This is a genomic window from Bacillus sp. ISL-7, from assembly GCF_018613065.1.
Window position 1 is genome coordinate 57,672 of the sequence record NZ_JAGGQW010000041.1, and the last position, 57,671, is coordinate 115,342.

Sequence of the window (57,671 nt, forward strand, 5' to 3'; positions counted from 1 at the left end):
AGTAATTTATGTTGCCGGCGGACCAAAATGTTAATTAGGTGAGGTGAGGATGAATTGTTTAAAGACCAGATAGGCAAACAATCAAACAAGGTTAAAAATGAAGTTGAAAGAGGAGCAGTCAAAAAATTTGCGGAGGCGATTGGTGACCTTCATCCCATTTATTTTGATGAAGAAACTGGAAGAAATTCAAGAAACAAAGCCAACATTGCACCTCCTACCTTTCCAAGAACTTTTGATTATGGGGTCACCGAAGGATTAAATCTTCCCAATAAAGGTCTAATCCACGGGGAACAAACATTTCATTACGAGCGGCCATTAAGGGTTGGCGAAACAATTTACTGTTATTCCAAAGTAAAAAGCTACTTTGAGAAAAAAGGGAGCTTTGGGAAAATGGGATTCCTGGTTGTGGAAAATTACGGTGAGGATCTATCCGGCGCTTTAATTTTTAGCTCATCCTCAACGATTGTCATCTCTGAAGCTGTGAGGAAGGTGTTGGCACAATGAGTACTCTTACTGAATTACAAGTTGGAAAATCGGTCAAAGAAATTCAATTGGAGCCGGTTTCGCGTCTTGACTTAATCAAGTATGCGGGTGCTTCAGGAGACTTTAACCCAATACACACGATTGATGATGAGGCGAAAAAAGCGGGATTACCAGGAATAATTGCCCATGGAATGTGGACAATGGGGAACCTTGCAAAGCTTTTTACTACTTATTATGACGAAGGCTTCATACAGGATTACTCGATCCGTTTTAAAGGAATGGTATTTTTAAATGATGTGATTACACTGAAAGCGACACTGAAAGAAAAGCAGGAACAAAATCTGCGCTTTACGGTCCAAGCAGTCAATCAACAAGGAAATGAAGTATTAAAAGGTGAGGTAGTCTATCACCAATATTGATTACATGAAGTATATTTAGACCCGGCACCAAGAAGAAAAAACCTTCTTGCTGCTGGGTTTATTGTTATCAAGTCGGATGTGAATAATATGAAAATTTTGGTATTATAACAAATATCTACATACCAACTGGTTAGTATTTAGTGGTTGTCTATAAAGGGAAGTGCAGGAAGCTTTTCACCGGTTTCGGTGGTAACGGGCTCAATGATGCATTTAATAGGAGGAACGATCAATGAATGTGAAAGAGTTGTTTGATTTAACGGGAAAAGTAGCTATTGTAACAGGCGGCGGCAGGGGACTTGGCCAGCAAATTGCTGAAGGCTTTGCGGAAGCAGGTGCAAATGTAGTGGTTTGTTCAAGAAAATTGGAAGCCTGTGAGGAAGTAAGCGAAGGCATAAAAAGACTGGGTGTGGAGAGTTTTGCCTTAAAATGTGATGTCACCAGCCCCGAAGATATCAAGAATGTCGTCAAGCGGACGATTGAACGATTTGGGAGAATCGATATTCTCGTAAATAATAGCGGTGCCACTTGGGGAGCACCAGTCGAGGAAATGCCGCTCGAAGCTTGGAAAAAGGTCATGGATGTCAATGTTACTGGTACCTTCTTAATGTCACAGGCGGTTGGAAAAGTGATGCTCGAACAAAAATCAGGAAAAATAATTAACATTGCATCAGTGGCTGGTTTAAAGGGCAGTAATCCAAAGTATATGAATGCAATTGGCTACAACTCTAGTAAAGGGGCTGTGATTACTTTTACTAAAGATTTAGCTGTTAAGTGGGGACCTAGTGGCATATATGTAAATGCGATTGCCCCAGGTTTTTTCCCGACGAAAATGTCAAAAGGGCTGCTTGATCAAGGGGGAGAAGCCATTCTGGAAGGGACACCATTAAGGAAATTTGGTACCGATAATGATCTTAAAGGCGTTGCCTTATTCCTAGCTGCACCAGCTTCGGACTTTGTGACGGGAGACATCGTGGTTGTCGATGGAGGGGCGCATGCGATGTAAATATTATCACCAAAATGAGATTCGCTGATTGAATTAGCAGATTCGCCCATAAAACCGTGGGATTCGCCCATAAAACTAAGAAATTCGCCCATAGAATTGTAGGATTCGCCCATAGAACTGAGGAATTCGCTGATAAAACCAGAAATTTTGCTGATAGAATCCTATTTTTCAAAAAAGATGAATCCTAACAGGGTTATTTAGATAGAAAGAACAGTAAAATATCCTAAAATTACTTGAAATTCAATTAAAAAGTTCAACATTCAATATTCCAAGGGGTGAAAGCGTAATGAAAAGAGATGCGGTCATCGTTTCAGCCGTCAGAACTGCGATTGGCAGACAAGGAAGTGCTCTTGCAGGTGTTCCTGCCCACGTATTGGGGGCAGAAGTTATTAAAGAAGTAGTTAAACGCGCCAATATTAATCCGGAATAATAGAAATGTCTTGTCAGGCGGTGGAAATATCGCTAGATTAACAGCCTTACAGACGGGGTTATCGTTAGATTTGCCAGGAATAACAGTAGACCGTCAGTGGGGTCAGGACTGAATGCTATCAATCTTGCTGCCCAAGCAATACGTGCCGGGGATGGGGATGTCTATATTGCTGGCGGGACAGAAAGCATGAGCCGGGCCCCTTATTTCGGATGGACCTTGAAAAAGTAAATAAAAACGGTGGAGCTATTGCCCACGGACATCCACTCGGGGCAACAGGTGCCATCCTCGTCACAAAAAGCAATCTATGAATTAAAACAATCAGCTGGAAAATATGCCCTGATCACCGCCTGTATTGGAGGCGGACAAGGAATTGCAACAATAATCATTGGTGTCAGGCACCAGATGGTAGCGGAAGCAAAAATAAGCTTCAGTAAATTATCTCAACAGGGGGAGTGAGCCAATCTTGGTAAGCTCCCTGCAACTTAATCATATTTATTATGAAAAAGAAATATAGTTTTGATAGTGCTTAGGTCGTTCCTCCTGTCAAAAAGTGATAGTTAAAAAATGTTTTAGTAGGGAGGGGTATTAAATTGTTTAGAATTGTACCGCTTGAATTAGAAACCCATTTTGCTGAGGGTACGGTCAATGCCTTTTTGGCGATTGGTGATTCAGTTACGTTAATCGACACGGGTAACCCAGGTAAAGTGTCCTTTCAACAACTCAAAAGTAAACTACATAAGCATGGCGTTACATTGAAGGATATTGATCAGATTGTCCTTACTCACATCCATATCGACCATGCGGGTGCAATTCCTTACATTTTGGAAGAAATAGATGTGCCAATCTATGTCCATGAACAGGCGAGAGGTTCGATTAATGTTGGTGTGGAAGAGTATCGGCGAGTGCAGGCTTTTTTTCACAAGTTTTTAACGAACTGTGGTGCCGATCCATTCATTCACATCATCGAACGGCCATTTAACGAGGAAAAGTGGCGGAATATTACCTATCTAAATGAAGGTGATGTTATTCCTTTAGGTGGAAAGAGGTATGAGGTAATTCATGTTCCCGGCCACAGCCAATCTGATATTTTACTATGGAACCAAGAAACAGGCGATACCTTTGCCGGCGACCATTTATTAAAGTCTTTTTCCGTGAATGCCTTTATCGAGCCACCTAATCCCGGCGAGGTCAATCGTCCGAGGCCGTTAATGCAATACCGAGACTCGCTTGAAAAAGTAAGCCGACTGCAGTTGGAAATGATTTACCCAGGTCACGGCGAGGCATTTAGTGATCATTTATCCTTGATCAAAACAAGATTACTAGAACAGGAAAAGCGCTGTGAACAGATTCTAGCGATTCTTTCAACAGGAGGAAAATCCATCTATGAAATCTGCAGGCAAATGTATCCACGATTGCAGGGGAATACCGTGTTCTTAGGATTATCACAAATTCAAGGCCATTTGGATTTACTTGAAGAAAGACAGCAGGTTAGTTATGAGCAAAAAGATTCAGTTGTTATTTATCGTTCGACCTAGTAATAGTGGTAGTCCTATACCTTCGGGTGTTTTATAAGATTTTTAAAAAGGGAGCGGATGTTGTGAAGTTGAAAGACCTGCTGGAAACAAATATCGCCGAGTATGGTGAGTATCCTTTTTTATTTTACAAAGAAAAGACGTTCACTAATATTGAAACGAAGCAATTCTCGGACCAATTTGCATGTGGTTTGCGAAATCTTGGAATTGCTAAGGGTGACAGAGTAATAGTTTGTATGCCCAATTGTCCAGAGGTCCTCTTTGCCTATCAGGGAATTACCAGAGCAGGAGCAACGATTGTCCCTGTTATGTTTACTTTGCATCCAAAGGAGCTTCACTACATAGCACGAAATTCTGGCGCAAAAGCAGTAATTACCTCCTCCGCAGTAAGGAATAATGTTGAAAGTTCATTTGAAGGATTACCGGCTAAACCACAGTTAATTGTTGTTGATCTGCCATCAGACGAACGTGCGAAAAACTTTTATGACGTGTTTGTCCCCGCCGAAAATCAACTTGTCGATGGTGTGAACTCAGATGATACAGCAGTCATTCTATATACCTCAGGTACGACTGGAAATCCAAAAGGGGTGCTATTAACCCATAAAAACTTATATTCTAATGCCGAGAATTCAGCAAAACATAATGAAACAGAGCGGGGCACAACACTTGGAGTCCTGCCGCTTGCTCATGTATATGGCTTAACGATTTCGAATATTTGCTTTCTAACAGGCAGCTCTATCGTTATTTTTTCAAGCTTTGATACACAGGAGGTATTTAAAGCGATTGAAAAACATCAGGTTAAGACGTTCTCAGCTGTTCCCGCGATGATTCATGCCTTAGTATCTTATCCACATGCCGACCAATATAACATCACCAGTCTTGAATCAGTCGGATCAGGTTCTGCACCGCTGCCAGTTGCCTTATTGCACGCTTTTGAACAAAAATTTGGCGCAAAAGTGTATGAGGGCTATGGGTTATCAGAGGCTGCTCCGGTTGTTACTGCTCATCGCAAAGGAATCGAAATAAAACCTGGCTCTGTTGGGATCCCGATTCCTGGGGTAGTGTTGAAAATCGTCGATGAAAATGGCGAGGAAGTTCCTGTTGGTGAAGTGGGTGAATTAATCGTTCGCGGTTATAATGTCACGCCTGGCTACTATCTAAATGCCGAAGAAACCAACCGTGTCTTAAAAGATTCGTGGTTATTTACCGGGGATATGGCCCGGATGGATGATGAGGGCTATGTCTATATCGTTGACCGAAAGAAGGATTTAATTATTCGCGGCGGATTTAATGTGTATCCTCGTGATGTCGAAGAAATATTAAATGCTCATGAACAAGTTTTTGAGGCAGCGGTTGTTGGTATTCCCGATGAACGAATGGGCGAAGAAATGGTTGCCTGTGTCGTGAAAAAACCCGGTGCAAAAGTAACGGAAGATGATTTAATTCACTTTTGCCAGGACCATTTAGCAAAAAACAAAACACCACGTAGAATCGTTTTCCTAGAGGCACTGCCAAGAAATGGTGTCGGGAAAATATTAAAGACGCATCTCCGCAAGCAAGCATCAGAAATTGTAATCAAACCGTAAAAGAAAAAAGGAGGAGAACATATATGGAAAAAAGAACCATATTAACAACTAGCTGTCGAGGTTTGCTTGAAGATTCTTTCCCGTACCGCTTATTCCAAAAAGCAAAACGGTTAGGAACCTGGAACCCAGCAGATATTGATTTCAGTCAGGACCAAAAGGACTGGAAAACACTAAATGCGGAACAACAAGAAGATATCTTGCGGCTTATTTCTCAATTTCAAGCTGGTGAGGAAGCGGTTACATTAGATCTTCTTCCACTGATCATGGCGATTGCGAAAGAAGGGCGCCTTGAGGAAGAAATGTTTTTGACGACCTTTTTATTCGAGGAAGCGAAACATACAGAATTTTTCCGTCTAGTTTTGAATGCAATCGGGGAGCGAGGGGACTTATCTCACTTTCATACCGAAACCTTTCAGAAGATTTTCTATGAGATTCTCCCAACAACAATGGAACGGCTGATTTCCGACCAATCCCCAGAAGCGATCGCCGAGGCATCGGTAGTGTACAACATGTTTGTTGAAGGAGTATTAGCAGAAACCGGTTATTATTCTTTCTATCAAACATTAGAAACCGCGGGTATCATGCCAGGATTGCTTGAAGGTGTTGGTAATTTAAAAAAGGATGAGTCCAGGCATATTGGCTATGGGACTTTCCTTTTGCAACGGTTAATTTGTGAACATCCACATCTCTTTGATTTTGTGGCAGCCAAGATGGGCGAGCTGACCCCATTAGCGATTAGGCTAAATCAAGAAGGCATCGCAGGAAGGGAGGTTAGTGCATTCGACGGGAATCCTGCAGATATCATGAACTTTACCTTAAAACAACTCTCAGTCCGAATGGAAATCTTAGCGCGTGCACAAGGCAAAAAAATCGAAGAGATTTATAGATACACAGATAGTGACTTAGGAGTGCTATAAATGATTTTAGAAAAGGAGGATTTTCATGACAGTAAAGGTTGAAGTTCAAACATTTCCCCACTTTATTAACGGAAAGTGGGAGCCAGCTTCCAGTCAAGAAACGTTTGATGTATTGAACCCGGCAAATGGTGAACTTGTAGCTAGAGCAGCAAAAGGAACTACGGAAGATGTTGACCGTGCTGTAAATGCGGCCCGTGAGGCATTTGATCAGGGTGACTGGAAAGACATGAAGCCAAAAGACCGAGCCAAGGTGTTATATGCGATTTCCTATCAAATTGCCGAACATGCCGAGGAGCTAGCATACTTAGAAGCGATTAGCTCAGGTGGAACGGTACGCCGAATTGGCAATAGTGATATTTTGCAAATGGTTGACTTGTTCCAAACATTGGCCAATTTTACGGTTGAGTATCCATTCTCGGAAACACTGCCAGTGCCGCCATTGCCAGGACCGGCACATAATTTTATTTGGCGTGAACCAATCGGTGTATGTGCAGCGATTACTCCTTGGAACTTGCCAATGGTGATTGCTACCTGGAAGATTGCTCCGGCACTGGCGATGGGGAATACAATTGTGATCAAGCCAGCCAGCTACACGCCGCTGTCCACTTTGAAGTTAGCAGAAATTATTTCAACCGTGGTCCCTTCAGGTGTAATTAACGTTGTCTCAGGTTCTGGTGCGGAAGTGGGCGAAGCTTTAGTTAACCACCCCAAGGTCGATAAAGTGGCATTCACTGGTTCGACTGAGGTTGGCAGACGAATTATGGGAATTGCTGCTGGGACGATTAAGAAAACCACACTAGAACTTGGTGGAAAATCACCTAATATCCTTTTAGAGGATGCCGATCTTAGTATTGCTCTGCCTGGAAGTCTATTTGGAGTATTTCTCCATTCCGGTCAGCTTTGTGAATCAGGGACGCGTTTATTTGTACCAGATAAGCTGTATGACCAAGTGGTTGCAGGTTTAGTTGCTCTCACAAGTAAATTAAAGCTTGGGAATCCACTTGATCCGACCACCGATCTTGGTCCAGTAATCTCGAAAAAGCAAAAGGAAACCATCCTTTCCTATATTGAAGCAGGTAAACAAGAAGGCGCGACCCTTGTCTGTGGTGGCAAGGAAGTTAAGGTTGATGGCTGTGAGGAAGGACATTTCATCGAACCAACGATTTTTACAAATGTCACCAATGATATGAAAATTGCCCAGGAAGAAATTTTCGGCCCAGTCCTCTGTGTGATTCGTTATTCTGATCTGGACGATGCGATTCGAATGGCCAATGATACGATTTATGGCTTAGCTGCAGGAGTTTGGACACGTGATGTCAATAAAGCCTACGCGGTGGCTAGAAAACTGCAGGCGGGCGTGGTCTGGATTAATGACTGGCATATGCTCAGAAGTGATGCCCCGTTTGGCGGGTACAAACAAAGCGGAATTGGCAGAGAAATGGGACAGCAATCACTCGATGCCTATACCCAGGTAAAGCATGTCCACACATCGATGTCGCCTGAACTAGATCGACGCAATTGGTATGGAATTCTGTTTGGCCAAAACTAATGAAGAGGTGAGGATGAAAATGAAAACAACCTTATCACAGTTTATGTTACGTACGGGTATATACAGCGGTTCAAACTCAAGGGCGATGGTCCCGAGTCTTTTTGCTGGTCTGGGTGCCAAACGGGTGCTCCTTTTAAGTGATAGAGGACTAGAAGCAGCAGGAATTGTTGAAAAAGTGACCGATATTTTTTCGCTGACAGGTCATGGCTCTGGCCCAGAACTTGTCGGTCAATTTCTTGATATCAAACAGGATGCCGAAAGCAGCTGCATCAATGAAGCTGTCCGCTATGCAAGAGAAATAGGTGCAGATTCCTTACTTGCCGTTGGCGGGGGCAGTGTTCTGGATACCGTAAAAGGGGTAAAGTATGCGCTCCACAAGGGATTGACAGATATAAAAGAGGCGATCCCTGGCGGTTTGTTGTACGAGTCATTCCCAAAAGCAAATTACATACCGATTCCCCATATTGCCATTCCGACTACCGCGGGAACCGGTTCAGAGGTATCACCGATTGCCGTTATTTTTAATGAAGAAATTCAAATGAAGACGAATATCATCAATCCGTTTATTAATGCCGATATGGCGATCTTGGATCCAGATTTAACCGTCGGACTGCCACCAGTCATTACGGCATTTACTGGATTTGATGCCTTAACGCATGCCATCGAGGCGCTCGCATCACCAACCGCAACAGGTCTAACCGATGCCTATGCTCTACATGCAATTCGCCTTATTGAAAAAAATCTACCAGTTGCCGTTGTTGATGGTTCGAACCTTGATGCCCGCATGGATTTATTGCAAGCTAGCTTAATGGGGATCACAGCTTTCAGTTTCGCCTTAAATGCGATACCTGTTCACAATATGGCTCACGCGTACGGGGCCTTGTTCCGAATTCCACATGGCTTAGCAAATGCAGTCTTTTTGCCGGTGGTCATGGAATTGGTACCTGATTTATATCTGCCAAAGGCTGCTGAATTGGCACAAGCCTTGAACGTGGATGTAAAGGGTGATACCCCGCAAACGGCATTAGCAAAAGTGATTGGGAAAATTAAATTGCTTCAATATAAGGTAGGATTACCGGCTGATTTCAAGCAATTCAACATTAGCGAAGAGGCACTCCAGATGGCGATTCCAGCGGTCATGAAGGACCCAGCTGCATTAAGCTTCCCAATGCCAAAAGAATTAATTGCGGCAATTGGGCAAAAGGTTGTTCCCTTGCCGGTGAAATAGATTTTTAATGTGACCCAGCCAACGCGAAGACAAGCTGGCTGGGTTTAATAAAATGCTGAATTTAGTTATACATACCAAAGGAAGAACCTAGTCGCCAGTAAAAAGAGGCCATCCGCCAGTAAGAGGAGTCCATCCGCCAGTAAGAGGAGTCCATCCGCCAGTAAGAGGAGTCCATCCGCCAGTAAAAGGAGCCATCGGCCAGTAAAAGGAGGTTATCCGCCAGAAAGGGTTGAAAATATGAAAATTACATTTAAAAGATTAACAGAATGCACCATACAAGATACAATAACGGCTTGGAATCAGGGGTTTGAAGGTTATTTTGTGCAAATGGAAATGACAGCCGAATTGTTTTTTAACCGATTGGTTAATGAAGGATTATCTTTGAAGCACTCTTTAGTTGCTTTTGATGGAGAAGACCCTGTAGCGATTGTATTAAATGGATTTCGTGTAATTGACGGAAAAAAAGCTGCATGGAATGGCGGGACAGGAATCGCCCCCAAATACCGTGGAAGGGGTGTGTTAAAGCTTTTAATGAAGGCAGCCATAAAAGTTTACTCCGAAGAAGAGGTCGAGATTGCCACACTTGAAGCCATTAAGGAAAATGAAAGGGCCATTCGATTATATAAAAGTCATGGCTATGAAATAATTAATTCACTTGTTTATCTAAATGGGACCATAGCGTTTGATCATACTCCCATTGCCTTTAAATCTATCCGGCCCGAGCAACTGCCAACTTTCCATTTTTATAATGAAAAGGTTCCATGGCAATGTCAGTGGCAGAGTGTTAAGTCGGGTGAAACACAGATCTATTTCGACAGTAATCAAAAGCCATTAGGATATTCATTATATAAGAGAGTGTGGAACAAGGACGGGCAACTGGAAAAAGTAATTTTATATCAGCTTGAACTATTCAATGACATTAAAAAGGAAACGATAAAGTCTATTTTCACTTCTATATCTGGAGAACATCAAAAGCCCGTCAACTTCATGACAATTAATTCCATATTATCAAATCCTGTTATCCCATTCTTACTAGATTTAGGTTTTGAGAAAAAAACAGAGCAAGTCCAAATGATAAAAAAAATGTAATTAAAAAAATTTTTTTGAATCCTAATTCATAATATTATATAATTTTCGTTAGGGCCATTCTCAGGTAGATTGGGCTTGACCTACATAAATTCATCGGATTAGGAGAAATAAAATGGAAAAAGTACTTATTTTCGGTCATAAAAATCCTGACACAGATACGATTTGTTCTGCTATTGCCTATGCAGACTTAAAAAAACAATTGGGTATGGATGTTGAACCAGTGCGCTTAGGACAAGTAAATGGTGAAACACAATATGCACTAAACCAGTTTAATGCAGAGGCTCCACGCCTTGTTGAAGCAGTTTCAAGTGAAGTAAACGCGGTCATCCTAGTTGATCACAATGAGCGCCAGCAAAGTGCAAATGATATCGCTGAAGTTCGTGTATTAGAAGTAATCGATCACCACCGGATTGCTAACTTTGAAACAAGTGATCCGTTATATTACCGCTGCGAGCCTGTTGGGTGTACAGCAACGATCTTAAATAAAATGTACAAAGAGAACAATAAAGAAATAAGCAAAGAAATTGCCGGATTAATGCTTTCTGCGATTATTTCTGATTCATTATTATTTAAGTCCCCAACTTGTACGCCAGAAGACGTGGCAGCAGCACGTGAGTTAGCTGAAATTGCTGGTGTCGATGCAGATGCATATGGACTTGAAATGTTGAAAGCTGGAGCAGATGTTCGCGACAAATCAATTAACGAACTGCTAAGCCTAGATGCTAAAGGATTTGAAATGGGCTCAAGTAAAGTAGAAATTGCTCAAGTCAATGTGGTTGATACAGCAGATGTGCTTGCTCGTCAAGAAGAATTAGAAGCGGCGATCTCTACGATTATCGAAGAAAAGAACTTAGATTTATTCCTGTTTGTGGTAACTGATATCTTAACAAACGATTCAGTTGGTTTAGCTTTAGGAAGCAAAACAGCTGCAGTAGAAAAAGCTTATAATGTTACCCTTTCAAATAACACAGCTACCCTAAAGGGTGTTGTATCACGGAAAAAGCAAATCGTACCTGTGTTGACTGATATTTTTACTAAAGGGTTATAAGATAGACCGTCCATGGACATTTTCATGGACGGTTTTTTCTATCCCTATTGGCATTAACACCATTATTCACATTTATTCCGAATAGCGTCTTATATGGATTTCATCCATTTGTACTTGTGTCTGTTTTATTTATCATGGTCGGTGTTTATTTTTTAAATTTGAAAGGTCGGAACCCGCTGACTCCATTTCTTGAATTAAAAAAAACTAGGAATTTATTGGGGATCGCATCAGCAGTTGTGTTTGGAGTTAGTATGGTGCCTTCGCAGCAGTTACTTGTTCATGGATGGGTAAATCCAGTGACGCTTTACTTCTATCGAGCCTGCGGTATTGCCCTAATTACCTATCTAGTTTACCGTCCAAAGGTGTGGTTTCCGAGCCTGCATAAACATCTAAGTTTACGCGGAATTACGGTAATCATCCAATGGATTTGTCTTTTTACTGCCTCAAAATTTGCCGATGGAACACTTGTTGTGTCACTCGCTTTCACTTCACCGTTATTTGCTGTTTTCCTAGCATGGTATTATTTTAAGGAGCAAATTACGCCCGCAAAGCTAACTGCTTGTGTGATTACAATCTTAGGTATTATTATTACAGTCGTATAAAGGGAACAATGAACAAAGGAGGGATGAACAGTGAAACGAATGCACTTGACCACCATGTTCTTGGCTGGTCTGCAATGGTTATTTTTCATGTTTGCAAATACTGTGGTCATCCCGTTAACTATCGGGGATGCCTTTGACTTATCATCTGTTGAGGTGGCTAGTGCACTGCAAAGATCATTTATCTATACAGGGACAGCCTGTATCCTGCAAGCTGTTTTTGGGCATAAATATCCACTTATGGAAGGACAATCTGGCTTGTGGTGGGGGGCCATCCTAAGTCTTTGTGCTTCAGCTTCTTCAGCTGGAATCAGTTTGACTGAAATAGGGGGTGGTCTTGCGCTTGGTATTATTATTTCAGGCGCTTTAGTTATCATTCTCGGAGCTTTAGGAATGGGACAGGTGTTAGAGCGGTTATTTACACCCGTAGTTATGAGTACCGTGCTTTTTCTGCTCGCGAGCCAGCTTATTGTCATTTTTACAAAAGGGATGCTCGGATTGGGAACAGCAACTCAGATTGATATACCAACAGCAGGATTATCGGTCCTGTTAATTATACTCGTTGTATGGATTAATCTTAAGGGGCCTGGAGTGATTCGGAATTTTTCCATCCTAATTGGGATTGTAACTGGGTGGGTGGTTTACGCACTATTTTTTCCATCAACCCCAACTAATCCGAGTACATCAACGGAACTTTTTCAGTTATTTCCTTGGGGGAAACCTAGTTTTAGCTTTGGTCTAATTCTGATGGCAGTCATCACTGGTTTGGTTAATACAACGAATACTATGGCTTCCATAAAAGGGATTGAGCCAATCATAAAGACGAAAACCACAAATAATCAATACCGCCGCTCATTTGTTTTAACAGGGATTAATTCGATCGTATCGGGCCTATTTGGTTTGGTTCCGTATGCACCCTATATTTCTTCACTGGGATTTTTACAGTCAACTCTCATTTTTGATCGGGCACCAATCGTCATTGGAGGTGCTTTGTTTATATTACTTGGTTCGGTGCCTGCGCTGAGTCAACTGTTTTCTACTTTGCCCATCAGTGTCGGGGATGCAGTTTTATTTGTAGCCTATTTGCAATTATTTAGCGGAGCACTTACAAATTTGAATGGAATTCGCTTTAACCAAAGAACAATTTATCGAATCGCTGCACCTGTTCTACTAGGAATTGCGATCATGAATATTCCTGCTGAAATGTTTGGTTCCATCCCGATGCTTGTTCGACCGCTCTTAAGCAGCGGCTTACTTGTAGGAATTTTGCTTGCGATTGTGCTTGAAAATACAATTGATTGGTCCAAACTAGAGAAATCGATACCAAGTCCCAAAAAAAAGATCAGTTGAATAAATAAACAGGCGCCCCGTTTAATTTAGGAGCGCCCTGTTTTTTAATATCGGTATTAAGCGAGTGTAGTAAGTTTTTCTTTTATAAAAGGATAAAGGCTTACTGCTAGATGAATATTCAAAATTTGTTGACTATCAGATAAATCAGTGGAAAGAATTTCTTCAATCCTTTTTAACCGATACATCAATGTATTGGTATGAACATGGATGGATTCTGCTGCTTCTTTCGCATTTTGATTGTGTTCAAGATATGCAAACAACGAAGGTAGCAGTTCGCCTTTACGGGATTGGTCATATTCAAACAGAGGCCCGAGTACTTCCATGATAAAATCAATAAGTTCTTCTTCGGTATTTTGTAGCAAAAGTCTTTGAACGCCAAGTTCTTTATAACTAATCACTTGGTTTTTCCCTCCATAACTTTGAAGGAATTGAAGACATTTCGCTGCCACCTGCATCGATTTAGTAACTTTTAATAAGCTGGAATGAATTCTCCCAATACCTATCGAAACATTAGTGCCCCAATTTTTAATTTGGATTTCCTGTTGAAATTTAGACACCAGCTCTTTAACTTGATGGTGTGCATAGGCAGGTGAAACCTTTTGTTGAAAAGTAAGGAGTACAACGATTTGGTCGTGATTTCTAACCGCCATCCCTTTTAAAGAATTTATTATAAATACTCGGTTGGCCAACTGAACAAGGTGGCGAATGATGCTGTTCCTTTTATGTGTATTGTCCATTTCGTCTAACCGGATAATAACAGCTAAATAATCACCCATCGGTTCGAAATCCATCTGTTTCGCTTTTTGAAGAATGGTGCCGTCTACCTGTCCAGAAAATAGAACATCAATGAGCCCCCCATTTATTTTTTCCTGTGCATCAAAAATAGCTTGATCCTTTACAAGTTCGAGTGAGATAACGGTACATGCATGCTCCAATGCTGCGATATCAACAACACGCATTTTTTCAGGAGAAACGATAATTAGTGAGCCATAAAGCGTTGGCTTGGCCCCAATTGGAAGGACGGTTATACACTGATTTGCTTTATTCATGTTGGTTTCAATGATCAAATAAGTGATAATCGAATCGAGCCCTTCACCGTGTAAAACAAGGGCAGCCAATCGATTATGGATATCCACAGACCGAGAGCCTTGTAACACAATTGTTCCCAGCATTGGTATTCAGCTTAGCTAAAAAGAACGTGGTGACAAAAGCTGGTGCGTTTGCCGGTATTGCAGTGGGGGTGTTTTATTTTTGTAACGTTTAAATCAGTGAAATTAATCAGTCTGTTTTTGAATTTCTTCTTCCTTATGATTCATCAAGAAAAATGTTAATGGCTGGTCGGAACCCGTCATTAATTTATACACATAGGAAGAAGTAAGTTTATAGCCGTCGTCTATTTTTGTAGCCAAATAATTCGTCCGTTCGAACAGAATGGACCGGATATGATTGATTTGACGGGAGATTTTGTCCATTAATGCTTCTTGATTGTCTAAGCGCTGTAAAACTCCGCCTTGAAACGCCTCTTGTTTCGCCATTTTTTCTGCAACCATTTTTTGTAGTTCGAGCTGTTCATTCAGTTGGAGGACAAGCCCATGATTCGCATCCTCGTACCTCTCCAACCTTCTTTGTAAATCATTTAGTTGATTGCCAACATGGTTCCACTGGTTGAAGTGTGTTTCTTCTTGATGTTGGGATTGCATACCTAATTCAGATAAGGCTTTTTTGAGTGCAGTATTCGCTATTTGCTGTTCAGAAATTAATTGAGACAGGAAATCCTGTCTTGATATGACTTGATTGGTCGCTTGTGGATTTTGTTTGTTTTTATAAACATCCGGATGTTCACTGTTATTAATGAATAATCCCATACCTCTCTCCGCCTTTTTTTGTATTTGGTTGGAATATTTTATGCTTGAAAAACTAAAGAGGGGACATGATTGGGCTGTTGGAAAGGAAAAAGTGCAAAAAAACAACGCTCGGAAAAATTCCATGCGTTGTTTCGATAAAATTTTATTATCAAACAAGAGTCGGTGTTTTCAATACGAATTTTTCTACAACCTTTGCAACACCATCATTCATATTGCTGTCAGTGACAAAGTTAGCTTTTGCTTTAATATCGTCTGGAGCATTCCCCATAGCAACACCTAAGCCTGCAAACTCAATCATTGCAAGGTCATTATAGCTGTCTCCAATTGCGATGACTTCTTCGCGCTTAATCCCCAGTTGTTGAATCAAATGGCTAAGGCTTGTACCTTTCGTGACGCCATGCTCCGTAAATTCTAGAAAGAATGGTTTGGAACGCATGACACTTAGATGACCAGCTAACTCTTGGTGCAGTTTTTCTTCTACATCCGCAAGTTTTGTTTCATCTTCAAGCATCAGCACTTTTACCACAGGTTCCGATACAGCCTCCACGAAACTACCGACTTCAATTATTTCTAGGCCAGTAATTTCTCCTTCAATATTTGTGAATTGGTTTCCAGCCTCGGTAACAATCTGATCCCCAACATACGTATGAATCCAAACATTTTCACGACGACTTACTTCATATAAATAGTGAACGACATCAGGCGATAAAGTGCTGCTAAACAGTTCTTCACCAGTTTGACAGTTAATAATTTTAGCGCCATTAAAAGAAAGAATAAAGCTGCCGAAATCATTCAACCGCAGTTCTTCAGCAATAGCATACATGGCTGACGTAGGCCGGCCAGAAGCTAACACCACTTTCACTCCTAATTCTTGTGCATCCATAAGTGCACGCTTTGTGCGGTCAGATATCGTGTGGTCGTCCTGCAATAGTGTATCGTCTAAATCAAGTACAATCATTTTATAATGCATTCTTGAAGTCTCCTTTAAACATATGTCATCTAACTATCTTACTATAAATCTAGTGAAAATACGTCTTACAATTGAATCCAATTCGTAGTTATCGAATAATAAATGGGAGGTTCTTATTTTTATAAAATTATGTCATACTTAAGTGAACGTAAGTTATGTAATCAACGGAAGTACTGGAGGCTTTTCAAAGATGAATCGTTGCGGTTGGGTAAATCAGGATCCACTATATATTGATTATCACGATTATGAATGGGGAGTTCCGGTCTATGATGATCGCCTGCTATTTGAGTACTTAAATCTCGAAGGGGCCCAGGCAGGACTGAGTTGGTACACCATTTTAAAAAAGAGAGAGAACTACCGGAAAGCTTTTGATAACTTTGAAGCAGAAAAAATTATCCGCTATGATGAAAAGAAAATCGAAGAATTAATCCATAATGAAGGAATTGTCCGAAATAAGCTAAAAATCAATGCAGTCATTACCAACGCACATGCGTTTTTGAAGGTTGTGGAGGAGTTTGGCTCATTTAGTAAGTACATATGGTCCTTTGTTGGCGGTAAGCCGATTCAAAACCACTTCCGTGAAATGAAAGATGTTCCTGCAATCACGGATATTAGTGATCAATTAAGTAAAGATTTAAAGAAGCGCGGCTTCAAATTTGTTGGCTCGACCATCTGTTATGCCTTCATGCAAGCGACAGGAATGGTGAATGACCATATCGTGACCTGTGAATGTTATCAAAAAACAAATCAAATAACGAACTAATGAAAAAAAGCGACTATCTCAATGTAGAGACATCGCTTTCCTTAGGTTGTGTAAAGAAAAATATAAAGATGGCAATTGACAGTAAAAATAAAAATATTTCTGCTTTAGAGGGCTCGAATGTTGGGAGGTCTGTTAAGGACACCACTTCCTTCTTAATTAGATTTGATTAAAATTTCAGGTTCGATTTCGCGCTCTTCCAGTTAGCGGCCCACCAACAGATAGGGCAAATCCTCCTGGTTCTATAATAAGTCTAACAACTGTCACTTGACCTGTTAATAATAAAAATGCTGTTATAATATCAATAGTTCGTGGGATAGATATAACTGTTTGTAGGCCATTTTCTAAGTCACAACTACTTTTCAACGATGTCACAACCTACTCAACTTAAACTATTCATGTACAACGATAATGACCAGGATAGAAATCTTTGCAGCTAAAGCATATCTTTTGAATATTATGAAATGAATCGAAGGGTGCTACTCATTTCACAAAAAGAAAGCCCATCACAACCGTGATGGGCTTTCTTAGCAAGAAAAATAGCTTGCTTATGACTGTGCAGGTTTATCAAGCGTGAAATCTGATGTTGGCAAAGTAATGATCTTGCCGCCAATTTGGACATGAATGGTGTCGTTGAAAATGGCTTTCACAATTCCCTTTAAGGAGATGGTTGAATTGACAGAGATTTTTTTAGATTCAGCTTGGTTTGCCACAATATCAACGCCTTTCGAAAATTGGTAGAAATATAGGAACTTATAACAAAAAAATAAAGATACATTAAATTATTCGGAAAAATATTAGAAACTCCTGCTAAGGCAAGGGGATTTTTATAAAAAAAATCGGTCATGTTTTAATCTATCTATATTGCAAAGGGGTGTTAAAACAATAATAGCGACTTAACATGAACCGTAAGTCAAGTATCGCATTTTTGAGGTTGTCTGTCAACGGAAACATGAACTCTGGTTCAAATTTTAAAATCGTGGTATGATATATTTGAGGTGATAAAATGCCAGACAGTGATGACCTATTAATTGGTGAATTCCCTTTTCTCCCAAAACAGGAACGGGCCCAACAAAAAAGAAATGCACTGCTCGAAAGTGGACAAATTTTGTTTATTTCGAAGGGGTACGAGCAAACTACTGCTAAGGAAATTGCTGCCCATGCAGGTGTTGCTACCGGTACCTTTTATCGTTATTTTTCAGATAAACGCCAACTTTTAATGTCATTATTAGAAGACAAATTAGACAAGCTTCTCCCACCTGAACCTAGTTGGATTTCCCGTGATCCAGTAACATTATTAGCATCACTTTTAGAAGCCCATAATAAACGCCTTAATGAGTTAGGGATACAGCGTGTGTTGCCTGAGTTAGTGATGAAAGATCCTGGTCTTGCTGAATTTTTGGGTAGCGCACGAAGGAAAATTCATTCGAGAATTTTGTTAGGGCTGAAACAAGCGGAAGAAAAAGGATTAACCTGGGAGGATCTCGATTTAGAAACTGTCGCGTGGGCAATTTTAGTCTTAGTGGAAAATGGTCATGGGAAAGAAGGACAAACTGGGAAAAGAGCGGATTTTCTAGAAATTTCGAAAGTAATTTGCCGGATGGTTTTTCCACCAGATGTGTTACAGCAATTGCAAAATACGGATGAAACGAATAATCGAAAATTCAATCAATGAGAGTGGTGTCGATATGATAAATGTTCAGGTAAAGGATTTTATGGTTAAAGATGTTATATCAGCTAGTCCAAGTGCTTCCATTAAAGATGTAATGACATTGTTTGTTGGGAAAAAAATTGGCGGTTTACCGATTATCGATGAGAATGGTGTGCTACGTGGATTTGTAACAGATGGTGACATTTTACGGGCAATCAGTCCAGTCGATCGTCGGATTCATGATTATTTTTCTCTTATCACATATGTTGCAAAAGAAAACATGGAGAATCGCTTGAGAGAATTAGCTGACAGGGAAGTCATTCGGATTGCAAAAACCCACGGAATCGTAACCGTCCATCCTGAAGATGAAATGAAAAAAGTTGTCTCTCTATTGTCTAAGCATCACTTTAAAAAACTACCTGTTGTTGATGAGTCTAATCATGTGGTTGGTGTAATTAGCAGGGGAGATGTCATTCGCAGCATACAAGAAACGATTATTAATGATTGGCAATGATAGTCTTGCAACTGAGACAGCCCTTCATTTTAAAGGGAAGGGCTGTCTTTGGAAAGAATATACTCCTATTGTTCCATTATAATAACCTTTGTAAGACTAAACTATTGAAGTGGTTTTTCAAGCAGGAGTTCAGATGCTGGGAGCGTTATGATTTTCCCGCCAATTTGCACATGAACGGTATCGTTGAAAATGGCTTTTACAATTCCTTTTAATGAAATTGTCGAATTAACAGAGATTTTTTTCGCTTCAGCTTTGTTTGCCAAATTAACCAACACCCTTCGAAATAGTTATGAAAATATTATATATGAAGATAAGGAAATAAAGCCAGAATAAATTATCAGAAAAGTTAAAAAAATTTACATTTTGTGAACGCAAAAATAATTTTTCTTCTATTCTTATGTGGGATGCAAATGATTGGTGAGTATTTTACGCTATTCCCTTTTTAAAGGTAAGATGTATTTGTATGATTTCAGAACGACTGCCAATCCGAAGTGGAGGACCCCAAAAACCATAACCGGATGAAACAATGGAATGAAGCTGACTTTTCTGAAGATAGCCCCAATCATTTTCAAATATCCTTTTTGTAATCAGATGATTCGGTGCCATTTGACCTCTGTGTGTATGGCCTGATAAAAGTAAGTCGACACGATTTTCTTGCGCATGGGTTATTTCAGCTGGCTGATGATCCATCATAATAATTGGCAGGGATGGATCAATATCAGTTAGAATAGCTTCAATCGGTAGCCGATTTCGATCAGTTTTGTCTTTTCGACCTGCAAGATAAAAGCTGTCAGCTATTTTGAGTACTTGATCCAATAGGATAGTTATCCCGATTCGTTCCATTTCCTGCAAAAACTTTGGAATCCCACCGCCATAATATTCATGATTTCCTAGAACTCCATAGACACCTAAGGGGGCCGATAACTCCTTCATTACATCACCCATTTTCTTTTGAGTAAATGGCTCGGGATCGTCGTCAATGATATCGCCTGGCAGTAAAATGATATCCGGCTTTAGAGCGTTTACATTGCGGACAAGACGGCGAATATGTCGGATGCCTGAAAGTCTGCCAAAATGCATATCAGAGGCCATGGCAATTCGAAGCTCAGTTAGATTGCCCACCTGTTTTGGAATGACAAGTGAAAAAGTCCGAACGACAGGGCTATATGCATTAAACGTTCCGAAGATAAATAGAATAACAAAAGATATTAACACCGCTCCTCCTACCCAATTGATGACTGATGTTGTGGAAAGATCAGCAAAAATGAGAACAAAGGCAACAAGATTGGAAAGAGGCAAGAAAAGGATGGCATATTGGAATAATCCAAACCAATAAGAGCCGATCATTTTAAATAGAGGCACTTTTTTTATGAAATGTCCGATGATGTATGAATAGGAAATGAGACTAACGACTAAACCGTAAATCCATTTATCCTGCAAATTAAATACTGAATGCAGCCAAACCCAGCCGTTCCAACCGATATAAAATGTTATGGCAGAATATACAATTATGATGGTCATGAAATTTATCAAGTAGCGTGGGTTCATCGATTGCTCCTTTATTGAGGGAATATTCCATAAACATGAAATGTAGTTCAAGTATTGCATTGGCATGCAAGGGCTGTCAATTAATCCAACCCATTTGAATCAGATTACGATGGGATGTAGTGACATTGAAAAGGTAAGTAAGGTTAGTCCTTCATCAAAAATCGTCGTGGTCCATATGGAAGCTTGGAATCATTACTCGTATTGTCACGAAAGGATTTAATGCAATATTTTAGGTCACCAGCTATAGTAATCATACTATCTATGAACACATTTAGTGATTATGGATGATAAGGGTAAAAGATGTCATGGATAGATATTTTAGAAATATAATTTCTTTTTCAAAACATTTTCAATGCATATTAAGGATATGAAGGACAAAACCTGGTAAGAGTATAGGAGAAATGTCTTTCAAGAAGCCTCTGAAGGACAAAATCTTGAAACAGTACAGGTTAAATGTCTTTCATAAATCTTTTGTAGCAACCGTTCCCGTCACTTTCCTGAGGTATGATATAATATTCCCAAAAAGGAGGCGGACCAATGTCTAATGAAGTAGGGAAGGTAGATGAACTTTTTGAAAATACCTGCTGCTCAGATGAAGGAAGCGATCGTAAGAGTCATCATCCGGATAAAGTGAAAAATAATCTTGTTACGAGACTTAATCGAATTGAAGGGCAAATTCGAGGCATTAAGGGCTTAATTGAGAAAGATACGTATTGTGATGATGTCATAAACCAGATATCGGCCACACAATCCGCCTTAAATAGCGTAGCCAAAATCCTGCTTGAAGGTCATTTGAAAAGCTGTGTTGTCGAAAGAATTCAAGAAGGTGATTTTGAAGTCTTGGATGAAGTTCTCGTCACCATCCAAAAATTAATGAAAAAATAATCTAGTCTATTGGTGTTTAAGGACAATCAAAAAATAATATTTTTCGACGGAGAATGTACCCAGGTACGTTCTTTTTCTTTTATAGGAGATTAGGTCTATTTAAGAAGAAAGATTGAAAGAAACTCGAATAATACATTTGAAATATTCTGATAAACATATTATTATAAATAAAAATTCAAAGGATTTTTCCCAACAGATAAGCTTACCGTCAACACAGCTTAATATAGAAAAATTGGTAAAAGATGGACTATTAATGGTATGTCAGATATATTTGGGCCAGGTATAAAAGTTTCCATTTATATTGGTGATGCAGTCCAGCAAACTTGCTCACAAGTGTGAATGTAAATAACAGAGGGGCTTTTACTTTCACTACTATTAATTCAGCCAAGTCCATAGTTCAAGGGGGAAATCTCACTCTAGTCTCTACTTCTGGTGGAAAGTTAACAAATGTGACGGTAACAGTTAGGTAGTTTTAGGACATTGTAAAAATTTGAGAATTGTCAATGTCCCAACTTTCATTAATATGAAATAGGTTAATCTAAGCAATCCCTTGCTGGAAAGGTACTAATATTAGTAAACTTTCCGGCTTTTTTAATTTGGGATACACCATCTTTAATGAACGTCCCATTCCAGAGGTGAATATAATATTTACAAGGAAGGGTGGGTGCACATGTTTTTCGGTGGGTTGGTTCTTATTGGGATGGTCATACCATTCATATTAATGAAAATAGATTCTCGATGGGTGAACTGGATCCCAGCGGTATTCTTTTTAGCAGCAGCATTCCTAATGGGTGCGAAGGCGGTACTTTATCCAGGTGAGGGAATGGCTGATCTAGCTGAGAGAATCTATTTTATGATGTTTGGATCCGTTGCGATTGGTTCCATTATTGGTGGTACAATCGTTCACTTTATAAAAAGTAGAAAGAAAAAATAGTCAAAATATGAATTTCCTTCAAACCGATTGGGATTTATCCTCGTTACCTTTAACGAAGAACCAATAAGAATGAAGGAGTTGCATGTAAATGAAAAAGCGTTTAAAAGTATTACTTGGGATGTCAATTATGTCAATGTTTTTGTTTGGTGCAGTTGCATTCGCAGCAACAGATTTTACACAACTGGGATTTTCTAAAGTGGTTGCAGAAAGGAAGATCGAGGCAGGGGAATCAGCTAAACTGAGTCATAGTGGAATTAAAATTCAAATCCCCGAAGGAGCTTTTACCCACGACGTCACGTTTCAAGTGCTTGAAGGGGATAATAGTAAATTCCAAAAGGTGGCTCCTGCTGGAGAAACCGTGATCATGAATTTCGCGTTTAGAGTCATAGATTTAGAGACCGGTCAGATAATAGATAAATTTAATAATAAACAACTCACGTTCAGCTTTAAAGATAAGGATATTAACAAGGGAAGTATTTACTACAATTTCAAAATTGATGGGACGATTGCAAATAACAATGCACAATCTGTGATCGATGGAAGAACGTTAACCCATCCGGTCGGAGCTGCACCTGTAGGTTGGTTTATTACATCACCAATGGAAAGTATTAATAAATAAGCAACAAGCAACTAATACTTAAATAAAAAGTCCATGATTCTCAGTAAGAGATTCATGGGCTTTCTTCATTTATGTTCCTAAAACCTTTTTGCCACGTGGTTGGGTTCCATTGGCATCTGGTTCGAGTGAAATTCCTATCGCATCAAAAGATATTTCCTTGTTCAACTGGTAGGTCAGGTAGCCATTGCCCTCTTTATCCACATGGAAGGTCCCGGCACTTTTTCTGTTTCCATCATCAATTAGCCACACCTGATAAGCCTCAGAGCCCTTGGTATTCGCCAGTCCTTGGACCTGAAAAACAAGCTGTTTTTTATCTCCTTGCTTGTAAATTAATGCCTGCCCTTGAGCAGAATCTCCTGCAGGATTTGCTGTCTTTAACGCGTATACCTGGATAAACTCGGCTGGAGTTTTCGTTTGTTCCGTTAATTCTGTTACTTGATCTCGGAGATTTATATTGTTCCAAATGACTCCTCCAAAGCAAAAGAGGAGAGCGGCGGCAGCCAATCCATAAAGAGAGGAGCGAATTCGGACTAATTTCATTTTTGTTTCTTTTTGATTATTCCTTACAATCACAGTCTGGGAAGTGTTTTCAGGTGGGAAGATGGCGTTCATCACTTCATCCTTTAAATCAACAGGTACCTCCACGTCGTCTAATTCATAGGGGAGCATAGTCCACGCCTCCTGCAGATCTTGTATGTCTTTTTGACAAGACGAACAATTCAAAAGGTGCCTTTCCATCCTAATCCGTTCTTCGTTAGTAGTTTCAGCTATCAAGTAAGAGACTAATTCATTGGAAAATGGACAGCTGATATTTAAACTCATATTTTCATTCCCCCATTTCCACGACAACGTGTTTTCGCAAAACCTTCAGTGTCTGATGCAGCCGGCTTTTTATCGTGCCGATAGGTTCCTTTTTCATTTCGGCAATTTCACTTAAGGTGTATCCTTCCCAATAAAGCCACTGGATCAGTTCGATTTGATTTTTTGATAGAAATTGAAAGGCTTTCTGGATTTGTTCTCGCACCAGCTTTCTTGATAAAATCTCCGCTGGATTGGAGGATTGATGTTCCGGAATCTGCTCCAATTGTTCCTGATCGATTGATATCAATGCGTTGTCCTTTTTTTCCTTGCGGTGATGGTCAATCGTAATATTACGAGTGATCGTTAAAAGCCAATTGACGAATTGTCCTTTTTCCGGGTTATAACCGGTTTCTGTCGTCCACACGCGGGTAAAAACAGCTTGGACAATTACTCTAGCTTTGTCTGCATCTTTTGTTGATTTGAAAACGAAGGAATATACGAGCTTAATATAGCGGTCATATAATTCTTCTAAAGCTGGACGATGCTTTACTTTAATTAAAAGCATTAATTCGGTATCACTCAATTTTTGCATAAAAAAGGCAGTCCCCCTAGTCAATTCTGGATCCCTTTACATTAATAAACGAATCTTCAAGAAAATCGGTTTGTATATTATATAGGGACATTGAAGATTATTGGTGTCAGGCACCATTATTTTCAAAAAAACTAGACCTCATGGTGAGGTCTAATAAATTTTTATTCAGAAATAGAATTTGATTTTGAGATAGTAGTTGTTTCAGGTACGCGAAGGAGAATGATTCCTCCGATGGCAAAGAGAATAACTAAGCTAAACACACCGCTGTTCGTATTTCCGGTTATCTGTGCGGTGAATCCGACAAGGAATGGCCCTAAAATAGCTGCAAATTTATAAAAAATACTATAAAAGCCAAAGAACTCATTGGCGTTTTCTTTTGGAACTAGTTTCGCAAAGTAGGAGCGGCTTAGGGCCTGGATTCCACCTTGGGAGGAGGCAACGAGCATCGCCAAAATCCAAAAATCTAACGTCGTTTTTAAGAAATAAGCATAGGTACAAATGATTATATAAACAAAAATTCCAACTAGCAGCATGGTTTTGCCTTTATATTTATCGGCAAGCTTTCCAAATAAAATCGCGAATGGTGCAGCAACTACTTGTGTCGCAAACAAGATAATGAGTAGGTTAGTGGAAGTAATTCCTAGGTCAGATCCGTATGCTGTAGACATAGTAATAATCGTATTCACTCCGTCAATATAAAAGAAATAGGCAATTAAAAACAGAAATAATGGACGGTATAATTTAATCTTCTTAAATGTTTTAACTAGCTGTTTAAAGCCATTGGAAATGGGATTTGGCACGGGTTCCTTATAATAAACTTGTTTGACATTTTTTAGCATCGGAATCGTGAATAGGCCCCACCATAAGGCGGTAATTGCAAAAGCCGCTTTACTTGCAACCGAAACAGATAATGGGAGGATGTTTTGCTGCGATAATATAATCAGAGCAATGCTGATAATAAAAGGGATTGTACTACCGATATACCCCAATGCATAGCCCTTTGAGGAAATCTGATTCATTCTCTCTTCGGTTGTCACATCAACAAGAAACGCATCATAGAAAATATTTGTTCCGCCAAAACCAATCACGGTAATCATGTAACAAATTAATAAAAATAGCCATTGATTACTCGGTACGACTGCAAGCAGCAAGGTAAATACAATTCCTAATGAAAAGAAAAAGGTGAAAAATCGTTTCTTAAACCCCTTGAAATCCCCAATACTTCCAAGAATAGGCGCACAAATCGATATAAGCAGGGTGGCAAACGAATTAGCATAGCCCCAATAGGCAGTGGAAGTGGAAGCTTCAAGTCCCGCCTCGGTAGCTGCTGCTTTAAAATAAAGCGGAAAGATTGCCGTTGTGATTAGGATCGAATAAGCAGAGTTTGCCCAATCATAGAACGCCCAGCTCTTTTCTTGCTTTGACATCCGACTCATAGATTTTCCTCCTTTTCATTCTTCAACATTTCTTCTATCGTCCTTCCATCTGTCTGGCCTAAATTTACTCCTAGAAGCCTTGCAAATGTTGGACCTTCATCAATGAGACGGATTGAAGGCAGGGTGATTGATTTTATCCCTTTTCCAGCTGCCATAAAAATGGTTCCATAATTTTCTTTCTCAGGTGAATAGCCATGACAAGCCAAGGTGTATTTATGATCCGCGTTTACGTCCTCCTTCGTGATCGTTTTGATGAACTCCCCTTCGAAGTCTTCTAAAAAGAAATACCCTCTTTGGGCTTCAACCATAAAGGAACACGTTCCATCTGCGCCTTTTTCAGCAGCTTGTTCCCCTGAGAGAACGTTTTCAATCCCATTTCCAGGATCCTCATGTAAGGAATCTAGCAATCGTCTTACTTTATCCTGTGTGGGGAAATCTTGTTTGTCTTTTATGTAAATATATGCAGAGCCATCACAACTTTTACAATATGCCTTCCAATTAATTATTTTTCCTAATCCATTAGTGGTTATAAGATTTTGCTCATGAAAGAGAACATTTAGGTTGATGGCTTTATTTTCATCTAATGCACTATGATCACCTAGTGCAACTACAGTGGAATTCTCATAGATTCCGCTTTCCTTTAAGGCCTCGATAATTCTTCCAAGTCGGCTATTGTGGCGGTCGATAGCCGCGAGTGCTTCTTCTGAAGAAAAACCATGATAATGCCGCTGGGTATCCAAATCCGTAAAGTGGACCATCAATAAATTCGGCTTCTTGGTTTTAATTGTATCTACGGTTGACTCCAAGACGAAGTCATCCAATTCCGGTTGACTAAGGCCTTTTCGGATATGCCCGTAACGTTTATTAAGATCCCACTGAAAGCGTGGACTTCCACTCATCAGTGAAACTAGAATTTGATTATGCCAAGGGCGGTTCGCAAAAATTTCGGGCATATTATAGTCAATCTTTGCTTTGGCTGTTACTGGCCATAATAGAGCAGCTGTTGTCATATTTGCCTTTCTTACTTCGTCATACAAGGTTGTTCCTCGAATACAATCTCTGAACCAGTTCCAATCAGGAGAAACCATGCCTGGCTGCAGAAGTGTGTTATTAATTACACCGTGGCGGTTCGGATAATTACCTGTGACAATCGTTGCATGACAAGGATAAGTGACGGAAGGGTAAATGGATTCGACTTTCTCTACATAGGTCCCATTTTTTAATAGGGATTGAAAGTGTGGTAGTTCTTTTAACTTAGGAAAATCTAAGGCTGAAAGGCAATCAAATGAAATGATAATTAAATGGTCAGTCAGTCGTTTCATATATTGAAAAACCTCCGAAATCCGAAAATATTTACCAGTTACTACAATTGTACTACAGGTAGGCGGAAATGGAAGAATGGTTACAGAATATTTACAATATTGTTAAAAGCATTGTTTTAATAGAAGGGTTTTCTAGTATAATGATATTAGCAAATTCTGGATTAATGGAGGTAAGAAGATGCCGAGTATCCGAAGCTATTTTTTTGAAAAAGGAATTAAAATTTCGGTAAAAAGAGCCCTAAAGAAGGGGATATCAGATCGAGCTATGGATGAACAGCGGCAGATGCTCGACACGGCTGCAAGAAAGCTGGGGAAACTCCCAAAAAACTGCCAGGTTGAGCAACTTGAAATTGAAGGCTTGTACGCTGAGTGGCTTAGTTCCGAAAACATTTTAGCTGACAAGGTGATCCTTTATTTACACGGTGGTGGTTATGCATTTTGCTCTGCCAATACCCACCGCCCACTAGCGGCTCGAATTGGGAAAGCGGCGGGTGTAAAGGTGTTATTTCCGGAGTATCGCCTTGCACCGGAACATCCATTTCCAGCTGCCATCGAGGATGCTGTTACCGTGTACCGCTGGCTATTGCGACAAGGTTATGATTCCTCCAAGATTATTTTGGCAGGAGATTCTGCAGGAGGTGGCTTAAGCATTGCTGCCACTTTGGTCTTAAGGGATCAAAATGAACCGCTGCCGGGGGCAATTGTTTGTCTTTCTCCTTGGGTCGATTTAACCAGTAGCGGGGAAAGTTACCGTAAAAACAAGGAGGTTGATCCATATTTAAGTGTACAAGGTGTAAGGGATGCAGCACTAATGTATGCGGGGAATGAGAATTCCCTCAACCATCCACTCGTATCACCTGTCTTTGCAGACTTGACAGGGCTTCCTCCATTATTCATCCAAGCAGGGAATCATGAAATCTTGCAAAGTGATGCAGAATTGCTCGCCACACAAGCACATCATGCAGGTGTTGATGTCACTTTTAAAGTTTGGGACAAGATGTGGCATGTCTGGCAAATTAGTGGTGATACTTTACCTGAAGCGAAAAAGGCTGTAAGCGAAATAGGGAATTACCTAAAGAAAAACTTCCAATAATTTTTTTAAGCTTAACTTGGGCAGATATTGGGTCCAAATTATAAACGAAAATCTGAGAACTCCTGAGATACTGAATCAGGAGTTCTTTCACGTATTGATAACAATAATTAAACCTATGAACTTTATGAACAAAATGGCAGTTAAGTTTTTAATGCTGTTTAAATGAATAATCTATGAAAACCTCAAAATTTTTGTAAAATTAAGAAAACGTTTACAAAGGGGGAAATGAAATGTTTTCTATCAAAAGAATTTCAGCAGTAATGTGTGCAGGAGCATTGGCATTAAGTTTGGGGGCTTGCAGCAGTAAGGAAACAGCGAGTACAAGTAAAAAAGAGGAAGGCACCGGTTATCCAACAAAGGCCATTAGCGTGGTAGCACCGTCTGGAGCAGGTGGAGGCTGGGATTTAACAGCCCGCTCGTTTACAAAAGTGTTAAGTGAAACAAAGCTTGTAAAACAGCCAATGACAGTTGAGAATAAGCCTGGCGGCGGTGGAGCAGTTTTTATGGCGGAATATGCAACCCAGCAAGTGGAAAATAATGACATGCTGTTTGTCAATTCACCGCCGATTATTATCAACAATTTAAAGAAAGAAGGAAACAGTCCGTACGGTTATAAGAATACCACACCATTAGCACAACTTACGAAAGACTATGGAGCGATAGTTGTTAAAGCCGATTCCAAATTTAAAGATTTAAAATCGGTTTTGGAAGAAGTTAAGAAGGATCCTAGTAAGTTGACTTTTGCTGGTGGCTCGGCACCAGGTTCGATGGACCATTTAGTTTCCATTCTACCAGCCTATAAATATGGGGTTGACCCAACTAAAATTAAATATGTTTCCTATGATGGCGGTGGCGAAGCGATTACCGCATTACTTGGAGGAAACGCAGATGTCATTGGGACGGATGCCTCTAGCGTAAAAGAGTTTCTTAAGGCAGGCAAAGTAAGAGTCCTTGCGATTACATCCACTGAACGCTTATCAGGTGACTTTAAAGATGTCCCTACAGCGAAGGAACAAGGTGTCGATGCAGAATTTACGATTTGGCGTGGTGTATTTGGTCCAGAAAAAATGTCCGATGAAGCAAAGGCTTATTGGGAAAGAACCATTGATAAGTTAGTTCAATCACCTGAATGGAAAAAAGAAGTCGAGACACAAGGCTGGGAATTAGAGTATAAAAATGGGGCAGATTTTAAAAAGTTCTTAGATGATCAGGAATCACAAGTACAACAATTATTAGAAGCATTAGGAATGCAGAAGTAGAAGTAACCCAAGAGGGAAGGAACGACTTTCTCCTTCCCTTTTATTTTAAACATAGCACGGATTGGGGGGATTGCGGATGGACATTAAATTTGATCGCATCGCTGCTATATTGTTTCTAGCTGTAGGAGTCCTATTTATTATCGGAAGCAGAAGTATTGCAAGCTCTTCTTATGGAAGTGTAGTCGGTCCAGATATTTTTCCATTCTTTCTTGGGGTATTGCTGACGATCTTAAGTATTCGCTTATTTTATGAAACCTTTAATGGAAAAACACAGGAAAAGAAAAAAGAAAAATTGCAGTATAAGCCTTTTTTAATCATATTGGCAGCCACATTAATCTATATTTTGACGCTGGAATCAGTTGGTTATGTGATCACAACATTTTTATTTCTTTTTGTATGCTTTCAGACAATGGAACGTGCTAAATGGCTGACCTCACTAATAATCGCTGGATGTTTTTCTGGACTTGTCTATTTCATATTTGTCGAAATATTAAAAGGAACGCTTCCAGGGTGGCCAATTTGGTTTTAGTCAATTAAGTTATGGTGTCAGGCACCACGTTTCTTGGAAGGAAAGGGGGATATGTTATGAATACTCTTGATTATTTGATGCACGGATTCGGTGCGGCACTTATTTGGTATAATTTACTTTTTGCATTTGTTGGAGTTTTGATTGGGACAGCAGTTGGGGTGTTACCGGGGATTGGTCCGATGAGCGGCGTTGCTTTGCTTATTCCTGTTACCGCTTCCATTACGGGAGGACTTCCTCCTGAACAAGCCGCAACTAGTGCCATCATTCTCCTTGCTGGTGTCTACTACGGAGCCATGTATGGTGGATCAACCACTTCTATTCTATTAAATACTCCTGGCGAATCATCGTCCGTAGTGACCACATTAGACGGTTATCAGATGGCAAAGAAAGGACGAGCAGGGAGTGCCTTGTCAATTGCGGCGATTGGGTCGTTTGTGGCAGGAATCGTCACGTTGGTCGCACTAATTGCCTTGGCGAAACCGTTGTCAAATCTAGCCCTTAAATTCGGTCCTTCTGAATATTTCTCTCTGATGCTGTTAGGACTCGGCGCTGTGAGCGGATTGGCAGGAAAGTCCGTTACGAAAGCCTTAATTATGACGGTAAGTGGGCTGCTCCTTGCTACAATCGGAATTGACAATGTTTCTGGGATTGGTCGTTTTACTTTTGATATTCCCTGGTTATACCAAGGGATTGAATTCTTGACCATTGCCGTAGGTTTGTTTGCACTTGGTGAGGTGTTTAAGACAATCTTAGAAAAAGATGAAGAAGATACACAAATGTCAAAGATTAATAATTTACTGCCATCTAAAGAAGAGTTGAAAGAATCGGCTGGACCGATCGCCAGAGGTTCCATCTTAGGCTTTTTTATCGGGATTCTACCTGGAGCAGGTGCGACGCTCGCTTCCTTTTTTTCTTACATATTAGAAAAGAAGATTTCTAAAGACCCATCGAAATTTGGTACTGGGGCGATTGCGGGTGTTGCAGCACCAGAATCGGCGAACAATGCAGCCTCAGGCGGAGCAATGATACCCTTATTAACATTAGGAATTCCGGGCTCGGGCACAACCGCCATCCTGATGGGGGCACTGATGATGTATAACGTTCAGCCAGGTCCGTTATTATTCGAAGATCATCCCCAAGTAGCGTGGGGATTGATTGCTAGTATGTTTATTGGAAATATCATGCTGTTAATACTCAACCTCCCGCTTGTTAAGGTATTTGCAAAAATCATTCAGACACCAAAGAAATATTTGATTCCAATCATTATTGCCATCTCTATTTTCGGTGTTTATGCGGTTCAAGTTTCGATTAATGACCTTTTGCTTCTACTAGGTTGCGGTTTAGTTGGCTATTTTCTAAATAAACATGATTACCCAATTGCACCATTGGTGTTAGGACTTGTACTAGGTCCAATGCTTGAGAATAACCTGCGCAGAGCCTTAACGATTTCAAATGGAGATTTTGGACCGTTTTTCACACGCCCTATCTCATTAAGTTTCTTAATTTTGACCGTTCTTTGGTTGGTTATTCCGGTCATAATGAAGATGAGAGGAAAAAATGTCGTTATAAACGAAGAAGGATAATCTTTTTAAAGTTCTGATTATTGGAAAAACCCCTTTTTTTAAGGGGTTTTTTTCTATATGATAGAGATAGAGGTGTTTGTATGCGATTACATACGAAATTAATGTTAGGTATTTTTATATTAATCATCCTAATTGGCGGGGTTTTTGAAATAACTTTTAAAAACATAATGGAATCCAATCTTAAGCACGAAAAAGGGACGAAGGCCTTATCGGTGGCACAGTCCATCTCAAATATGCCAGAGATTCAAAAAGCCTTTTATAGTACCGATCCTGCTGCCATTATACAACCGATCGCAGAAAAAATTAGAAAACAGGTTGGAGCGGAATTTATTGTTATCGGGAATCGAAAGGAGATTCGCTATTCTCATCCTGACCCAAACCGATTAGGACAGAAAATGGTTGGTGGAGATAATGAACGAGTCTTTAGAGGAGAATCGGTCATCTCAGAATCGATTGGAACCCTTGGTCCTTCCTTGAGAGGAAAAGCACCCATATTTAGTGATGGCGGCGAAGTTATTGGAGTGGTTTCAGTAGGATATCTTCAAACGGATATTGATAAAGAAGTTTCAAAGATTAGAAGAAAAATCTTTATGGTGACAATGATTATCTTACTGGGAGGATTACTAGCCGCCTTATTAATCTCCTTAAATATTAAGAGAGCGATTTTCGGACTTGAACCAAAAGAAATAGCTTGGATGTACCAGGAGAAACATGCCATATTAGAATCCATCCATGAAGGAATTATCGCAGTCGATACGAATGGGCGAATAACAGTTGTCAATGAAACCGCACATAAATTTCTCAATGTTCCGAAAGAGGTCCTTCTCCGTGGAAAAAGAATTGAAGATGTACTTGAAAATACGCATCTATATGAAGTTGTTCGAACTGGACTTGCGGAGTATGATCGGGAATTTGCCATTTTTGGAGAGGTATTTTTGGTTAATCGTATTCCCATTTTTAATAAAAAGGGAGAAGTAATTGGAGCAGTTGCTAGCTTCAGAAACAAGTCAGAGCTTTCCAATCTGATTCAGGAATTGTCCCATGTAAAAGCATATGCTGAAGGACTAAGAGCACAGACACATGAATATTCCAATCGTCTTTACACACTTCTTGGCTTGATTCAACTTGGTTCTTATAAAGAAGCGATTGATTTCATTTCAAGGGAAGTGGATGTCGCGCAAGGTTTCATAAGCTTCTTAATGAAGGAAATTCCTGACCCGATCATTGCCGGTTTTATTTTAGGTAAGGTCAGTTTATCGAGCGAGTTAAAAATCAATTTTACAATAGACCGAGAGAGCAGCTTTAATGATGTTCCAGCGGAAATCAGTAGGGATACGTTAGTCACAATTATAGGTAACCTTGTCAATAATGCCTTCGATGCTGTACGAGAAAATAATAAGGAAGAAAAAAAGGTTTCTTTGTTTTTAACTGACCTAGGAAAAGAATTGATTATCGAAATAGAAGATAACGGCAAAGGCATTGACACGAGCCTAAGTGAACAAATTTTTCAAGATGGATTTTCAACGAAAAACCGTCAAAGTAATGCAGGGATTGGGTTAAGTCTTGTTAAGGAAGCCATAAGGAGCTTAGGGGGATATTTAACCTTTTCCTCGAATGAAGGGGAAGGGACCATTTTCACAGTAGCGATACCAAAAAGCAGGGGGTGTTTGAATGAAGCAGAGCCCGGATATAGAAGTGTTAATTGTTGAGGATGATTTACGAATTGCAGAAATTCAAAAACGATTTATTGAACAGATTGCTGGTTTTCAAACGGTAGGAATTGCGGCAAGTTATCAAGAAGCAAAGACCTATATTGATTTAATACAGCCAGACCTTCTCTTGCTGGATGTATATTTTCCAGACATGAATGGAATTGATTTACTTAAAGAAACAAAGCAGCAAAATAAACAAATGGATGTAATCATGATTACCGCCACAAAAGAGATTCATAAGGTTCAAGAGGCAATTAGTATAGGTGTGTTTGATTATATTATTAAACCAGTGATTTTCGAGAGATTCAAACAATCATTGCTGCGGTATCAGGATTTTCACACGAAGTTAGTAGAATTGAGGAATGAAAATCTCCATGTCACCCAACAACAGGTGGACAAGTTACTGCGAAAAGAAATAGATCTCTCCCTTAGCGAAAAAGCTTATTTGCCGAAGGGAATTGATCCGCTTACACTTGAAAAGGTTTTGGATGTCCTGTCGAAAGTCGATTTCGGGTTAACAGCAGAATTCGTCGCCAAAGAAATAGGCGTTAGCAGAACAACGGCCAGAAGGTATCTTGAACATCTCATGTCTGAGGAAAAAATTGCAGCAGATTTAGCTTACGGAACGGTGGGTCGTCCTGAACGAGTCTATCTAGTTAAGGGGGCATTAAAACTACATAACCACCAATAAAGAAGGCTCAAATGGAGCCTTCTTCTTTATTTAAGAAGTGGTGCCTGACACCATGCTGTACCTTCGATGAATTGTAATAATATTGCCAATATTACCACAGGAGAGAATTTAAATTAGTTATATAATAAGATTGAATCTTCATAGCCAGCAAAATATATAGTAAATGTGGCTGGTTTTAGTAATGTAATATGAAGGAGGGGTAATTGACATGAAAAGTTTAATTGTGTATTGCTCGTCTCATGGGACTACAGAAAAAGCAGTAAGATTATTAAGTGAAAGTCTTGAAGGAGCAGTTTTAGCGGTGGATTTGAAGCGGGAGAAAGAAGAGTTCGTACTTGCCAATTTTGATACCGTTATCATTGGCGGCTCGATTCATGCAGGGAATATTCAACGAAAAATAAAACAGTTTATAAGAAACAACCTTAATACTCTTTTAGAAAAAGAAGTAGGCCTTTTCCTTTGTTGCATGCATGAGGGTAAGACCGCCATTGAGCAATTTAACCATGCCTTTCCACAAGAATTACGCAAAAATTCCACGGCAATGGGGTTATTTGGCGGAGAATTTCTCTTATCTGAAATGAACTTTTTAGAAAAACAAATTGTAAAAAAGGTGAGCGGTGCAACCATTGATCAATCCAATAGATTATGAGGCCATCAAGGAATTTGCGTCCAAATTAAATCATATAAAAAGTCTTTTTTAGTGGTTACTGCCTCTTCTATTTCTATAGAAGATAAGGAGTGATATTTGATGGAATCCACGATGAAATCATCTTATATAATGACCATTATTATTGTTGTGCTAACTTTTATTGCCGCATTAGGTGGACTTTTTATTGACGACTTGTATAAGGATACCAACAGCTTTGCTTTGAATGCATGGTATGCCAATGATATTATTTTACTCGCTGTCGGCTTGCCACTTTTGATTGCTGCATTGCTTCTATCGATTCATGGTTCACTAAGAGGGCAGTTAGTTTGGTTAGGAATGCTTAATTTTACTATATATAATTATTCTTATTATCTTTTTGGTGCTGCATTAAACTCTTTTTTTCTTATATATGCCGCCTTGTTCACTTTGTCGATGTATTCAATTGTTTTCGGATTAGTTTTAATAGATTACAACAATATTGAAAAGTCATTTAAGAAGAAAACACCTGTTAAAGGGATTAGCATTTTTATGATCCTATTAGCCATAACCTTTGGGGGAGCATGGATTGTTCAGTGGATAAATTTTGTTACCACAGGTAATCCACCACAAATCATGATTAATTTAAATTCTTCAAACAACCTGGTTGCCACATTAGATTTAACATTCGTGGTTCCACTATGTATCGTTGCTGCCTATTTTCTTTGGCAGCGGCGGCCAATCGGATATGTGCTAACAGTTATGTTAAATGTTAAGGGGTTTGTTTATAATCTAATATTGATTTATGGTTCGATTGTTCAGGAACAAGCAGGAATCAAAGATGCAATGGATTTAGTTCCTTTATGGGTGATTCTATGTATCGGCTGCCTTAGTTCTTTTGTCATTTTGTTAATTAATATGAAACCAATTGAAAATAAAAGGAAGACATTAGAAAAGGTCGGATAAATCTAAAATATATCGAGATATTGTGAACGTTGCTGCTTTTGCAGAACGTTTTTTTATTGCCGAAAAAGAACCTGTCGGATAAACTTTTTCGGCATATCCCAATTTGGCATGATTTTTTTGTCAAATTTTGCTTATAAAAATAAGCATGAATGACTATAATGAAAGAGGTCTTAATACAAAAAGAAAGAGGATTCAAATGAAGATTTGGTTTAACAGATGGTTTACAACGGTTTCCCATTATATTGATATGATCCGGTTCAATGAAGATAAGCGGAACTTTATCATTTATGGGACACATCCGAACAAAGATGCCCTTTATTTACAAAATTGTGATTACGCCTTTGTCGAGCCAGATATATCTGGTGAAGAATATATTGGTTTTTGTCTTGAGTTTTGTCAGAAGCATGGGATCGATATTTTTGTCCCAAGGAAAGAAAATGTCCTCATCTCAAAAAGACTAAGTGACTTTGAGGCTTTAGGTGTTAAAGTGCTAGTTTGCCCTGAAGCAAAGTTAATGGGGACAATGGATAATAAAGCAGATACCTATCGCCTTTTATCCAACGGAGCAGCAAACTTTTTGATTCCGGACTATTATGTCGTCAATAATGTTGAGGATTTTAAGAGGGCGTATGAAAAACTCAAGGAAAAAGGACATACGGTTTGTTTTAAACCAGTGATTGGTGAAGGTGCCAATGGATTTCGGGTCATAATAGACCAAATCGTGTCCATTGACCAGTTTTTCAATCATGGAATTGGTTTCCGTATTCCCTATGCCCATGCCTGCGAAATTTTGAGCCAGCAAGATACATTCCCTGACTTAATGGTGTTGGAATTTCTAGAGGGAAGAGAATATAGTATTGATTGTTTATCGTCCCATGATGAATTGTATGCTGCTATTCCTCGAATGAAGGGGGATGGAAGAGTCAGGGAGCTTGTGGAACAGGCTGAACTCATTAAATTAGCACACGATTTTCACCAAGAGTTTAAATTGCCATATGTATTCAATATTCAGGTAAAATACAACAACTTTGGTGAGCCGAAACTGTTGGAGATTAATCCGCGAATGAGCGGGGGAATGCACATTAGTTGCTTGTCAGGGATTAACTTGCCATATCAAGCCATCAAGGTTTTACTTGGTGAAGAGGTGGAAGTAGTCAAACCGAGGTTTGGAATTCGAGCAAGTCATATTGAGAAGGAAATGATTCTGAAATATGGCGACATTAGTTAATTGAACAAGCAAAGCAAAAGAAAAGAGCAGGTTTTTGTATCGACCTGCTCTTTTCACTATTAGGAAGCTTATTTATAAAAAACTTTATCGATATTGTATTTTGCATGTAGTGTATTAATGATAAAGGTTTCATAAATTTCTCTCTCCATCGGATCTTCCACAACACATACTGCAATCCGATAAACTTCATCACGATGTAATTTGATCGGCGAAACAGTATCTTCAAAATGTCTTTTTACACGAGGGCGCAACTTCCTTGCTTTTCCTACAAATAGTAATTCGTCATTTGCGTTTGAAAATAAAATAATCCCGCCTTTGTCTCTTGGGATCTTATTGTAATCAGTAAAACCATAAACGCTGCTTAGCGGCGCCTCAATTTTTTCTCCAACTTGGTTCTTTTTCGTAATCACTATATCAGGATTAGGTATTTCAATTTTTATCATTAAGAAAATCGCTCCTTGCTTAAAATAAACGGTGTCCCCGTTTTGCTAACAGTTCATTATAGCACAAACTTTTGTTAATAGATTTGACTTTCTTATTTTAACCATTTTTCAGTCCTCAAAACCAGTTATACAGGATCTCTTTTGAATTTATTAGAGTGAGTAAATAATGGTAGAAAAATATTCCTTATTTTTGTAAACTTAAGGAAAGTGTTGTAATTTTGCTGATTTAATTATGTTCGCAAGGTAAATAATTCTTGGTAGGATTCGATTGTTATGAACTTTCTATTTATAATAGAAGGTGATATAAAATATTAAGATTAGAAAGGGTGTTTTTATGGCTATTTCATTGTCTAAAGGGCAAAAGGTTGATTTAACAAAAACAAATCCTGGTTTAACGAAAGTTGTTGTTGGTCTTGGCTGGGATACAAATCGGTATGACGGCGGGAAAGATTTCGATTTAGATGCAAGTATATTCTTATTAGGAGCAAATGGAAAAGTGACTTCTGAAAAGGATTTTGTGTTTTACAACCAGCTAGAGGGCGGAAATGGTTCCGTGGTACATACAGGTGATAACCGCACGGGAGAAGGCGATGGGGATGATGAGCAAGTAAAAGTAAATCTTAGCGCTGTTCCTTCTCAAGTGGAGAAAATCTCGTTTGTTATTACTATTCATGATGCAGAATCACGCGGTCAGAATTTTGGACAGGTTTCTAATGCATTCTGCCGAATCGTAAACGAAGATACAAACCAAGAAATCATTCGCTATGATTTAGGGGAGGATTTCTCCGTTGAAACTGCCATCATTGTAGGTGAATTATACCGACACAATGGAGAGTGGAAATTCTCAGCTGTAGGTTCTGGCTACCAAGGTGGACTAGCACGCATCGCAACAGACTTCGGCTTAAACGTAGGTTAAGAAAATGCAAATAAAAAGGACAAAAACGGTCGATTGACCTTTTTTGTCCTTTTTTACTTGTTTAATCCACTTTTGAAAGTGGATTTTTTTGTTTTAGGTTTTTGTTTAGATAGTAGTAGACAGGGATGCCGATTAATGTAATAACAATTGAGAGAAAGGCGTCAAAAGGTTTATACAATTATAGTTTTGTTATTGGTGTCAAATAGTATTTGTCCTTTCTTTTTTGTAGGGCATGATTTATTCACAATCCTTTTGTATAACTGCATAAATCTTGGGTATTTAGTGAAATACTACCATTTAACACAAATGGATGGTGAGTGTAATGAGGTTTAAAAAGAAATCACTGGAACATTGTACGGATGAAGGGGAAAAAGAAGTAATTTCTCTAGTAAAATCCATTGATAGTAATATTCAAATATTTACTCAAATATTTAATAAAGATGAAACGCTAAGGGTAAGAAGGTTTCAAAATAAGTATTTAAAAGAAGCAAAATGTTGTCTAATCTATTTTGATGGAATGGTCAATACTGAAATTTTAAACGAAAATATCATTCAGCCAATCATGGAAAATAATTTAAAAGATGAACTCTCTCCAAATAATCTATTGGAAGAATTTGCGAATAAAATCATCTTCTCCAAGCAAGTTAAAAGTGCAAATTTGGTTAGTAGTATTGTTAGTTCTATAATCTACGGAGATACTCTTTTCTTATTAGAGGGGTACGATACTGCGCTTCTAATTGATACTAAAGGATGGGCAACAAGGTCGATTACAGAACCAGATTCTGACAAGGTTGTTCGAGGGCCACGAGAGGGTTTTACAGAGTCGATCATGGTAAACCTTAGTTTAATCCGAAGAAAAATAAATAGTCCAGACTTAAAGTTTAAATTTAAGGAAATTGGAGAAAGGACACATACAAAGGCGTGTATTTGTTATATTGAAGGATTGGCTTTAAATGAGATCTTGGAAGAATTGGAAAAACGTATAGATGAAATAAAAATTGATGCAATTCTTGATTCAGGCTATGTTCAGGAACTGATTGATGAAGCTCGATTCTCACCATTTGAGACAGTAGGATATAGCGAAAGACCAGATGTTGTTGCATCTAAATTACTAGAAGGAAGGGTCGCACTTGTAGTGGATGGGAGTCCATTTGTATTGACTGTTCCATACTTAATGATTGAAGGATATCAATCAAATGAAGACTACTATAGCAATTATATTTTTGCGAGCTTCAATAGATTATTAAGATCTACTGGGGTATTTGTTGCAATGGGCTTATCAGCAATTTACTTAGCAATAACTTGTTACCATCAAGAAATGCTGCCAACCCCTTTGCTCATTAGCATAGCTGAATCACGTCGGGGTGTGCCTTTTCCAACCGTCATTACATTGATTGGTATGCTTCTAGTATTTGATGTTATCCGAGAAGCAGGTTCCAGGATGCCAACCAATATTGGTCAAGCGATAAATATTGTTGGGTCATTGGTTTTAGGACAAGCTGTTGTTGAAGCAAAGCTCGTAAGTGCGCCTGTTGTCATTGTTGCTGCTTTGTCAGGAATGATGAGCCTGCTAAGCCCCACTACCATGGGGATGGTCATTATGGTGCGATTCTTTTTATTAGTACTTGCGGCTGTTATTGGTATTTACGGCTATATTTTCGGGATGATCGTAGTTATCCTGCATCTAATGAATTTGCGTTCATTCGGTGTCCTTTCATGTTAGGTACTACTTCCTTGAAAAATCATAATGGTCAAGATATATGGATTCGTGCGCCGTGGTGGTCTATAACATTACGGCCTAAAATAATCGCTGCGCGAAACCTAGTAAGACAGACACGAAAGAAAAAAAAGGGTAATTAACAGAATGAAAATACGAAAATTGTTATGGATGAAGTTTATCACTTTTCTATGTCTAATATTAATTACAGGCTGTTGGAATTATCGTGAAATCGATAAACTTGCAATTGTTGCAGGAGTTGCTATTGACAAAGACAAAAATGGTCAATACCTTATTACTGCTGAAATTGTACAAATAAATAGCGGCATGGAGGCACAGTCAACTCAAATCACAATGCAGGGAAAAACAATTTTTGATGCCGTTCGTAACGAAATCTCTTTATCAGGGAGCAAATTGTATTGGAGTCACACAAAGGCGGTCATTATCAGTAAAGATATCGCGGAAGAAGGGATTCTAAGAATAGTTGATTGGTTTAATTGGGACTCTGAAACAAGGGCAGATCTTAATCTTTTGGTGTCTAGAGAGAAAACAGCGAGGGAGGTTCTCGTGGGTCAAGGGGTAACTGAGAACATAAAATCTTTTGAAATAGATGAAATGCTCAAAAATGAAAAATCATTAAGCAAGGCTCCGGTTACAGAAATATGGAAGTTTATTAACGATTTAGAAGCACCAGGAATCGTTGCGGTGTTACCTACAATAAAATTTAAAAAATCTAACCAACAAAAGTTACCACAATTAATGGGAACAGCTATGTTTAAGAAAGATAAACTCATTGGCTTTTTAAATCCCGATCTGACAAAGGATATGCTGTTTGTTAAAGATGAGGTGAAAGGAGGGCTGATTGTCGTAGGAGGAAAAGAAAAAGCTATAAAAACTCCGCTTTCATTAGAAATTTTTAAAAATGAAACAAAGGTGGAACCAGTGTTTCAAAATCAAGATATTACATTCAATATCAAAATCAAAACTAGGGTTGCATTGGATGAATTTGAAGGCAGGGAAAATTATACAGATGAGGAGGTATTAAAAAAACTGGAAAGCAATGTTGAAAAAGAATTGAAAAGGAAAGTGGAGAATTGTATTAAGACAGTGCAATCAGAATATGGGGTTGATATTTTTGGATTTGGCGCCAAAATAAGGGAGGAAAACCCACGAAAATGGAATGAAATTGCAATCAACTGGGAAAATAAGTTTAAAGACGTAAAAGTCCATGTCACAACCAGCGTGCACATAAAAGGTAGTGGAATGCTAGCAGATCCATTAGAAATGGGAGATTAACATGATTGTTCTGGCAATAATCGTATATCTTTTACTGGTTATATATGAATTTATTCCATTATATAAACAAAATCATTGGCGAGACTTTTGGGTTAATTCTGTATTAGGGCTATTCTCCTTTACTATTGCAATCATTCTTAGTTTAGGAATGAAACCGCCAAGCCCAGCAGGACCAATAAAGGAATTTATATTTTCGATTATTGGAAAGTAGGTCTATAATGCGGAAGGAACAAATCACTGATAAAGAAGCAATATGTCTATTAATCATTTTTTATATTGGTAGCTCGCTTCTCCTCGGTGTAGGTGGAGAAGCAAAAAATGACGCCTGGATAAGCGGGATAGTTGGGGTAATACTTGCACTGCCGATGATACTTGTTTATGCAAGGTTGTTATCCCTATTTCCTGAAAAAAGTTTGTTTGATATGTTTGATTTGGTTTTTGGGAAAGTAATTGGAAAAATTTTTACGGTTGTTTATATTTGGTATTCCTTTCACCTTGGAGCACTAGTTATTCGGAATTTCGGAACATTCATCAATACTGTCGCCATGCCTGAAACACCATTGTTTGTCCCGTTATTATGTTTAGGAATCGTTGGTATCCTTACTGTCAGATCGGGACTTGAAGTGATGGGAAGAATGAGTGCCTACCTTCTTCCACTCCTACTATTTATCATGTTTTCCGTTCAATTAATGGCAATTCCTCAATTGCACTTAAATTATATGAAACCCATACTCGGAAACGGTTTTCTACCAGTCCTAAAAGGTGGGTTTAATACTTTTTCCTTCCCATTTGCCGAATCAGTAATTTTAATCGGTGTTTTTGACGGATTAAAAAATAAAAAATCACCTTATAAGGTTTATTTGAAAGGAACTGCCTTTGCAGGATTATTTATAGTCATTATCACTTTAAGGAATACTCTTATTTTGGGAGGACTTAATTCGAAAGTTTACTTCCCTGCCCATGTTGCAGTCAGTAGAATTAGTATTGGTGCTTTTTTGCAAAGAATTGAACTGGCTGTGGCAGTCGTCTTTATTTTAGGTGTATTTATTAAGTGCAGTATATGTTTGTTAACTGCATCCAAAGGAATATCTAAATTATTCAATTTATCTGATTATCGTTCTATCGTGATTCAACTAGGACTTTTAATGGTCTACTTTTCGTTTGCGATTTACGATCGGATCTTTGAAATGAGAGAATGGGCATTTAATGTTTATTCCTACTACGCCTTTCCATTTCAGGTCATTTTTCCATTGATATGGCTAATAACAGCAGAAATTAAAGTAAGAATGAATAAAAAAGAAATCTCTAAATCCATGTAACCAGGATTAACTCAATCACCTATAAAAATTCTGCAATCTTCATAGGCGCATTGTATTCATCTAAGTTCCAATTAATTAATATGAAAAATGACTATAGGGGTAGAGAAAAGTGAACTATTATCCATATGAAGAAGATTCCCTCCTATTACTCTTTAAAGATCATGACGAGGAACGCCTCCAGCACCACCCATCGACATTTTATCACAGGGTCTTGGTGAAGCGAAATATACCAATGAAGAAATTGCTGAAGCACACAAGCATATCGGTGTAAACGATGACCATTTTAACTCGATGATCAATCACTTTATTAGTACGCTTGATGAACATGGAATTAAAGAAGATCATAAAAGAAAAATAAATGATGTACTTAATGGCTACAAAAAGAATGTATTAGGGTACTGATTCTTTATCAATATAAAAATGGTGTCCTTAGTGGGGACACCATTTTTATGCGATCGAATCTTGGACTTTTTGCGCCAATTCATTGTACTTATCAAAGAGTAGCGACCCTTTTTTATAAATAGAAGGTTCGAAATTCTCTTGAGATGGAGCAAAGATGGGGAGTTGGGCAATTAAATCTGTCCCTAATTTTGAATCTAATTGCTCCGACCCTCCTCTTCCTAATATAAAGTAATTCTCGTCATGGTCAGCCGGCTGAAAGAAAGCCAGCCAGCCAGTCGAAACATCGCTGGCGATTGCTTAAAAGGGATCCCCTGGAGCAGAAATCAACAGGCAGTATAGCAGAGCTTAATTCTTGAAAATATGATGAGAAGTCCTTTCGATAATAAATATGGTTTTTGTGGTTCCCGTGAGATGGCTGAAAATGTATACTTTAAAATAGATGAAATTTATTTTGAGCCTAAAGAGAAAGCGGGACATACAATGGAAGGAAAGTGGCTGATTGCTGATCGCGATTTAAACGAACGTGAGGGATTAAAATGGTTATTGAAAACCTCTTCCATCCCTGTAACTAACATATTATTAGCTTCTAATTATCAGGAATTTGTGGTTGGATTTGAACAGGAGAAGCCTGATGTTGTCTTAATGGAGCTTGATATGATCACCAAGGAGAGCTGGTCAACCTTCCGAGAACTGATGCAAATCTATGACCCAGTTTTACTGTTAACTACTGCTGAAGGAACCTTTGAAAAAGCTCGCCTTGCCATTGACATGCAAGCGTTAGATTTAATGATCAAACCTTTTTCGGCAACCAAGGTAAAAGCTGCCTTCCAAAAAGCATCACGAAAACTTGGAACAAAAATTCAGGCAGACGGATTCCTCAGTCCCAATACATATAAAGAAATATCTTATGAAGCATTATTTATTTCTCAAACATCTATTTCAGAAAATTATTATATAGCGGCTTTTCAAACGGAAAGTATCCGAACAATAAGTACATTGCATTCTTTTTTAGCAGAATATCCTTTCAAGGATGTCCACGGTATTTTTGCCTTGGATGATATGGTAGTGGTTTTGTTTAAGGAAAGGGGTCTTCAGTTAACAGAGCAGTGCCAAAAAGCGATGAGAAAGTGGGAAGAGGAATTTTCTGAACCGCTTGCGATCGTAGTTCATAAAGAAAATTCATCATCAATAACACTGAATCAAAAATACCAGCAAACCCGTAAAATGCTGGAGTTCACCTATTATAAAGGATATCGACAAGTAGCGGAATTTGAACATTCACCAGAATGGGTACATATGGACCCTTTTTTAGCACCTCCTGAACAGAGAGCATGGGTCGACATGTTGACAAACGTGGATTTAGAAAAAATAAAGAAGTGGCTCTATGACGAATTTTTACAATTACAAGATCCTTATCCTGAACCAGGATTGGTCAGAATCAGGCTGACAAGTATTCTCGCCCAGGTAAGAAGATATATGAAAACTTATAACTTAAACGAGAACCAGAGCTATGAACAGGAGTACCGCTATATTTTCAATTCGATTTTGTACGATAGGGTTCTTTACCGTACTGTTCAAAATCTCATCTTATTTATTCAAAAATTGTTTATAGGTGCAGAGAATAGCACCAGAAATAAACAAGATCCGATTGAACGTGGCATATCCTATATGGAGACTCATTTTTCCAATAGTTCGCTCAGGCTCGAAGATGTGGCTCTGTATGTTGACCGAAATCCTTCCTATTTCAGCCATATGATGAACACTAAAACCGGTTCAAGCTTTACAGAAGTCTTGACGGCAATAAGAATGAAGGAAGCAAAACGGTTATTGATTGAAACGAACAAATCGATTAAAGAAATTTCAATCCTTGCAGGCTATCAAAATTCTAATTATTTTAGCCGTATGTTTAAGGAAATAGTAGGTACTTCACCAAGAGAATTTCGCATGAATAAAGTGAAAATGTTTAAAAGCGAGAGGGAGACTGACTAATTTTTGTTAATTTATGTTGGGAGATGAGGGAAAAAATGAAGACAGTAATCATTATCTTGGTTTTATTTTTCCTGTTCATTTCATTACTTCAACTTTATATTAATAGAAAATGGCAGTTGGTTTACACGGCGTTTGGACATGATCAATATTTTATGATTATTGCTAAGTTAAATGCTGCAGGTGTTAAATATAAAATCAAAACTCCTGTGAATTTTCACAATGACGCTGGGTTTAAGGATCAAACACAATATGATATTTTTGTAAAAAAAGATGAAGAATACAGGGCACATGCTGCCCTCCAAAATAAATATTAAAACTTTGTTTGTGTTCCTTAAAATAATGCCAGTAGTTGACCCATCAGGAAAGTGATAGGGTCATTTTTTATGCAATTGAACCTAAAAATAATAACTAATTTATAAAAATATTATAGTTAATAGGACGAACTATCTAAAAAAAATCTAGTTCAACCTATAAACATTAGCTATTATCTAATGTTCCAATCGTATTTTTCAGAAGATTTTATTTTTATAATAAAAATATAAGAAAAAAAGAAAAAGGGAGTGGAATCGTATGGAAACAAACACTGCGAAATCAAGAGTTATTAAAAATTATAAAGGAACTGAATTACATGCAAAGGGCTGGATTCAGGAGGCGGCGCTGCGCATGCTGATGAACAATCTCGATCAAGAGGTTGCCGAAAGACCCGAGGATTTAGTCGTTTATGGTGGAATTGGCAAGGCAGCCCGGAACTGGGAGTCTTATGAGACAATCGTGAAAACGCTGCTAGAATTGGAGAATGACGAAACCTTAATGATTCAATCCGGTAAGCCAGTGGCTGTTTGGAAATCTCATAAGGATGCACCACGCGTGTTACTCGCTAACTCAAATCTGGTTCCAGCTTGGGCGAATTGGGAGCATTTCCACGAGTTAGATAAAAAGGGCTTGATGATGTATGGGCAAATGACAGCTGGAAGCTGGATTTATATCGGCAGCCAAGGAATTGTGCAAGGAACGTATGAAACGTTTGCCGAGCTTGCCCGTCAGGAATTCGGAGGAACATTAAAACACACCATCACTCTAACAGCAGGACTTGGCGGAATGGGTGGCGCTCAGCCTTTATCCGTAACAATGAACGATGGTGTATGTATCGCAATCGATGTGGATGAGACAAGAATCGACCGCCGCATTGAAACCGCTTACCTTGATATTAAAACAAATGACCTTGAGGAAGCATTAAAAATGGCTCAAGAAGCTAAGGTCTCAGGTAAAGCATTATCAATTGGTTTATTAGGTAATGCAGCAGAAATTTTACCTATCATGATTGAAAAAGGCTTTAATCCAGATGTATTAACGGATCAAACTTCTGCACACGACCCGCTAAATGGCTATGTTCCAGTTGGTTTTACATTAGAAGAAGCGGCTGCATTGCGAAAAGAAGATCCAACTAAGTATGTAGAACTTTCAAAGCAAAGCATGGCTGTCCATGTGAAGGCAATGCTGACGATGCAACAAAAGGGTGCGGTAACGTTTGACTACGGTAACAACATTCGTCAAGTAGCGAAGGATGAAGGTGTAGAAAACGCATTTGATTTCCCAGGCTTCGTTCCAGCCTACATCCGTCCATTATTCTGCGAAGGAAAAGGTCCATTCCGCTGGGCAGCACTTTCAGGAGATCCTGAGGATATTCGCAAAATTGATGATGCCTTGCTTCGCGAGTTCAAAGATGATGAACATCTATGCAAATGGGTAAAAATGGCACAGGAAAAAATTAGCTTCCAAGGTCTTCCTGCGCGGATTTGCTGGCTTGGATATGGTGATCGTGCTCGCTTTGGTAAAGTTATCAATAATATGGTTGCTTCCGGAGAAGTATCGGCACCAATCGTTATTGGACGTGACCACTTAGATGCAGGTTCTGTAGCATCGCCAAATCGTGAAACAGAAGCCATGAGAGACGGCAGTGATGCAGTTTCCGACTGGCCGATTTTAAATGCGATGATTAATGCTGTTGGCGGCGCGAGCTGGGTTTCCTTACACCATGGCGGCGGGGTTGGCATGGGTTACTCTCAACATTCCGGTATGGTAATTGTTGCAGATGGTACAAAGGATGCGGAAGTGCGTCTTGAGCGGGTATTAACCACGGATCCTGGCATGGGTGTGGTTCGTCATGCGGATGCAGGCTATGAGCTTGCTATTAAAACAGCAAAAGAGAAGGGCATCAAAATGCCAATGCTTAAGCAAGACTAAGACTGAGAGGATGGTAGATTAATGAGTACACCAATTTTTATCAGAAATGCCTCTCAACTCGTGACGTTACAAGGGAGTTCCGATGCTCCTCTTGTAAAGGGCGCGATGTCTGAACTTGGCATTATTGAGAATGGCAGTGTTTGGATGGAAGACGGAGTGATTCAGGCTGTTGGAACGGATATTGAGCTTTTTGAAAAATATGCTGGTCGCATTGATGAGGCAGAAGTGGTGGATGCGAGTGGTAAACTCGTAACTCCAGGACTTGTTGACCCACATACACATGTTGTTTTTGCAGGCAGCAGGGAAAATGAGTTTAACATGCGTCTTCAAGGTGCTACTTATATGGAAATTATGAACAGTGGCGGTGGAATCTATGCGACGACTAGACGGACACAGTCCGCGACACATGAAGAACTTTTTCAAGAAAGCTATGAGCGCTTGAATCAATTCCTGCGCCACGGTGTTACAACAGTTGAAGCGAAAAGTGGCTACGGAATGGAATGGGAAACGGAACTAAAGCAGCTGGAAGTGGCCAAACAGCTTAATGACAAGCATGTGATAGATGTTATTTCAACATTCATGGGAGCCCACGCTGTACCGAAAGAGTACAAACAAAATCCTGATGAGTTTGTAAGATTGCTGATTGACGAAATGATTCCAAAGGTAGCAGAGCTCGGACTGGCTGAATTTAATGATGTTTTTTGTGAACATGGTGTTTTTACTCCAGAGCAATCGAAGCAGATTCTTGAAGCAGGCCTGCAATATGGCTTGATTCCGAAGATTCATGCGGATGAAATTGAGCCTTATGAGGGGGCTGAACTTGCGGCCGAGGTAGGCGCAATTTCTGCAGACCATCTCTTAAAAGCTTCGGAAAAAGGCATGAAAGCAATGGCTGAAAAAGGCGTAGTTGGCGTGTTGCTTCCAGGAACAGCTTACTTTTTAATGGCGGAGTCTGCAAATGGCCGTAAAATGGTAGATTTGGGTGTACCGGTGGCACTTTCGACAGATTGTAATCCCGGATCATCACCAACGGTTTCACTGCCATTCATTATGAATCTAGGTTGTTTAAAAATGGGGATGACACCGGCTGAGGTGATAACTGCCACGACGATTAATGCTGCTCATGCCATTAATCGAGGGAAAAAGATTGGCAGTTTAGAGGTCGGCAAAAAAGCAGATGTTACGATTTTTAACGTCGGGAATTATATGAAACTGCAATACTCTTATGGCGTGAATCATACGGATACAGTCGTGAAAAATGGGCAGGTGGTTGTAAGGGGAGGTCAGTTAGTTGAAGAGCTTTCTCTATCCTAAACTGAATCCACCAAGTTTTACATGGGTGAGACCTGATGAAGGGGCAGAGGTTGCGAAGGTTCACGAGTGGATCCAACCACTAACTGCTGCCTCGGATCCTGAAAAAAGCAAGGACGCCGACTTTGTTATCGTCGGTGTTCCGCTGTCTCGCTCATCGATTAGTGCTTCGGGTGCCTCGGAATTTCCTGAGGCATTCCGCCGCTCGTGGCGAAGTTTTACTACTTATAACCTTGATGAGGATATCGATTTGTCGGAAATGACTGCTGTGGATGTTGGTGATGTGCCGATGCATGTCACGAATATCCAGCAGTGTCATGACAATATCATCGAAGCATCTGCTGCCCTTCATCAACATTTTGATGCCTCAAAGGTGTGTGCGATTGGCGGTGATCATTCGATAACAGCGATGATGGTCAAAGGTCTGCATCAAGTGAGGCCTAATGAAAAAATTGGCATCCTGCAGTTTGATACCCATTTTGATTTAAGGGATATGACCGATAACGGCCCGTCAAATGGGACTCCAATGCGGAACTTAATTGAAAGCGGAGTAGTTGAGGGTAGTAATATGTACAACATCGGCCTCCATGGATTTTTTAATACAAAAGATTTGAAGAACTATGCCGATGAAAAAGGTGTCAACTATTTCACGCTTCGGGAAACAAGAAAAAAGGGGATTGAAGAAACGGTTGTTGCCTGTTTAGATGCGCTCGCTGCGAAGGTGGATACCATTTATTTAACAGTCGATATGGATGTTCTTGATATTGCCTATGCTCCAGGGGTACCGGCCTCAACGCCGGGGGGCATGACAACAGCAGAACTTTTGGATGGGGTACTTGCGGCAGCTAAACATCCAAAAGTCAAAGCAATGGACATCGTCTGCCTTGACCCACTAAAAGACACACATGTACAGCCAACAGTAAAACTCGGCACACACGTATTTCTAACCTTTCTTACAGGAGTAATGCTTCGCTAGACAATTAATGGTGTCAGGCACCACAAAAAGACACTTTCCTGCCAATGTCCACCCCGGGTGGACATTGGCTTATTCACGTAAAATTTATTAGTTAAGAATAACTTTTTGGGGATGGTAGTTTTGCAAATAATGGACTGGTGGGAAAAGGACCCATACTATTCTACTAAAGGCAGTTTAGATTAAAAAAGCATGACTTGTTACTTGAAAGAATCAACCGCATTGAACAGCTTGTTGTGACAAATGCACTCCCTCTAGAAGAAAGAGCATCACTTGAACCGATTAATGAAAATATTTTACACCAGCCGGATGAAATGCCTATGCTAGACGAGGAAATAGAAATAACAAAAATGGAAAAAGCTGATCCAAAAAAAATGGGAAGAAAAAGAACTCACAAAATAAGAAAAACGAAAAGAAAGAGTGTCGAAGGAAACATAAGGAATAAAATTTTTTTTAGGAAAGTGGAGTCGACACTTTCTTTTTTATTGTAATTTCCTTATATGTGAAGTAATCAAAAAAGAAAGTTTGTAAGTGTATGAGAGTTACCCTAAAACTTTAAAAAGAATTTGACATTGTAAGCTTAATTAAAAAAACCCTGATATTCTCAAGGTTCTTATTGTTTAGAAATGGGATAAGCGAAAAAATATAAATGTATTTAATTATAAATGACTATTTTTTATTGTTTTTCAATATTTTTTTGAGTAATTTAATAAGATCACTATTTTGTTCTTTTACGTCTTTTAGTTCTTTTTTTAACTCTAAAATATCATTAGTGATATTCTCTAGTTTTTGAGACAAAGATGACGGCTCTGCATTTTCTTGTCTTAATCCAGAAATATCATTAGCCATAATTTCCATTTTTTCAGCTAAAGAAGTCAGCTCTACATTTTCTTGTTTTTCAGAAACCTTAGATACTGGGAGTGTCGCGTTTAGATTTTTTTTACTAAGTTCTGTAACTGAATCCAATAATGACTCATTTTTCATAGTTGTTGCCAGTTGTTTCATGATAAAATTCAAATCAAGCGAATCCTTGTCTACATTGTTAACCGTATTCTGTACGCTATTATCATTAGTGATTTTCTTCCGTTTTTCAGTAAGTTTTGACTCAGGAGGCGCAGGGTTTTGATTTTTTATACTAAGTTCCGTAACAGAATTCATGAGCGAATCGTTTTTTAGAAGAGTTGTTGCCATTTGAATTAATGATCCAAAATCAAGCGAATTTGGATTTTTTAGTAAATTGTTGGCGAGATTTTCTAAATTGTTACCCGTATTCTGTACGCTATTTTCATTAATGTTTTCCTTCATAATTTAGCCACCTTTTTAGTTTGAATTAGTAATAAGCTCAGAAATTTCCTAATATCTTATGTCGTTTGACTAAAAATGTAGTGTGTTAATAACATCATAAAAGGAAATATTTTTGCTTTAATTCTATAAATATAAAGAAAAAACCCTAGAAGATTATTTAATTTTAAATAATCTTCTAGAGTTCATCATACATCCATATGGAATTTCTAGAAAGATAAGTCCGATTTGAGTACATAGAATGATTGTGTAAGGAGCCCCATTTGAAATTCTAATCCCGTAAAGGGGGAAAGATATCCATAATCTGCATAGGGGTCGCTTCTCGAGGTGAATAGTCCTCCAGAACGTGCCGACTTGCAACGCAAAATATATTTTGTTTCAATATTTTCTTAGGATCGGTAGCTAATAGCTTTACGTAGGGATAAATTCCTGAAATCGTCGCGTATAGTGTATGCAATAATTTATCATTACTTACCTTTCCAATATACAGCATCGGAAGAAAATTGAAGTATTCGGAATTTTCCACGCATTCCTTCGTATTTACTTCGATCCGTAACGAATATATTTTGATACGAGCTTGAAGTCTTATAAATTAAGGTGGACCCGTAACGAGAAATATGTCTTTCCAAACCTTCATTTCTATTAAACGGATTCATTATACACCTCCAAATTACCGTTATCGTATAAAAAAGACCTTCTTAGACTTGCCTAAGAAGATCCCTAAATTGACTGCGCATTTTAATCCTGCCTAAATTATAAGCAAAGAGTAGTAGCGATTCAGTCTCCAATACAAGCTTGTACGTCCGCTCGAGCTCCGAGCAAAACAGCTAACAGTAAAGCTACAATCAAAACGAATGCAATAAGAACTTCCACCACACTTACTGTAGAAGGAGTTGCCATGTGTCATCCCCTCCTTAATATTTTAAATAAGGAAGGTTTTTAATTTCCTTATATTAGACAAGCTATGGTGATAGAAAGCGATTGGTTCTAATTATATCTCTCAATTTATGAAATTATGTTATTGTACTAATAGATGTTCTTTCCCATATTTCCAAAGTACTTCCAGGATACCTCGACGTAGACTGCCCAATTTTTTAGGAGAAATGAAATGGGACTATTGGAATGTTTCCTTGAGGGAAATGCATAAAAAGTCGAAAAAGAGAAAAATCATATATTTCCCCAAACCGCCATTTTATTAATCAAAAAAAGCCTAGGATAGTAAGGAATTAGGTAATAAATGCCCCATCATTATGGAAATAATTTAAATTATTCCTTGGGAAAGCGCGTGTTCAGACAATTATCGAGTTTTATTGTCGGAAAATTGAAAAATTTATTTAGAATAAAGTAGGTTATTATTACAACAAGTCTGAATAAAGGAAGTGAGCATTTTGTTAAAAATGATTGATGCCCACATTCATCTCGATCATTATAAAGGTGATGAGATTAGTCAGCTGATGGAAACTATTCCGCAAATTGAAAATCTGATTTCGGTTTCTTATGATTTAGAATCGTGTAAAAGAAATCATGGGTTTACGGGAAAATATCAAAAGGTGAGAGCCGCATTCGGATACCATCCTGAGCAGCCGCTACCGACAGTTGAACAGCAGAATGAGCTGTTCTCTTCTCTTGGATGAATGATAATATTGACGTTATGATAGCTATTGGAGAGGTTGGGCTTCCCTATTATTTACGGAAAAAACAAAAGGTTACCACTTGCCAGTACGAACAGTACATAAAGCTGTTATAGGCATTTGTTCAAAAAGCAAGTACATATGGGAAGCCAATTGTCCTCCATGCCGTTCATGAGGATGCTCCCATTGTTTGTGACCTTTTAGAAAAATACTCCATTAAAAAGGCTCATTTTCATTGGTTTAAAGGAGACAATAAAACAATTAAGAGGATGGAAAAAAATAAGTACTATATATCGGTTACACCTGATGTGGTCTATGAAGAGGAGATACAAAAATTAGTTCAAAGATATCCGCTAGAACTAATGATGATTGAAACAGATGGTCCATGGCCATTTGAAGGTCCATTTTGGGGAACTATGACACATCTAAATATGATGCTTGAATCCATTAAGGTAATTTCAAAAATAAAAAAATTGTCTGAAGAAGAAGTGTCTGAAAGATTATGGAAGAACACAAGATTATTTTATCAATTATAAACGCATTATTATGATTTATACTTAGAATGGAGTATGATTATGAAAATTGTCGTCCTTTCAGACACGCATTTGCCTAAAAGGGCTAAAAGCTTCCCATCTAGATTAATTGAAGAATTAGTCAATGCTGATTTAATCATACATGCCGGTGATTGGCAGACCATTGATGTATATAATGAACTAAAATCCTATGCCAATATTGTGGGTGTATATGGCAATGTAGATGAAGACGAAATCAAGGACTTATTTCCGGAAAACCGGGTTATTGAGGTGTCCGGTTTTAAAATTGGAATAACACATGGTCATGGCACAGGAAAAACAACAGAAAGAAGAGCCATTCAAAAATTTGCGGATGAAAAAGTAGATTGTATTATTTTTGGTCATTCACATATTCCTATTAAAAAATGCGAAAAAGGGATTTTGCTTTTCAACCCAGGATCACCTACCGATAAAAGAAGGCAGGAAAAATATTCATTTGGCGTAATTAATATCGGGGATTCTTTGGAAGCCGAGCATATCTTTTTTACTAAAGATTCTTCTGAAAATAATACAAAAGGGGAAATCAAACAATGAACAAGCTGGTAATCGTCTATACAACAAAAGACTGTATCGAATGTACGATGGTCAAAAAAGTTCTTAGTGGGGAAGGAATTGCTTTTGAATCCAGGGACGTGTTGGCAAACCCTGAATATCAGGAGGAAGTGGAGAAATTCGGTTTTCTAGGAGTTCCTGTTACTGTCGTTGATAATCGAGCAGTGAAAGGATTTACAAATGAATTAAAGGAACTAATTGAAATAGCAAAAAGTTAAGGTGCAGCTTTCAATTCAGTACAAAAATGGCTTGGAGGAAAATCCCCCAAGTCATTTTTCTGTAAATTATTATGCACTAATCGATTTATCTGTTTTGGTACTTTGAAGTTCATCAATAGGGTGGAATTCGTTCTCCATCTTGGAAACTACAACAGTTGCCACACCATTTCCGATTAAGTTCGTAATCGCACGTGCTTCAGACATAAAACGATCGACACCTAGTAACAAGGCAATCCCTTCAACCGGTATTACCGGGAAAGCAGATAGAGTAGCAGCTAGTGTAATAAAACCAGAACCCGTTACACCGGCAGCACCTTTAGATGTCAACATAAGAATACCTAATAAAGTGATTTGATGCCATATCGTAATATCGACATTGTAAGCTTGAGCAATAAAGAGCGCAGCCATTGAAAGATAAATAGCAGTACCATCTAAGTTAAAGGAATACCCGGTTGGAACGACAAGACCAACAACTGATTTGGAACAGCCGTATTTTTCAAGTCTTTCCATCATTCTTGGTAAAGCGGATTCAGAGGATGAAGTACCTAACACCAAGAGAATTTCTTCTTTAATGTAGGCGATGAATTTCAAAATATTAAAACCATATAGCTTCGCGATCCCACCTAGTACAAAGATGATGAAAAGAAACATCGTTGCATAAACGCTGCCCATCAATTTTCCAAGCGAGACTAACGAACCAAGACCAAAATTACCAATCGTATAGGCCATTGCACCAGATGCTGCAATGGGTGAAAATTTCATTACAATATTAACAATCTTAAAAAAGATTTCCGTAAATTGCTCAAACAAGGCAACAACTGGTTTCCCTTTTTGCCCTAAAGAAGCAAGTGCAATCCCAAACAGGACGGCAAAGAATAAAATCGGGAGCAGCTCGCCCTTCGCCATTGCCCCGACAAAATTATCTGGAATGATTCCTAAAATAAATTCGATAAATCCATGGCTTGTTTCTTTTGCCTGCGTGGTAAATTGTGAAATATCTCCGCCTTTTACGGAATCTGTATTAAACCCAGATCCTGGCTTAATGATATTAACTAGGAGTAAACCAATCGCTAAAGCAAACGTCGTTACAATTTCAAAATAAAGGAGCGCTTTCCCGCCGATACGCCCAACCTTCTTCAAATCCCCCATGTTACCGATGCCAATGACTATTGTAAAAAATACAATTGGAGCAATGACCATTTTAATTAACTTGATAAAGATATCCGCCAAAACCTTTAATTCTGTACCGAATTTCGGAAAAAGAAATCCGATGACAATCCCAAGTACGATCCCCAATAATACTTGGACGGTCAAATTTTTGAAATTAAGTTTCATTTCCTCATACACCCCTTTGTTTAATAAAACTGTTACCGCTTTCAAATCCACCCAAACACATAATAAATGAAAATTCAGATAATAGTAAGGTTTTGGTCATATTGGTCTTATTGTTCCTTTTGTTATAGAAAATACATTAAATAACTCTCATAAAAATCGAACAAAAAATGCTATCTATGAATTTACTATTTTAATAAAATAGGCCATGATAATAATATAAAGGGAAATATAGTTTCATTTAATGTAAGGGGGAGCAGGGGATGTTTCCGTTAAAAGTACTATTGATTGAAGATGATCCAATGGTTCGTGAGGTACACCGCCAATTCATTGATAGGATTGAAGGGTTTTCGATTATTGGAATCGCCTCTAATGGGATGGAAGGGTTAAGATTAGTGAAAGAACTCAGTCCGGATCTGGCGATTATCGATATTTATATGCCTTATATGGGTGGATTGGAAATGCTCAGCGAACTTCGTTCAGAGGCCTATTCTGTGGATGTGATTGCGATAACAGCTGCGAGCGATATAGAAACCATCCACCGTGTACGACAACAAGGGGCTGTTGATTACATCATAAAACCATTTACCTTTGATCGAATTAAAAAGTCACTTGATAATTATAAAAACTATCGAGTGAAATTAGGAGAAAAGAAAGCTCTTTTACAGGAGGAGCTCGATCAAATTTTATTTATTGATAGCAAAGAAGAAAGCGAAAGAGAGAGTTTGCCCAAGGGATTAAATATGAATACGTTAATAAAAATTACCCATTTTATTTCGCAGGAAAAAGAACCTGTTTCTGCGGAAGAAGTGGCGGAAAGCATTGGAATGGCTCGGGTAACGGCTCGAAGATACCTTGATTACTTAGAAAAAGAAGGAAAAGTCAAGATTCATATTCATTACGGCGGCGTCGGAAGACCTATCAACCGTTACGGTGTTTAACGCAAATACCTTGAAAAGATTGCCTGTGAGAAAGGGGGGAATCATGTTGGGTTGGAAAATAAGGTTGTCCAAACCAATACTTCGTTTACAATCGACGATAACCCTGCTGGTTTGTATCGTGGTCGTGATGGCATTGTTAGTAACCGAGATTTTAATCACCAACAGAATTTCAGAAGAAACAGAGAAAAGCCAAGCTGAAAAAGCAACAGATATTGCGAGGATTGTTGCAAAGTCCCCGATTGTCATGAATGGGCTTAAAAATAAAACAGCAGAGAAGGATATCCAAACATTTGCGAATGATATTAAACAATCAACGCATGTTGAATTTATCGTCGTGATGGACATGTATGGAACAAGAAAATCACATCCCAATCGCAACCTAGTAGGTCTGCATTTTGTCGGTGGGGATGAAGGACCTGTCTTAAAAGGGAAAGAGCATATTTCCATTGCCAATGGGACATTGGGATTGTCTTTACGCTCGTTTGTTCCGGTGTATGATCAAGAAAATAAACAAATAGGAGCAGTCGCGGTTGGGATTTCTTTAGAAAAAGTTAATCAGGCGATTGAACAAAGTAGGAAAATTATTTTGATCGGTGTGGGAGTAGGAATTCTAGTTGGGATTCTAGGAGCCCTTATTCTAGCTAGAAAAATCAAAGCGATTCTTTTTGGACTTGAGCCGAGTGAGATGGCAAAATTGCTTGAGGAACGTAGTGCGATGCTTCAATCCACAAAGGAAGGAATTTTGGCAGTTGACCAGGATGCTTTTACCACTCTCGTAAATAATGAGGGGATCCGACTTCTTCAAAAAGCTGGCATTCATGGGCCCTTTTTAGGAAAAAAAGTGGATGACTATATGCCAAATTCAATGCTATCTTCTGTTCTAGGAACGGGGGAATCTCAATTAGACCAAGAACAAGAAATCAATCATATTACCATTTTAACCAATCGGGTTCCGGTTGTTGTCAAAGGAAAGATTGTCGGTGCGATTGCTACCTTCCGAGAAAAAACCGAAATCAAGCAATTAGCTGAACAATTAACCGGTGTAAAGCTATACGCGGAAGCACTGAGAACTCAGTCACATGAATTCATGAATAAACTGCATGTAATATCAGGTTTAATTCATATGAAAGACTATCAAATGGTCTCGTCATACATTACCAAAATTGTCGATCACCAACAAACTGAGGTAGAATTTGTTGTCAGTCGGTTTAAAGATCCTGTTTTAGCAGGTTTTATTTTAGGAAAACTTAGCTTCGCCAGGGAAAATGGATGTGAATTAATCATTGATGGGGAAGGAAGTCTACCTGAACCAGAGCAGCAGGAAATAACCCATGAAGTGGTAACGATTCTCGGAAATTTAATCGATAATGCACTGGATGCTGTTGCGGACCGTCCACATAAAAAAGTTACATTAAGGTTTGACTTTTACGATGAAGTCCTAGCGCTGGAGGTCCATGATACAGGACAAGGAATCGATGAGGATGTAAGACATCACTTATTTATCAAAGGGTATTCTACCAAGGGTGAAAATCGCGGAATCGGTTTATCATTGGTGCAGAGAAGCTTGGAAAAATTAAATGGACAGATAGAAATTCATTCCCAAAAAGGAAAAGGGACAGCATTTATTGTTACTTTCCCATATAAAAGCAAACAATAATAATGTTATGTTAACTGGTACTTTTTCCTTTACATTCTAG

At 38.9% G+C, this 57,671-nt stretch carries 62 protein-coding genes and 2 pseudogenes (1 of these 64 only partly in view); 49 read left to right on the top strand and 15 right to left on the bottom strand.

Annotated elements, in window-relative coordinates:
* The 17 genes and pseudogenes from J7E66_RS16595 to J7E66_RS16660 form a co-directional block, all read left to right on the top strand.
* Positions 1-34 carry the final stretch of a beta-ketoacyl-ACP reductase gene (locus tag J7E66_RS16595; protein ID WP_215001840.1) on the top strand. Its footprint begins 731 nt before the window's first position, so the window shows 34 of its 765 coding nt (coding positions 732-765); its start codon lies off the left edge, out of view; it ends in the stop codon at positions 32-34.
* 20 nt (positions 35-54) lie between these two features.
* Positions 55-504 (top strand): MaoC family dehydratase N-terminal domain-containing protein, encoded by a 450-nt coding sequence (locus tag J7E66_RS16600; RefSeq protein WP_215001842.1) that lies wholly within the window; start codon positions 55-57, stop codon positions 502-504.
* On the top strand, positions 501-902 hold the full coding sequence (locus J7E66_RS16605; protein ID WP_215001844.1) for a MaoC family dehydratase: 402 nt from the start codon (positions 501-503) through the stop codon (positions 900-902). Before J7E66_RS16600 ends, J7E66_RS16605 begins: the two co-directional genes overlap by 4 nt.
* 229 nt (positions 903-1,131) lie before the next feature.
* On the top strand, positions 1,132-1,905 hold the full coding sequence (locus J7E66_RS16610) for an SDR family oxidoreductase (protein WP_215001846.1): 774 nt from the start codon (positions 1,132-1,134) through the stop codon (positions 1,903-1,905).
* Between the two features lie 286 nt (positions 1,906-2,191).
* A pseudogene (locus J7E66_RS31820) lies at positions 2,192-2,479 on the top strand (thiolase family protein); the annotation flags it as partial.
* Positions 2,474-2,563, top strand: coding sequence for a hypothetical protein (locus tag J7E66_RS33090; RefSeq protein WP_483861498.1), 90 nt, complete (start codon positions 2,474-2,476; stop codon positions 2,561-2,563). The pseudogene J7E66_RS31820 and the gene J7E66_RS33090, both read left to right, overlap by 6 nt.
* The gene (locus J7E66_RS31825; RefSeq protein ID WP_374103855.1) at positions 2,545-2,643 is read left to right on the top strand and encodes a hypothetical protein; all 99 of its coding nucleotides are present in this window, start codon (positions 2,545-2,547) and stop codon (positions 2,641-2,643) included. Before J7E66_RS33090 ends, J7E66_RS31825 begins: the two co-directional genes overlap by 19 nt.
* On the top strand, positions 2,612-2,791 hold the full coding sequence (locus J7E66_RS32900; RefSeq protein WP_374103856.1) for a hypothetical protein: 180 nt from the start codon (positions 2,612-2,614) through the stop codon (positions 2,789-2,791). The genes J7E66_RS31825 and J7E66_RS32900 overlap by 32 nt, the downstream gene beginning before the upstream one ends.
* A 134-nt stretch (positions 2,792-2,925) precedes the next feature.
* The gene (locus tag J7E66_RS16620) at positions 2,926-3,870 is read left to right on the top strand and encodes an MBL fold metallo-hydrolase (protein ID WP_215001848.1); all 945 of its coding nucleotides are present in this window, start codon (positions 2,926-2,928) and stop codon (positions 3,868-3,870) included.
* A 62-nt stretch (positions 3,871-3,932) separates the two neighbouring features.
* Positions 3,933-5,453, top strand: a complete 1,521-nt coding sequence (locus tag J7E66_RS16625) for a long-chain-fatty-acid--CoA ligase (protein WP_215001850.1) — start codon at positions 3,933-3,935, stop codon at positions 5,451-5,453.
* Positions 5,454-5,476: 23 nt separating this feature from the next.
* The gene (locus J7E66_RS16630; RefSeq protein WP_215001852.1) at positions 5,477-6,370 is read left to right on the top strand and encodes a R2-like ligand-binding oxidase; all 894 of its coding nucleotides are present in this window, start codon (positions 5,477-5,479) and stop codon (positions 6,368-6,370) included.
* Between the two features lie 25 nt (positions 6,371-6,395).
* The gene (locus tag J7E66_RS16635; protein ID WP_215001854.1) at positions 6,396-7,919 is read left to right on the top strand and encodes an aldehyde dehydrogenase family protein; all 1,524 of its coding nucleotides are present in this window, start codon (positions 6,396-6,398) and stop codon (positions 7,917-7,919) included.
* 19 nt (positions 7,920-7,938) lie between these two features.
* Positions 7,939-9,147 (top strand): iron-containing alcohol dehydrogenase, encoded by a 1,209-nt coding sequence (locus tag J7E66_RS16640; RefSeq protein ID WP_215001856.1) that lies wholly within the window; start codon positions 7,939-7,941, stop codon positions 9,145-9,147.
* A gap of 237 nt (positions 9,148-9,384) precedes the next feature.
* Positions 9,385-10,236, top strand: a complete 852-nt coding sequence (locus J7E66_RS16645) for a GNAT family N-acetyltransferase (RefSeq protein ID WP_215001858.1) — start codon at positions 9,385-9,387, stop codon at positions 10,234-10,236.
* A gap of 112 nt (positions 10,237-10,348) precedes the next feature.
* The gene (locus J7E66_RS16650) at positions 10,349-11,284 is read left to right on the top strand and encodes a manganese-dependent inorganic pyrophosphatase (protein ID WP_215001860.1); all 936 of its coding nucleotides are present in this window, start codon (positions 10,349-10,351) and stop codon (positions 11,282-11,284) included.
* Between the two features lie 47 nt (positions 11,285-11,331).
* The gene (locus J7E66_RS16655; RefSeq protein WP_215001862.1) at positions 11,332-11,886 is read left to right on the top strand and encodes a DMT family transporter; all 555 of its coding nucleotides are present in this window, start codon (positions 11,332-11,334) and stop codon (positions 11,884-11,886) included.
* Positions 11,887-11,925: 39 nt separating this feature from the next.
* A complete protein-coding gene (locus tag J7E66_RS16660; RefSeq protein ID WP_215002071.1) occupies positions 11,926-13,233 on the top strand; it encodes a uracil/xanthine transporter in 1,308 nt (435 codons plus the stop codon).
* 56 nt (positions 13,234-13,289) lie between these two features.
* On the opposite strand, the gene J7E66_RS31835 is transcribed toward J7E66_RS16660, so the two are convergent.
* Positions 13,290-14,405, bottom strand: a complete 1,116-nt coding sequence (locus tag J7E66_RS31835; RefSeq protein WP_215001864.1) for a PucR family transcriptional regulator — start codon at positions 14,403-14,405, stop codon at positions 13,290-13,292.
* Between J7E66_RS31835 and J7E66_RS31840 the strand changes: the two are divergent.
* A pseudogene (locus J7E66_RS31840) lies at positions 14,378-14,476 on the top strand (hypothetical protein); the annotation flags it as partial. The gene J7E66_RS31835 and the pseudogene J7E66_RS31840 sit on opposite strands and share 28 nt — an antisense overlap.
* A gap of 31 nt (positions 14,477-14,507) precedes the next feature.
* On the opposite strand, the gene J7E66_RS16670 reads toward J7E66_RS31840, so the two are convergent.
* A complete protein-coding gene (locus J7E66_RS16670) occupies positions 14,508-15,098 on the bottom strand; it encodes a hypothetical protein (RefSeq protein WP_215001866.1) in 591 nt (196 codons plus the stop codon).
* A 148-nt stretch (positions 15,099-15,246) separates the two neighbouring features.
* A complete protein-coding gene (locus J7E66_RS16675; protein WP_215001868.1) occupies positions 15,247-16,068 on the bottom strand; it encodes a Cof-type HAD-IIB family hydrolase in 822 nt (273 codons plus the stop codon).
* 190 nt (positions 16,069-16,258) lie between these two features.
* On the opposite strand from J7E66_RS16675, the gene J7E66_RS16680 reads away from it, so the two are divergent.
* Entirely contained in the window at positions 16,259-16,831 is a 573-nt protein-coding gene (locus J7E66_RS16680; RefSeq protein WP_215001870.1) for a DNA-3-methyladenine glycosylase I, read from the top strand.
* Between the two features lie 174 nt (positions 16,832-17,005).
* Here J7E66_RS16680 and J7E66_RS16685 read toward each other — a convergent pair whose 3' ends face one another.
* Both J7E66_RS16685 and J7E66_RS16690 read right to left on the bottom strand, forming a co-directional pair.
* Positions 17,006-17,194, bottom strand: coding sequence for a phospholipase D-like domain-containing protein (locus J7E66_RS16685; protein WP_215001872.1), 189 nt, complete (start codon positions 17,192-17,194; stop codon positions 17,006-17,008).
* Positions 17,195-17,376: 182 nt separating this feature from the next.
* Positions 17,377-17,541, bottom strand: coding sequence for a hypothetical protein (locus tag J7E66_RS16690; protein WP_215001874.1), 165 nt, complete (start codon positions 17,539-17,541; stop codon positions 17,377-17,379).
* Positions 17,542-17,834: 293 nt separating this feature from the next.
* Between J7E66_RS16690 and J7E66_RS16695 the strand changes: the two genes are divergently transcribed.
* Positions 17,835-18,503: a TetR/AcrR family transcriptional regulator gene (locus J7E66_RS16695; protein ID WP_215001876.1), complete on the top strand. Its 669-nt coding sequence runs from the start codon at positions 17,835-17,837 to the stop codon at positions 18,501-18,503.
* Between the two features lie 13 nt (positions 18,504-18,516).
* Positions 18,517-18,993 carry a CBS domain-containing protein gene (locus J7E66_RS16700; RefSeq protein ID WP_215001878.1) on the top strand — a complete coding sequence of 159 codons (477 nt, stop codon included), beginning with the start codon at positions 18,517-18,519 and terminating at the stop codon, positions 18,991-18,993.
* A gap of 101 nt (positions 18,994-19,094) precedes the next feature.
* Here the strand turns inward: J7E66_RS16700 and J7E66_RS16705 are convergent, their stop codons facing one another.
* Positions 19,095-19,256 carry a hypothetical protein gene (locus J7E66_RS16705; RefSeq protein ID WP_215001880.1) on the bottom strand — a complete coding sequence of 54 codons (162 nt, stop codon included), beginning with the start codon at positions 19,254-19,256 and terminating at the stop codon, positions 19,095-19,097.
* Between the two features lie 163 nt (positions 19,257-19,419).
* Complete coding sequence (locus tag J7E66_RS16710; RefSeq protein ID WP_215001882.1) at positions 19,420-20,541, bottom strand: metallophosphoesterase; 1,122 nt, start codon at positions 20,539-20,541, stop codon at positions 19,420-19,422.
* 537 nt (positions 20,542-21,078) lie between these two features.
* Here J7E66_RS16710 and J7E66_RS16715 point away from each other — a divergent pair.
* From J7E66_RS16715 to J7E66_RS16725, 3 genes are all read left to right on the top strand, one after another.
* Positions 21,079-21,426, top strand: coding sequence for a metal-sensitive transcriptional regulator (locus J7E66_RS16715; RefSeq protein WP_246869470.1), 348 nt, complete (start codon positions 21,079-21,081; stop codon positions 21,424-21,426).
* 670 nt (positions 21,427-22,096) lie between these two features.
* On the top strand, positions 22,097-22,360 hold the full coding sequence (locus J7E66_RS16720) for a hypothetical protein (RefSeq protein ID WP_215001884.1): 264 nt from the start codon (positions 22,097-22,099) through the stop codon (positions 22,358-22,360).
* Between the two features lie 88 nt (positions 22,361-22,448).
* A complete protein-coding gene (locus J7E66_RS16725; protein ID WP_215001886.1) occupies positions 22,449-22,979 on the top strand; it encodes a hypothetical protein in 531 nt (176 codons plus the stop codon).
* 69 nt (positions 22,980-23,048) lie between these two features.
* Here J7E66_RS16725 and J7E66_RS16730 read toward each other — a convergent pair whose 3' ends face one another.
* The 4 genes from J7E66_RS16730 to J7E66_RS16745 form a co-directional block, all read right to left on the bottom strand.
* Positions 23,049-23,801: an anti-sigma factor gene (locus tag J7E66_RS16730; protein WP_215001887.1), complete on the bottom strand. Its 753-nt coding sequence runs from the start codon at positions 23,799-23,801 to the stop codon at positions 23,049-23,051.
* A gap of 4 nt (positions 23,802-23,805) precedes the next feature.
* Positions 23,806-24,372: an RNA polymerase sigma factor gene (locus J7E66_RS16735; RefSeq protein ID WP_215001889.1), complete on the bottom strand. Its 567-nt coding sequence runs from the start codon at positions 24,370-24,372 to the stop codon at positions 23,806-23,808.
* A 161-nt stretch (positions 24,373-24,533) separates the two neighbouring features.
* A complete protein-coding gene (locus J7E66_RS16740) occupies positions 24,534-25,808 on the bottom strand; it encodes an MFS transporter (protein WP_215001891.1) in 1,275 nt (424 codons plus the stop codon).
* Entirely contained in the window at positions 25,805-27,130 is a 1,326-nt protein-coding gene (locus J7E66_RS16745; RefSeq protein ID WP_215001893.1) for an alkaline phosphatase family protein, read from the bottom strand. Before J7E66_RS16745 ends, J7E66_RS16740 begins: the two co-directional genes overlap by 4 nt.
* Positions 27,131-27,308: 178 nt before the next feature.
* Here J7E66_RS16745 and J7E66_RS16750 point away from each other — a divergent pair, with 178 nt between their 5' ends.
* From J7E66_RS16750 to J7E66_RS16790, 9 genes are all read left to right on the top strand, one after another.
* Entirely contained in the window at positions 27,309-28,223 is a 915-nt protein-coding gene (locus J7E66_RS16750; RefSeq protein ID WP_215001895.1) for an alpha/beta hydrolase, read from the top strand.
* Positions 28,224-28,453: 230 nt separating this feature from the next.
* On the top strand, positions 28,454-29,482 hold the full coding sequence (locus tag J7E66_RS16755; protein WP_215001897.1) for a Bug family tripartite tricarboxylate transporter substrate binding protein: 1,029 nt from the start codon (positions 28,454-28,456) through the stop codon (positions 29,480-29,482).
* A gap of 76 nt (positions 29,483-29,558) precedes the next feature.
* The gene (locus J7E66_RS16760; RefSeq protein ID WP_215001899.1) at positions 29,559-30,011 is read left to right on the top strand and encodes a tripartite tricarboxylate transporter TctB family protein; all 453 of its coding nucleotides are present in this window, start codon (positions 29,559-29,561) and stop codon (positions 30,009-30,011) included.
* Positions 30,012-30,067: 56 nt separating this feature from the next.
* Entirely contained in the window at positions 30,068-31,594 is a 1,527-nt protein-coding gene (locus J7E66_RS16765; RefSeq protein ID WP_215001901.1) for a tripartite tricarboxylate transporter permease, read from the top strand.
* An 80-nt stretch (positions 31,595-31,674) separates the two neighbouring features.
* Complete coding sequence (locus J7E66_RS16770) at positions 31,675-33,303, top strand: ATP-binding protein (RefSeq protein WP_215001903.1); 1,629 nt, start codon at positions 31,675-31,677, stop codon at positions 33,301-33,303.
* On the top strand, positions 33,266-33,997 hold the full coding sequence (locus J7E66_RS16775; protein ID WP_215001905.1) for a response regulator: 732 nt from the start codon (positions 33,266-33,268) through the stop codon (positions 33,995-33,997). The genes J7E66_RS16770 and J7E66_RS16775 overlap by 38 nt, the downstream gene beginning before the upstream one ends.
* A 208-nt stretch (positions 33,998-34,205) precedes the next feature.
* Positions 34,206-34,646, top strand: coding sequence for a flavodoxin domain-containing protein (locus tag J7E66_RS16780; RefSeq protein ID WP_251032961.1), 441 nt, complete (start codon positions 34,206-34,208; stop codon positions 34,644-34,646).
* 99 nt (positions 34,647-34,745) lie between these two features.
* Positions 34,746-35,588, top strand: coding sequence for a hypothetical protein (locus J7E66_RS16785; protein WP_215001907.1), 843 nt, complete (start codon positions 34,746-34,748; stop codon positions 35,586-35,588).
* Positions 35,589-35,784: 196 nt separating this feature from the next.
* The gene (locus J7E66_RS16790) at positions 35,785-36,816 is read left to right on the top strand and encodes an ATP-grasp domain-containing protein (RefSeq protein ID WP_215001909.1); all 1,032 of its coding nucleotides are present in this window, start codon (positions 35,785-35,787) and stop codon (positions 36,814-36,816) included.
* Between the two features lie 68 nt (positions 36,817-36,884).
* Here the strand turns inward: J7E66_RS16790 and J7E66_RS16795 are convergent, their stop codons facing one another.
* A complete protein-coding gene (locus J7E66_RS16795; RefSeq protein WP_088086990.1) occupies positions 36,885-37,259 on the bottom strand; it encodes a nucleotide excision repair endonuclease in 375 nt (124 codons plus the stop codon).
* A gap of 334 nt (positions 37,260-37,593) precedes the next feature.
* On the opposite strand from J7E66_RS16795, the gene J7E66_RS16800 reads away from it, so the two are divergent.
* From J7E66_RS16800 to J7E66_RS16845, 10 genes are all read left to right on the top strand, one after another.
* Positions 37,594-38,175 (top strand): TerD family protein, encoded by a 582-nt coding sequence (locus J7E66_RS16800; RefSeq protein WP_215001911.1) that lies wholly within the window; start codon positions 37,594-37,596, stop codon positions 38,173-38,175.
* Positions 38,176-38,497: 322 nt separating this feature from the next.
* On the top strand, positions 38,498-39,898 hold the full coding sequence (locus tag J7E66_RS16805; RefSeq protein WP_215001913.1) for a spore germination protein: 1,401 nt from the start codon (positions 38,498-38,500) through the stop codon (positions 39,896-39,898).
* A gap of 141 nt (positions 39,899-40,039) precedes the next feature.
* Positions 40,040-41,188 (top strand): Ger(x)C family spore germination protein, encoded by a 1,149-nt coding sequence (locus J7E66_RS16810; RefSeq protein WP_215001915.1) that lies wholly within the window; start codon positions 40,040-40,042, stop codon positions 41,186-41,188.
* A 1-nt stretch (position 41,189) separates the two neighbouring features.
* On the top strand, positions 41,190-41,399 hold the full coding sequence (locus J7E66_RS16815) for a hypothetical protein (protein ID WP_215001917.1): 210 nt from the start codon (positions 41,190-41,192) through the stop codon (positions 41,397-41,399).
* A gap of 7 nt (positions 41,400-41,406) precedes the next feature.
* Entirely contained in the window at positions 41,407-42,507 is a 1,101-nt protein-coding gene (locus tag J7E66_RS16820; protein ID WP_215001918.1) for a GerAB/ArcD/ProY family transporter, read from the top strand.
* A gap of 813 nt (positions 42,508-43,320) precedes the next feature.
* A complete protein-coding gene (locus J7E66_RS16825; protein WP_215001920.1) occupies positions 43,321-44,898 on the top strand; it encodes a helix-turn-helix domain-containing protein in 1,578 nt (525 codons plus the stop codon).
* Between the two features lie 35 nt (positions 44,899-44,933).
* A complete protein-coding gene (locus tag J7E66_RS16830) occupies positions 44,934-45,212 on the top strand; it encodes a hypothetical protein (RefSeq protein ID WP_215001922.1) in 279 nt (92 codons plus the stop codon).
* Positions 45,213-45,468: 256 nt separating this feature from the next.
* The gene (gene hutU / locus J7E66_RS16835) at positions 45,469-47,142 is read left to right on the top strand and encodes a urocanate hydratase (RefSeq protein WP_215001924.1); all 1,674 of its coding nucleotides are present in this window, start codon (positions 45,469-45,471) and stop codon (positions 47,140-47,142) included.
* Between the two features lie 21 nt (positions 47,143-47,163).
* Positions 47,164-48,456: an imidazolonepropionase gene (hutI, locus tag J7E66_RS16840; RefSeq protein ID WP_215001926.1), complete on the top strand. Its 1,293-nt coding sequence runs from the start codon at positions 47,164-47,166 to the stop codon at positions 48,454-48,456.
* Positions 48,434-49,429 (top strand): agmatinase family protein, encoded by a 996-nt coding sequence (locus J7E66_RS16845; RefSeq protein WP_215001928.1) that lies wholly within the window; start codon positions 48,434-48,436, stop codon positions 49,427-49,429. Before hutI ends, J7E66_RS16845 begins: the two co-directional genes overlap by 23 nt.
* Before the next feature lie 666 nt (positions 49,430-50,095).
* Here J7E66_RS16845 and J7E66_RS16850 read toward each other — a convergent pair.
* The gene (locus J7E66_RS16850; RefSeq protein ID WP_215001930.1) at positions 50,096-50,731 is read right to left on the bottom strand and encodes a hypothetical protein; all 636 of its coding nucleotides are present in this window, start codon (positions 50,729-50,731) and stop codon (positions 50,096-50,098) included.
* Between the two features lie 774 nt (positions 50,732-51,505).
* Positions 51,506-51,628: a hypothetical protein gene (locus J7E66_RS32325; RefSeq protein WP_285289227.1), complete on the bottom strand. Its 123-nt coding sequence runs from the start codon at positions 51,626-51,628 to the stop codon at positions 51,506-51,508.
* 497 nt (positions 51,629-52,125) lie between these two features.
* On the opposite strand from J7E66_RS32325, the gene J7E66_RS32615 reads away from it, so the two are divergent.
* The 4 genes from J7E66_RS32615 to J7E66_RS16865 all read left to right on the top strand — a co-directional run bounded on the left by J7E66_RS32615 (position 52,126) and on the right by J7E66_RS16865 (position 53,701).
* The gene (locus J7E66_RS32615; protein WP_374103857.1) at positions 52,126-52,362 is read left to right on the top strand and encodes a TatD family hydrolase; all 237 of its coding nucleotides are present in this window, start codon (positions 52,126-52,128) and stop codon (positions 52,360-52,362) included.
* A 149-nt stretch (positions 52,363-52,511) separates the two neighbouring features.
* Complete coding sequence (locus J7E66_RS32620) at positions 52,512-52,895, top strand: TatD family hydrolase (RefSeq protein WP_308162530.1); 384 nt, start codon at positions 52,512-52,514, stop codon at positions 52,893-52,895.
* A 39-nt stretch (positions 52,896-52,934) separates the two neighbouring features.
* Positions 52,935-53,465 carry a metallophosphoesterase family protein gene (locus J7E66_RS16860; RefSeq protein ID WP_215001932.1) on the top strand — a complete coding sequence of 177 codons (531 nt, stop codon included), beginning with the start codon at positions 52,935-52,937 and terminating at the stop codon, positions 53,463-53,465.
* Positions 53,462-53,701 (top strand): glutaredoxin family protein, encoded by a 240-nt coding sequence (locus tag J7E66_RS16865; protein WP_215001933.1) that lies wholly within the window; start codon positions 53,462-53,464, stop codon positions 53,699-53,701. The genes J7E66_RS16860 and J7E66_RS16865 overlap by 4 nt, the downstream gene beginning before the upstream one ends.
* Positions 53,702-53,770: 69 nt before the next feature.
* On the opposite strand, the gene J7E66_RS16870 is transcribed toward J7E66_RS16865, so the two are convergent.
* Positions 53,771-55,036 (bottom strand): dicarboxylate/amino acid:cation symporter, encoded by a 1,266-nt coding sequence (locus tag J7E66_RS16870; protein WP_215001935.1) that lies wholly within the window; start codon positions 55,034-55,036, stop codon positions 53,771-53,773.
* A 260-nt stretch (positions 55,037-55,296) separates the two neighbouring features.
* On the opposite strand from J7E66_RS16870, the gene J7E66_RS16875 reads away from it, so the two are divergent.
* Positions 55,297-55,974 (top strand): response regulator, encoded by a 678-nt coding sequence (locus tag J7E66_RS16875; RefSeq protein ID WP_215001937.1) that lies wholly within the window; start codon positions 55,297-55,299, stop codon positions 55,972-55,974.
* Between the two features lie 58 nt (positions 55,975-56,032).
* Positions 56,033-57,631: a DcuS/MalK family sensor histidine kinase gene (gene dcuS / locus J7E66_RS16880; RefSeq protein WP_374103858.1), complete on the top strand. Its 1,599-nt coding sequence runs from the start codon at positions 56,033-56,035 to the stop codon at positions 57,629-57,631.
* Positions 57,632-57,671 lie beyond the last annotated feature (40 nt).

Excerpts from the sequence above, each read along its gene's own strand:
- J7E66_RS16790 (WP_215001909.1), top strand. The coding sequence starts at position 35,785 with ATGAAGATTTGGTTTAACAGATGGTTTACAACGGTTTCCCATTATATT.
- J7E66_RS16710 (WP_215001882.1), bottom strand. The coding sequence starts at position 20,541 with ATGAACCCACGCTACTTGATAAATTTCATGACCATCATAATTGTATAT.
- J7E66_RS16875 (WP_215001937.1), top strand. The coding sequence starts at position 55,297 with ATGTTTCCGTTAAAAGTACTATTGATTGAAGATGATCCAATGGTTCGT.
- J7E66_RS16720 (WP_215001884.1), top strand. The coding sequence starts at position 22,097 with ATGTTTTTCGGTGGGTTGGTTCTTATTGGGATGGTCATACCATTCATA.
- J7E66_RS16635 (WP_215001854.1), top strand. The coding sequence starts at position 6,396 with ATGACAGTAAAGGTTGAAGTTCAAACATTTCCCCACTTTATTAACGGA.
- J7E66_RS16745 (WP_215001893.1), bottom strand. The coding sequence starts at position 27,130 with ATGAAACGACTGACTGACCATTTAATTATCATTTCATTTGATTGCCTT.
- J7E66_RS16610 (WP_215001846.1), top strand. The coding sequence starts at position 1,132 with ATGAATGTGAAAGAGTTGTTTGATTTAACGGGAAAAGTAGCTATTGTA.
- J7E66_RS16830 (WP_215001922.1), top strand. The coding sequence starts at position 44,934 with ATGAAGACAGTAATCATTATCTTGGTTTTATTTTTCCTGTTCATTTCA.
- J7E66_RS16750 (WP_215001895.1), top strand. The coding sequence starts at position 27,309 with ATGCCGAGTATCCGAAGCTATTTTTTTGAAAAAGGAATTAAAATTTCG.
- J7E66_RS16700 (WP_215001878.1), top strand. The coding sequence starts at position 18,517 with ATGATAAATGTTCAGGTAAAGGATTTTATGGTTAAAGATGTTATATCA.
- J7E66_RS16670 (WP_215001866.1), bottom strand. The coding sequence starts at position 15,098 with ATGGGATTATTCATTAATAACAGTGAACATCCGGATGTTTATAAAAAC.
- J7E66_RS32615 (WP_374103857.1), top strand. The coding sequence starts at position 52,126 with ATGATTGATGCCCACATTCATCTCGATCATTATAAAGGTGATGAGATT.
- J7E66_RS16755 (WP_215001897.1), top strand. The coding sequence starts at position 28,454 with ATGTTTTCTATCAAAAGAATTTCAGCAGTAATGTGTGCAGGAGCATTG.
- J7E66_RS16645 (WP_215001858.1), top strand. The coding sequence starts at position 9,385 with ATGAAAATTACATTTAAAAGATTAACAGAATGCACCATACAAGATACA.
- J7E66_RS16650 (WP_215001860.1), top strand. The coding sequence starts at position 10,349 with ATGGAAAAAGTACTTATTTTCGGTCATAAAAATCCTGACACAGATACG.
- J7E66_RS16760 (WP_215001899.1), top strand. The coding sequence starts at position 29,559 with ATGGACATTAAATTTGATCGCATCGCTGCTATATTGTTTCTAGCTGTA.
- J7E66_RS16730 (WP_215001887.1), bottom strand. The coding sequence starts at position 23,801 with ATGAGTTTAAATATCAGCTGTCCATTTTCCAATGAATTAGTCTCTTAC.
- J7E66_RS16770 (WP_215001903.1), top strand. The coding sequence starts at position 31,675 with ATGCGATTACATACGAAATTAATGTTAGGTATTTTTATATTAATCATC.
- J7E66_RS16675 (WP_215001868.1), bottom strand. The coding sequence starts at position 16,068 with ATGCATTATAAAATGATTGTACTTGATTTAGACGATACACTATTGCAG.
- J7E66_RS16735 (WP_215001889.1), bottom strand. The coding sequence starts at position 24,372 with ATGCAAAAATTGAGTGATACCGAATTAATGCTTTTAATTAAAGTAAAG.
- J7E66_RS16820 (WP_215001918.1), top strand. The coding sequence starts at position 41,407 with ATGCGGAAGGAACAAATCACTGATAAAGAAGCAATATGTCTATTAATC.
- J7E66_RS16800 (WP_215001911.1), top strand. The coding sequence starts at position 37,594 with ATGGCTATTTCATTGTCTAAAGGGCAAAAGGTTGATTTAACAAAAACA.
- hutI (WP_215001926.1), top strand. The coding sequence starts at position 47,164 with ATGAGTACACCAATTTTTATCAGAAATGCCTCTCAACTCGTGACGTTA.
- J7E66_RS16775 (WP_215001905.1), top strand. The coding sequence starts at position 33,266 with ATGAAGCAGAGCCCGGATATAGAAGTGTTAATTGTTGAGGATGATTTA.
- J7E66_RS16850 (WP_215001930.1), bottom strand. The coding sequence starts at position 50,731 with ATGAAGGAAAACATTAATGAAAATAGCGTACAGAATACGGGTAACAAT.
- J7E66_RS16695 (WP_215001876.1), top strand. The coding sequence starts at position 17,835 with ATGCCAGACAGTGATGACCTATTAATTGGTGAATTCCCTTTTCTCCCA.
- J7E66_RS16725 (WP_215001886.1), top strand. The coding sequence starts at position 22,449 with ATGAAAAAGCGTTTAAAAGTATTACTTGGGATGTCAATTATGTCAATG.
- J7E66_RS16780 (WP_251032961.1), top strand. The coding sequence starts at position 34,206 with ATGAAAAGTTTAATTGTGTATTGCTCGTCTCATGGGACTACAGAAAAA.
- J7E66_RS16680 (WP_215001870.1), top strand. The coding sequence starts at position 16,259 with ATGAATCGTTGCGGTTGGGTAAATCAGGATCCACTATATATTGATTAT.
- J7E66_RS32325 (WP_285289227.1), bottom strand. The coding sequence starts at position 51,628 with ATGGCAACTCCTTCTACAGTAAGTGTGGTGGAAGTTCTTATTGCATTC.
- J7E66_RS16805 (WP_215001913.1), top strand. The coding sequence starts at position 38,498 with ATGAGGTTTAAAAAGAAATCACTGGAACATTGTACGGATGAAGGGGAA.
- J7E66_RS16605 (WP_215001844.1), top strand. The coding sequence starts at position 501 with ATGAGTACTCTTACTGAATTACAAGTTGGAAAATCGGTCAAAGAAATT.
- J7E66_RS16795 (WP_088086990.1), bottom strand. The coding sequence starts at position 37,259 with ATGATAAAAATTGAAATACCTAATCCTGATATAGTGATTACGAAAAAG.
- J7E66_RS16640 (WP_215001856.1), top strand. The coding sequence starts at position 7,939 with ATGAAAACAACCTTATCACAGTTTATGTTACGTACGGGTATATACAGC.
- J7E66_RS16860 (WP_215001932.1), top strand. The coding sequence starts at position 52,935 with ATGAAAATTGTCGTCCTTTCAGACACGCATTTGCCTAAAAGGGCTAAA.
- J7E66_RS16740 (WP_215001891.1), bottom strand. The coding sequence starts at position 25,808 with ATGAGTCGGATGTCAAAGCAAGAAAAGAGCTGGGCGTTCTATGATTGG.
- J7E66_RS31825 (WP_374103855.1), top strand. The coding sequence starts at position 2,545 with ATGGACCTTGAAAAAGTAAATAAAAACGGTGGAGCTATTGCCCACGGA.
- J7E66_RS16660 (WP_215002071.1), top strand. The coding sequence starts at position 11,926 with ATGCACTTGACCACCATGTTCTTGGCTGGTCTGCAATGGTTATTTTTC.
- J7E66_RS16870 (WP_215001935.1), bottom strand. The coding sequence starts at position 55,036 with ATGAAACTTAATTTCAAAAATTTGACCGTCCAAGTATTATTGGGGATC.
- hutU (WP_215001924.1), top strand. The coding sequence starts at position 45,469 with ATGGAAACAAACACTGCGAAATCAAGAGTTATTAAAAATTATAAAGGA.
- J7E66_RS16865 (WP_215001933.1), top strand. The coding sequence starts at position 53,462 with ATGAACAAGCTGGTAATCGTCTATACAACAAAAGACTGTATCGAATGT.
- J7E66_RS16715 (WP_246869470.1), top strand. The coding sequence starts at position 21,079 with ATGTCTAATGAAGTAGGGAAGGTAGATGAACTTTTTGAAAATACCTGC.
- J7E66_RS31835 (WP_215001864.1), bottom strand. The coding sequence starts at position 14,405 with ATGCTGGGAACAATTGTGTTACAAGGCTCTCGGTCTGTGGATATCCAT.
- J7E66_RS16765 (WP_215001901.1), top strand. The coding sequence starts at position 30,068 with ATGAATACTCTTGATTATTTGATGCACGGATTCGGTGCGGCACTTATT.
- J7E66_RS16825 (WP_215001920.1), top strand. The coding sequence starts at position 43,321 with ATGGCTGAAAATGTATACTTTAAAATAGATGAAATTTATTTTGAGCCT.
- J7E66_RS16630 (WP_215001852.1), top strand. The coding sequence starts at position 5,477 with ATGGAAAAAAGAACCATATTAACAACTAGCTGTCGAGGTTTGCTTGAA.
- J7E66_RS16785 (WP_215001907.1), top strand. The coding sequence starts at position 34,746 with ATGGAATCCACGATGAAATCATCTTATATAATGACCATTATTATTGTT.
- J7E66_RS16810 (WP_215001915.1), top strand. The coding sequence starts at position 40,040 with ATGAAAATACGAAAATTGTTATGGATGAAGTTTATCACTTTTCTATGT.
- J7E66_RS16815 (WP_215001917.1), top strand. The coding sequence starts at position 41,190 with ATGATTGTTCTGGCAATAATCGTATATCTTTTACTGGTTATATATGAA.